Origin of the sequence: Enterococcus raffinosus (assembly GCF_001886185.1) — a bacterium.
GTDB classification, from domain to species: domain Bacteria; phylum Bacillota; class Bacilli; order Lactobacillales; family Enterococcaceae; genus Enterococcus_A; species Enterococcus_A raffinosus.
In genome coordinates this window covers 1-57,671 of record NZ_JXLA01000014.1, presented here as the reverse complement: position 1 = coordinate 57,671, position 57,671 = coordinate 1, and the positions used below count along the sequence as shown (strand labels likewise).

Sequence of the window (57,671 nt, the reverse complement as noted above, 5' to 3'; positions counted from 1 at the left end):
GTCCTTGATTGGCTTATTTGCTGGATCGACCAGCTTGGATTCTTCGATCACTAACTCGTGATCTCGACCAATATCGATTGTTTTTTTCCCCCCATGCTCCGATGCTAACACCATCCGATCTACAGCAGTGTTAGGGAATGCTGCAATACCGTCTAGCCACTCTGCGGCTGAGGAATCCAGTGCAAGGATCGCTTTACGCAAAATCTCGCTGTTGAACATTGCATTCTCACAGGCTAAAATATTTACTCGTTTTTCGCCGAGAGCTACACGTCTCTTTAACCCTTCCAGAAGGACTGGTGCGATCTTTGGCAGGTTTTCTGCCCAGACTGCGGTTGTGAGCAAATCAGTGGTACTAATTTTTTCAATGATCTCTGACTGATCTTCAATCGAAGACAGTCCATGGATATGTGTTAACTGCTTTTTCTTGTACCCTTCATTGATCAGGTATAAATCAAAGGTTTCCGTTTCATTTATTTGACTGACTAGTTCTTGATCAATATCAACAATCGTTACTTCGTAATTGGATTCATGCAATAAATCAGCAATAAAGCCGATCCCAATACTTCCACCTCCAAAATGCAATGCCTGTTTCATTAAACGACGACCTCCTCAAAAATTTTAAGAATCTCTGCTTTAGATGTTGCCTGACGAAGAATCTCAACATTTTCCATTTCAGAGCAGATGGTTGCGATCTGGCCTAAAATCTCTAAATGCTCATTATTTTTTCCTGCAATACCGAAAACTAAGTAAGCCGTGTTTCCATCGAAATCAACGCCCTCTGGTACCTGCAATAATGAAATCCCCGAAGAATAGATTTTTTCCACCGACTTTACGATCCCATGAGGAATCGCAATGTTGTTGCCGATATAGGTTGATACTTCCTCTTCTCTAGCCAGCATGTCTTGGAGATAGCTTTCTGCCACGTAGCCATTCTCAACTAATATTTCTCCAGCTGCTAAAATGGCTTCGACTTTATTTTCATAGTGCTGATTCAGTTGGATATTCTCATCTTTAAAAATTTTCATTTTCACCTCTCGCAATCTATAGGATTTCATTTATTTTTACCAAATATGTCTTTAAATCATTTGTTGAGCCAATTTTGGTCAAATCATCGACATGATCAAAAAAGATTTCTTTGACTTGGCCATAATACTTTTGGCTGATCTCTGAACTCTTTTCCGCAGTATCGATTACGACTAAGTAATAGTTCCCCAACCGTTTGGAGCTGTCTGAAATCAATTGAATCCGATCTCCTGATAGTGCAGCATTTTTTCTAACGATAAAGAGCACTGTTCGATTCTGCTGCACAGACGTCTGAATACTATTGGTCAGCTTGGCCTCATCCACCTCCAAAAATACCGCTAATTGTTTTATTGCCTCTCTTTTTTCCTGACACGTGTGAGGAAGATTTCCTTTTCGCTAAACCGGCAATGTTTCATCAGCTCTAACGTTTTTTGTGCGTAAAACATTTTCTGGACCAAATGCTTTTCAAATTCTTCTACATTCATCTGTTTTTGTCGCTGAATAGTTTTTAGATCTGTGTATTTATGATTGTTAATTTTGGTCTGAACCAACGCCAATTCTTGTTCGTTCAATAAAGGAGAAACCTTCAAATATTCTTCTGGCGCCAAGGGCAGAGGAATCGTGGATAAAACCAGTTCATAATCGTTGACGTTTTTATTGTGCAAATCAGTTAGTGAGATAATATCCTTCACGTAGACTTCTGGTACTTCATATTCCAAACGGCTGGTGAGCATTTTTGACGAGCCCATACCGCTGGAGCACACAATTAGTACGCGAAAAGCTTTATTCGATAGTTTGTCGATCATCATTACAAAATACAGAACCAAAAAGCATAATTCATCTTCTGGGAAAAATTCTTTACCGAATACTTCTGAAGCTGCTTTACTTACAATTTCAAAGATAAACAAATAATTTTTCTTGATCTCATCTTTCATAGGGTTTCGAACAAACAAACCACTATTAATACGTGTGACAGCCTTTCTTAAATGGACAGATAAGTCACGGATTTGCCGTTCATTTCCATGCAATCTAACCCCTAATTGCGTTTCAACATTATTCACCATTTCCTTCACAGAAAGCATAATATCTCTCTCAAAATGTGGAAGTGCGAATTCATTTGGAGAATCTTGTTGAAAATATAAATGAATGATCCATTTTAAATAATCTAAAAAAGCTTCAGGATGACTTTTTTCCGCTAAAACATCTCTTTGTTTTTCAATCATTCGATGATAAAGTTTTTTTCCTGTTTGATTCAGCTCAATTTCGACCGTGTCTATCGTATTGTTAGGCAATGCAGTCAGATGACAGACATTGATCCATAATGATAATAAGATGACCAGCTCCTGCAAATCATTATCATCAATATCTGCCTTAAGCTGACCCAGCTGCTCATACACAAAATGGAGCGGCTCACTGATCTTTTGAAAACAAATCTTCTTATAAAATGAATCCTTCGAATGTTTTAGTAAAAACCATGCAATAAATTCCGATGAAGCGACGTGCTTTGTCAAGATATCTAGGATTAGAATATGACGATTGATCATCTCTGCTTCTAATCGAATCCCTTCTCCTTTTTTAGAAATAACTTGTATCCCTTTTTCAGGCAGGTTGTCCGTTAGAAAAGCAACATCTTTTTTGATCGTTGAAAGAGAGACCAGCAGTTCTGCGGCGATTGCTTGCATCTTGATAAAGTCCTCTTCCAACAACAAAATCAATGTGACTAGATCAACCCGTTCCGTTACAGAAAGAATTTGATGAATATTCTGTTTTTGAAAGGCTTGTTTCAACGCCGATAGATTTTCCGGCTTCCCTTGAATCTCAAACCCTTCCGATGGAATTGACACTAATTCCAGCTGAAATGTCTTCAACGTTGCCTTAATATTTTTCAATTCTCTGTAAACAGTCCGTTCATTGATATTCAATCGATTACTGATATCTTGTACTGTCTGCTTATTTCTACTATTTAACAGAATTGTTAAGATAGAGCTTTCTCTGGTAGATAAATACATCTAGATTCCTCCCCATCCTTAGTAGAATTCATCATACTACACTAAATTGAAAGCGAATACGGCTTATTCACCATTATTTTCCTTGATAAATTTTATGAATCGATCGTATTCACTGTTGTCCAAGAAATTCTTGATCGTCAAGATCGGTACTTGTTTATCCTTTGTTAGACCTTTCACTCTTTCCAGCAGAATTTCATTGGTAATAATTAGATCCGCATCTTCTGGAATGTTATCTACCGAAACGTTTTTAACTGTAACTTCCAACATGTTTTTCCGTGCTTTCGTATTCAGCATCGAGGCCCCCATCGCACTAGAACCCATTCCAGCATCACAAGCGATAATGACATTTCTGATTGGTTTGCCAGTGTGGGTTACATTCTCTGCTACGATTGGTTCTGGCATTTCTGTTTCAAACGCTTCAGCAGTAGAGACCCCTGCTCCTTCTATGGCCAATTCTTCTTCCGCAGCCAGATCTTTTTTCAAGCTTAGCCTTAGGAAAAAGGCGCCGACTAAAAAGGAAACTAAAACAGCTGAAGCATACATCGCGATATTTACGACGAAATTTCCACGAGGTGTCATCATTAGTAAGGCTAAAAAGCTTCCCGGTGAGACTGCTCCCACTGTTCCACCGCCAAATAATTGACCGATAGCTAGAGCCGTCATATTCCCGGCGATTGGCGCCAAAATAGTGATCGGTTTAATCATGGCATACGGAAAGGCGACCTCACCGATCCCTCCTAAGAATTGGATCAACATGGAGGCTGGGGCTGATTTTTTAGCCATGCCGGTGCCGAACATGGAAAAGGCGATCAATAACCCCACCCAAGCGCCGCCATTTGCTTCCACTAGGAATAAGAGCGATTTGCCTGTTTCCAATACTTGTTGTGTACCTAATGGAATCATGATTCCGTGGTTTACTGCATTATTTAAGAATAAGACCTGTGCCGGTTGGACAAAAATACTCGTTAATGGAATCAAGTTCCGTGCCATTAACCAGTCGACTCCCCCAGAAATGAAGGATAGAATCACTGCGAAAACGGGCTCGACTGCTACGAATCCGATTAGAGCGATCGCAAAACCGAGAAAGCCTAATGAAAAGTTGTCTACCAGCATTTCCAACCCTGGTTTAACTTTTCCTTTAAGCAGCTCGTCGATTTTCTTCATTAAAATCGCACCGATCGGTCCCATAATCATGCCACCGATCAACATCGTGATATCTGCACCGACTACTACCCCCATCGTCGCCAAGGCACCAATGGCACCGCCGCGTTTTCCATAAACGTTATAGCCGCCGGTATAACCAATTAAAACAGGCAATAAATAATTCAAGATTGGCGGAACTAACTCATTTAAATGTTCGTTGGGTGTCCATCCAGTTGGGATGAAGAATGCTGCCATCAGACCCCAGGCAATAAATACACCGATATTCGGCATCACCATCGAGCTTAAAAATCCACCCATACGCTGAATTTTCGCTCGCCAGCTGTTCGCATTTGCAGGTTGCTGAAACTCCATTTTCTTTTCCTCCTTGAGAATATTCGTTTTTAGAAAGCGCCTTCTGACATTAATTATAGGGGGCGTTATTCTGAAAAGCTATCGCTTGAAAGGACACCTTTGTCAGGCACTCTCTGTCAAAAATACTCTTGTGAAGGGAAACTAAATTCATTAGGCTTTAAGTACAAATAACTATTGGAGGCGTCTATATGTCTGTAAAAGAACACACACAGGAAATTATTGGAGAGCTATCAACTTTCGTGGCGTATGAAAAGGATGATGAGCTTGATCAATTAGTAACAGCCATTTTACAAGCGAAAACTATTTTTCTTTCTGGAGCCGGCCGCTCTGGTGTAGCTATCACAGGTTTTTCGAATCGATTGCTTCACTTAGGTTTATCCGTTCATTTAGTTGGAGAAATTAGTTGTCCTAGAACGAAGAAGGGGGATCTTTTGATTATCGGCTCTGGTTCCGGAACGACACCTAGTTTAGTAACGCTTGCGAAAAAAGCGAAAAGCAACGGTGTCTCCCTTGCTTTATTAACGATGGATAAAGAATCTGAAATGGCCAAAATAGCTGACGTGGTAGTCGTACTTCCCGGAGTATCACCAAAATTGAAAGAAAACAATCTTACATCAATCCAACCGATGGGATCAGCATTTGAACAGATCAGTTTCTTGACCTATGATGGAATTATTTTAGAGCTGATGGAAAGAATGAACGAAACTGGTGAGACGATGTTAGAACGACATACCGACTTAGAATAAAATGCAAAAAAAGTGGTGCGTAATCATTTATTTTATGATTACCACCACTTTTTTCTTCGTATTCTATTTCCCGCTAAAGATTTTTATCGCTCGAACATAATCTTCTTTCAGTGCTTTTGTTGTTACGTTGAGACAGTCTTCCAAGAAATACTCTTGCGACTCCTCCTTCAAGTAGTCCTTCAGAGCGGCAGCTCCCGCCTGATTGGCATAGGTATAGTAATTAATCTTCGCAATCCCGTTTGCAATCGCTGTTTGATAATCTTCAGCAGCGACGCCTGAACCGCCATGCATGACTAACGGAATACTGACTTCCTCATAGATTTCTTTTACACGATCCAAATCCAGTCGCGGCTCTTTCAAGTAAATTCCGTGAACCGTCCCGAATGCTATCGCTAAGCAATCAATACCTGTCGCATCGACAAAGGTTTTTGCCTGATTGGGATCTGTATAGATATCCTTGTCCCCGATTTGATCATCATCTGGTGCGCGTCCTTCCCCACCACCTAAAGAAGAAGTAAAGACATGCCCCAACTCAGCTTCCACACTGACACCCAAACTATGAGCGACTTTCACGATTTCTTTTGTCCGTGTGATGTTTTCCTCAAAAGGCAGATCAGAAGCGTCGATCATCACTGAGGTAAAGCCAAGTTTCATCGCCTGAAGGATCACATCGAAGCTTTTCCCATGATCTAAATGAACGACTACTGGAACACTGCTTTGTTTAGCATATTGGAGCATAATTGGGCCGATTTCTTCTAATGAAATCAAAGAGCCATGGCCCTCTGCATGCTGCAAGATAACTGGCATTTCCGCCTCTTCTGCAGCCTGAATAGCTGCTCGTACCATTTCCAAGTTTGGCACATTAAATGCGGCAATCGCTTGCTTTTCTTCGCGCGCGTTTTCCAAGACCTCTTTTAAATTTGCTAACATGCAACCTCCTCCTTCAATTGATTGACTTCAACAACGATGTTGCTCGCTAAGGAACGCATCGTTTTGTATGCCGTGCTGTCTCTATTGATAAAATTAGGAATCAGCCAAATGTCGCGCGTTTCTTGCTGGACTGTCAATACGACCTTGATCCGGCCCAATTTCTGGATCTTTTTCTTTACTGTCCTTTCCGTTTTTTCTTCTATGACCTGACAATTTTTGATGGACGAAAACGGATAAATTTCTGGTTTTAATTTTTCTTTCGTATATTTTTTATGATTGGGCAAACAAATCTTTTGATTCTTATCATCAAAGAAAATCAATTGATTGATTTTTCTAGAAATTTCAAATGTCGGAGTAGTCGTTTCCTTTGTTGAGCCTTCGAGAAGTGCTAAAAGCTCGTCTTTATTCTTGGTTTTGATCGTTTGAGTAAAATTAACGCTGACTTTTTCATAACAGCCTTTGCAAACATAGCCATCCGCACATTTGAACTTAATCAGTTTTAATGGCCCGCCGCAGATCAAGCACTCTTTCATTCTTCGTCACCTCTCAAATTTATTAATAGCTCAGTCAGTTTTAAATACTTTTTATATCGTTGATTGTACTTAACAATAAGTTCCGGGTCAGGCTGGATTAGTTGAGCAGCATTGATTGGAAAAGTAATCTTTCCTTCTACGCCAATAATCGCTAAAATCGCTGCCCCGTGAACCGCCTCCTGTGAGGTCAACACACGCCTGATTGGATAACCTAGAACATTAGCAAAAATTTTTATCCATATTTCACTTTTTGCACCACCGCCGACAATCGTGAAATACGCTGGCTGTTGCTCGTTTTTCATAGCATCGAACAATTGTCGAATACCAAAAGCCAAGCCTTCCAATACAGCTAAATACATTTCAGCTCTGCCTGTATCCAGTCCCAAACCTATAAACGCCCCTTTTAAATCCGGTTCAGCAAAGAGGGTTTTCTCGCCGTTCATATGCGGAGAAAAGAAAACCTCATTCTCCCCCAATAAGGTTAAGGAAATTTTTTCCTGCTCTTCGGCGTAGTTATCTGTTTGTAAAATATCCTCCAACCACCAGCTGTTAATTTTTGCCCCCGCCTGGACAGTCCCTTGGGTAATGATGGAATCATCCGCTTCAGTAATTTTGGCTACAACGTTTTTTCCTTTAGATTTGAGCTGGTGCTGGCTGTTGGGAATTACCAGCACCCCTGAGGTTCCTAAAGAAATCAACGGCTGCATACTCTCAAAGCTACCAGAAACTAAAGCCGACGCGACATTATCTCCCGTTCCTGAAACAACTGGAATAGGCTTTGTGATATTCAACTGATGACATATTTCTTCAGTCAATCCTCCAACAACTGCTGAAGCGGGCCGAATCGCTGGAAATAGCTGTTTATCTAGTCTAAACAAGGTTTGGACTTCTTCCGACCAATCATCACTGTTCAAATCATATAAAGAAGAGGTCGATGCGTCACAATAATCGATGGAAGCAACCCCAGTCAATTTTAATTTCACATAATCTTTAGCAATCAAAAACTGGTTAATCTTTCCAAAAGTTTCCGGTTCATGCTCTCTCACCCACAACAAGCTTGTTAATGGGCTGCCGGTGGAAACAATTTTTGCGATATGTGCACTCTTCTCATTGCTTTTTAGACGCTGTTTTATTATCGGAAGACTTTCTTTGGTTCGATTATCGTTCCACATAATGGCTGGTCGGACAGAAAAACCGTGTTTGTCTACAAACACGGTCGTGTGCATTTGCCCAGTAATCCCAATTCCCTTGACCGTTTCCGCAGGGATTTGTTGAAATAATTCTTGTAACCCATTGATGGTGATTTCTACCCATGTATCAGGCTCAATCTCCGTCCAGCCCTTTTTTGGAATCAGATAATCATAGACATATTGTTTTTCAAAAATTGTTTCTAACTGGTTAGTGACTGCGGCCACCTTGATGGATGTGGTCCCGATATCTAGTCCAATATAGACAGATGCACTCATTTTTCTTCCTACTTTCTTCTAATCAAAGGTAATAATGGTCTTCAATGTGTCCGGGCGCAGCGCATATTCAAAGGCATCTACGGCATCAGTATAATCAAACGTCCTCGCTAATAACGGAGTAACATCGACAATCCCTTTTGCAATCAACTGAACGGAACGATAAAAGGTTGGAACTTTTGGACTAACTGTCCCGGTAATTAATTTTTCATAGGAATGGACGATTCCCATATCCGTCGGTACAGGTTCATTGGGATGCAGCGAACTAAACATAAAGGTTTGACCACCTGTTGCGGTTAAGTCCATCGCTTGTTTCGCAATTTGCGGAAGCGCGGTAGTATTAAAAACAACTTCGGCTCCGCGACCATCTGTTTGTTCTTTGACAAAAGCTACTGCGTCAACTTTTGTTGGATCAAAGGTCACATCCGCACCCAATTCTTCCGCAAGTTTTCTGCGTTCTTCATTGGGTTCGCTGAGAATCACTCGAGTACCAGATAATTTTGCTAAAATAACATGGAACAGGCCCATGACACCGCCGCCGATTATGACAACATCTTGACCAAACATCAACTGAGCACGTTCCACACTGTTTACTACACATGCAAGTGGTTCAGTAAACGCACTATGTGTGAAAGGAACCTCCTTGGGGTATTTATAAAGATCCCGACTTTTTACTGCGATATATTGTGACATCCCAAGAAAGCCGGAAATACCGTCAGGATTTTGAAAAGTCGTTGATTTAGCGACTTCAATACATAGATTCTCACGACCCGTTTTACAATAATGACATTCTCCGCAAGCCGGAATAATATATTTCACTACATGATCCCCGACATCAAAATGTTCAGGATTCACTTCGCTGCCGATTTCTACCACTTCGCCGCTAAATTCATGACCGCCAATTCTAGGATGCGTATAGTTCATATCTCCTAAATAATCACGTAGGTCATTGGTACAAAGGCCATTTGCTCTGACTTGCATCAACACTTCATCTTTTTCAATCTCAGGCATCGGCAGTTCTTGAATCTCTAACTGCTTGACTCCTGTTTCAACAATTGCTTTCATTCTTTCGCCCCTAACCTAAAATTCCAAAGAATCCAGTAACAATTCCGACTACGACAATCAGACCAATGATCTTTAAGGAAGACCAGCCGCGTTTCATTAACCAATAAATCAGCATTGTGAAAGCAAAGGGTAAGATATTCGGCATTACTGCATCCAGAAACTGTTCCTGAACCTTAAAGGTCGTAGTTGAGCTGACGATTTTTAACGCTACATGGATTTTTACATAGCTGGAGATCAAGCCGCCCATTACCATACACCCCATGATTTCAGCGCCGCGCAGAACTTTGTTTAACAGTCCTTTCTCAAGGAAATCCATGACGGCATCTGCCCCGGCTCGATAGCCAAACATGAAACTGGCGTAACTCATTCCCCAAGCAATTGCGATAATCGCTACAGCATAAATAATCGAACCCCAAATGGTCCCCTTCAACGTCAAATCGATACAGATTGCCAATAAAATAGGAATCAATACCCCTTGGAATATCGTATCACCGATTCCTGATAAGGGACCCATCAAGGAAGTTTTCAAACTTGTAATAAATTCACTGGGAATCGCCACTCCTTTGGCCTTTTGTTCTTCCAAAGCGATGATCATGCCGATAATACATGAACCGAACTCAATATGAACATTAAAGAATTCTATCTCGCGTTTCATCATTTCCTTCTTCTTTTCTGGATCATCGTTATGCAGTCGTTTAGAGATAGGAACGAAAACATGGGCAACAGCTTGTCCCATCATCCGTTCATAGTTGTAGCAGGTTTGTGGTAAATTTTCCCAAATCAGCCAAGAACGGAACAGATCTTTTTTACGAATCAAACTTCCCTCTGCCTCTTTACTCATAGATTTCATCCTCCTCTGAATCAGATTTATTGCCTGTCGCTTGTACATAGATCAATGCGGTTAATCCTGCGATTACACCCAATGGTAATAAGTCCAGACCAGAATAAGTAGCCAAAACAAACCCTAAGAATAAGAAGACCCGCGCTTCTCCTTTAAAAATATATTGCAAAGTAATAGCCACCCCTAAAGCCGGCATCATTCCACCAATAACGGTGAAAATTGTCAACGTGGTGCCACTTAACGCTTCAATGAACCCAGAAATATAACTTGCGCCGAAATAAGCGGCTAGGCCACATGGAATAATCGTAATGACCGCCGTTAGAAGCTGCGGAAACAGAACATTGGCTCGCCAAATCTTATGGTACTCACCTTTTTCGATATAATTATCAGCCACATGCACAAAGATTGAACCAAAAGTCATCCGTCCATACCAGACGATCGTCCCTAACAATCCGATCGGTACTGCTACTGACAACGCTGTTTTCGCATCTAATCCACCTGTTATGGCAAAAGCTGTTCCTAAAATCCCGGCTAATGCCATATCAGCAGGCATTGACCCTCCGGCAGAAATAAATCCTAGATAAACTAAGTTGATTGAAGCTCCTGTCATTGCCCCCATTAAAGGGTCACCCAAAATAATCCCCGTAATAAGTCCGCACACCAACGGCCGCTGTAACGACCACAACCCGACGAAGGGCAGATTTCCTATTGCTAGAAAATACACAACCCCACATAGAAAAGCTTGAAAAATCGACATACATTTTTCCTCCTTTTTTATAATAAATTCGTAATCTCAATTAAGCGTTGTTCCGGTACTAACTGGTAGAAAACATGGACCCCTTTATCCACCATTTGGCGAATCGCTGCTACTTCTGCTTCATCACAGGCAACATTTTTGATGAATGGCTTTCGTTCATCACGAATACCCATTCCACCAAGATTAACCTGCGGCAATTCAATCCCGCCCTCAACTAATTTGGCGTAAGTAATCGGCGTTTTGGTTAATAATAAAATCCGCTCTTTTTCGTTATAAGGTTTTTTCAATTCAGCGATACCTTCTTCTGTGGTAAAGGCATCCACGCGAACTTTTGTTGGTGCCAGCGCTTTCAATATTCTTTTTTGGAATGGATCGCTGGCTACAATATCGTCAATGATGACAATATGATTGATACTGTAAGTTGGTGTCCAGGCTGTTACTACCTCTCCGTGAATTAAACGATCATCTACTCTAGCAAATACAATGTTTTTCATGTTTCTCGCCCCTTTTTTAATCTTCTAAATTTACTCCTAAATAATGGTTTACATCGATAAAGGTCGAGGGAGCCTCTTCCAATAATTTTGTACAAATATCTTCAGCAGAATTGTCTTCGTTCATACGTGACATGAATGCTTCTAATACCATGGGTAAGTTCATTCCCGTAATATGACGAATGGGAAAATCTCCCATCAAAGCAACCACCGCATTAAAAGGGCTGCCGCTAAATAAATCCGTAAAACAAATGATGTCATTCCCACCGCCAAACTCTTCAATCGCTGATTTCACCTGATCCTTCAAGCCGCCAATATCATCCTTTGGGTATAAGCCAAAAGCTTTCGCCTCTGTTTGTTCACCAACGATCATCTGCGCACTTCCTAAAATACTTTTTGCGAGATCACCGTGGGATACAAAAATAAATTTCATATTTGCTCCTCCTATTTCCTACTAATGAATGGATTTTTCAAATTACGAAAAATCTCTTATGTTCAAGCCGTATACCATTCCACTAGTTCTTCTTAGTTTTTTCATTGTCGCTTTTCAATTTGCTCACTTACTTTATTCACTGCAAAAAGTGGAACTGCCATCCTATTTCCTACTAATGATTTGATTTTTCAAAACACGAAAAATTTTTTATGTTCGTCTTATTCACTTTATTTTTAAATATATTCTTCCAATAGCTGAGAAAGGTTTTCTCTAAAATTATCAAACGTCGGGTCTTTGATAACCCGATCAACAAAGCCTTTTTCTTGAATGATTTTGGCCAGATAATTCCACAGCTGGAATACCTTTGCATTATTTTTTTCAATGGCCACCAGCATGACTAGTCGTACCCGATTACCATCTGAATCCCAATTCATCTCGTTTTTCAATAAAATGACAGAAACAAAGGTTTCAGCTAAAATCGGGTTAATCGGATGGGGCAACGCGATGCCATTTCCGAAATAGCTGCTCCCAAGCTCTTCCCTTAACTCAACAGCCTCTCTTAATTGAAAGACTTTATCGCCAACTTTTGAAACGGAGATGGAACAAATCTTATCCAACACTTCCTTCTTTTTGGTAAACTGACCGAAATGGAAAAGCTCTTCATTAAATAAATTTACGATCTCAAATTTATCGTTAAATCCATCAATCGCCAGTTTAATTTTGGAATATTCCTGCTCACTCGGGAAAAAGCTGATCAAGATCGCGCCCATCTGATCTGTCAGTTCTGTTTGCTCTGTGGTAAAGATCACATCGTAGTCCTCAATATCCAGTGAGCTAACTTCATGCGTATTGACTAACGTTAAAATCGTAATTTCATTGGAAAACCAGGTAGCAAAACGCTGTCTCAACAAAATACTCTCACTGCGTTTCAAGCTTGTGATGATCAAAATTCTTTTTTTCCCAGAAATGTCATTGTATTTAGCCAAATATTGATTGAAGTAAATCGCGAGATAGGCAATCTCACCTTCTTCAATTTTTTTGTCAATCGAGTTTTGCAATAAAAGACACATATATGCTGCTATATCAAATCCTAATGGAAAAGACTGCTTAATTTGATCTAGTAATTGGTTTTCATTTTGAATGTTGTACTCAATTCGTGTTAGTAACGGCATCAAATGTAAAGCCAATGAGATTCTCAAATCAATTTCTTGGCGAAAATCAATATCAAATTTTTCATTGATTTCCTTCAAAGCGTGAAGAATGAAGGTATTGACTTCTTCGGAGATGTAATCATCATTTTCGTAATCACTTTTCCCCTTGATGTAAATCGCCAAGTTAATAATTTCTTCTTGCGAGATTTTGAAATAAGAGCGCTCAGCTAAACGATGAAAAATCTCCGCTGATACCTCCATCTCAGAATCAAAGTCTTCGATTCCCTCAAATTCTTCAGAGCCGATATAAAAACCGTTGTACATTCGTTTGATAGACATTTCAATATGAACGATCAGATTTTGGAACAGTGTTTCTGAAATATGGAAGTGATGCTTTAACAGGACACTGACTAGTACGGTTTCAATATCTTGACGAAAGGTCTCTTCACATCCCATACCGCCTTGCTCCTGATGAATCTCTAAGTGCCCCAGCTTCAGCAAGCATTTCCTTTTGTCATATTCATTTCCTCGAATAAAGATGCCGGAATTTCTTTTGCGTTCCACACTCAAGTGATAATTGCTGAGCAACTTATCGGCTTCCTTTAAATCCGTATTCAGTGTAGATGAAGCGATAAATAGCTGATCCAGCAATTTTTGACGATTGATCGGTCTTTTTTGGTTCAACAGCAATACACACAATTTCCTGACTCGATCCGATTGGCTGGATTCATTTACCGCCTCTTCTTGATGGAGATCAGCTCGCAGCGCAGTATAGTCATTAATAATTAAATGACTGCCTTTAGATGCGACTGAAATCAGTTCAGCATAACTGCTGGTTTCCAAATACTTTCTTACTTTCTTAATATCCGATTGAACGGTACGCATACTCACTTGAAATTTATCAACAAAATGGTCAGCGGTTAAAAAAGAGGGACTGTGTCTTTCGAATTCTTGAATCATTTCTTTTTGCCTTTTATTTAGCACGTTATCCCCCTCCTTATTCCTATTCATGTTTTCATTTTTGATGCCGTTTAACATTCCGCTATACAGCTTTATTTCCTACAAGACTTTAGATTCGTCAACTCACCTATATTCCTATTAAAAAAGGAATTGAAACTTTTGATTTAAAAATTATTTTTCATTTACTTCGGCAATGATCACTTTCACACGCTCTTCAACATTTTCGATGGCCGATTTTGACAATGCCATAATATCAAACTCATTATGATTGCTTTCGTAGGCTTGACCAAATGTACGAATAAAGGCTTGACGCAGATCAGAACCGTAATTCACTTTAATAAGATTTTGTTTTTTTGCTCTTCGAACTTGATCAAAAGGAATGCCCGAGCCCCCATGTAGCACTAGAGGAACAGAAGAGATGTCTGCGATTTTTTCCAGTAATGGAAAATCTAATTTCGGTGTCAAGTCCATCCCGTGGACATTGCCAATAGAAACCGCCAGCAGATCACAATTGGTTCTTTCAACAAACTCCTTCACATCATCTGGGTTCGTTTTAGCATCTTCTTCAGATATATGATCGTCTTCCTTACCGCCGATCGCTCCTAACTCTGCTTCTACCGGAATACCATAAAAGTGACAGTATTCAACCGTTCTTCTCACCTCTTCAATATTCTCTTCAAAAGGTAAATGAGACGCATCTACCATAATTGAGGTAAATCCGGCCTCGATATAAGCTTTCACATCCTTAAAGCTTTTCCCATGATCCAAATGCAACGCAACTGGAACAGACGCATTTTTCATCGCTGATTTAACCATATCCGCAATGATCTTCGGACTAGAGAGTTTTAAATTACTAGATGAAATCGCAATGTATCCGCCTAATCCTTTTTCTTCATAACCGCGGATAATTCCGGCTGTTAATTCATAGTTGGTCGTATTGAAAGCAGGTAAGACCAATTCTTTTTCTTTTGCATAGTCCATTAACTTGTAACCATTTACTAATTGCATGCCGTGCCCTTCTTTCTCTCTTGCTATCTGAATCATATAATGAAAGAAGTCTTCTTGGCGCCGAACTTTCTGCAGGATGAATCATGCAACTTTCCATAATTATGTGGGAAAAGGTAAGTGAGTATTACAGAAATCCTGTATTATATAGGATCTTTTTAGAGCCGATGGAGGATGGATTCGAGGAAATTTTCTTGATGATAATTAGTAACAGAAAAGTTGCAGGATGAATCATGCAATTGTTGTTTGTTGCGAGGTACAAATTTTCTCTTTTTTAACTGTTGACCAAAACAGCTGATTTATAGCTTAATTATCTCAAATTTTTATAACCGTGAGTATTTGTTTTTTTTATATAAAGATACGATTGAGGAAATAAAAAATAGGAACTCAATGAGTCCCTATTTTCAGCTGAAAAAAATCTCTTTGGCTTCCGTACAACGATTCTGTGCTTCTTTGCTCTCAAAATAACTTTGATGAAAATTATCATCGACTAAAAAACGTTTTGATTCATATAAATAGGAATATTTATCTAAGAGTCTGTCAAACGCTTGTACCTGATTTGGGTCCGCCTGAACAATTTGATAGTCGATCTCATAATCAAAATGTGAATAGCTCGCCTTCAAAGCACCAAAGGAAACCGCTTCTTCCATCTTGACTACAGAAATCTCTTTATTTAGAGCATCTGCTTTTAACTGTATCCATAAAGGATTTTTTACTACTGGTCCAATGGCAATCACGCGTTTGACTTGTTCCATAGGAAAACAGGTTGCTACATATTTCATTTCAAGACATAGTCCCAAAATGATTCCTAATAGGACATCCTCTCTTCTTGTCTCTAAACTGATTCCATACATTAACCCCCGCGATTTCCCATTTTTAAACGGCGCCCCCGACCCATTCAAATGAGGAATCAGAATGACTGGGTCTTCCAATGAAATTTGACCATCTAAATATCTTTGATACAAATTTTGGCAATCTTTTTCAAAATCTCTTTGATTTATATTAAAGAAATTTTGATACCATTCAAAGGCATTGCCGCCAGTTGGCATAGAAGAAAATAAGGTGAAATAGTTGGGATCAGTAAATATCCCATTTGATAACGATTCCTGAAATGATTTGTTCTCTAAAAAGGGATGATCATCAATTAATAGCAGCCCTTCTGTAGTACCTGTCGAGTTCAATAAATCCTTGTCTTGCAAATTAATTCCTAATGCCCCCACCATATGATCATGACCAGCAATCCTAACAGAAATCTCTTCATTCTTTAGTTCATAAATCGCTCCCGTCTTGGTATAGCCTACGATCTCACCAGATGAAACAACTGCTGGAAATTCGATTACATCCTGCAGCCCAAACATCATTAAAATTTCTTCTGACCAGCAGCGTCTATTTAAATCAAAGCACATCGTTCGGCTTGCCATAGAAAACTCAGTCTTCATTTGATTCGTTAGAAAATAGCTAAACAGATCGGGAACATTTAGCCAAATGTATTTTTCTTCATGTAACCCTAGGTGATTCACCAACCATTTAATTTTAGGAATACTATAGTTGGTATGTGCTGGCAGCCCCGTGATCTCATAAATCCTTTGTTTTTCTTCTTGATTTAGCGCTGCTACATAGTCACTCGCGCGTTTGTCATACCAAGCAATCATGGGGGTAACAATTTCTCCATAGGAATTGACCAAAACCCCCGCCTCACCAACACTGGAAATATTGATCGAATCAATATTTCCAGAATGTTCAGCAACAATTTTTATCAAGATTTCCAACAATTGATCCCAGATGACGGACACGTCGAATAGCTCACCAAACTCATCAGTCTTTTTGGCTGTTTGAAAACTTTCTCGGAAAAGAAGTTCTCCACTTTTAATCTCAAAAAGCGATACTTTTGAATTCGTCGTTCCGATATCAATTGTAATGGAAAGCTTTTTATCCATTCAACGACTCCCCTTCTGGCACAGAAGAATCCTCAGTCAAATGTGTTTGTTTGTAAGTGATTTTGTAGATCCAGAATAGAACGATCCCTACGATAGGAATTAGAACCAATGCAATGACATTTCCATTAAAGATTTGGAGTATCCAGTATCTTAAAGGATTTCCTCCATCTAAGAAACTAGAAACCAATCCGCTAGAGCCCTCTGGGAAGCTGAAGTTCACGTCTTTAGCCATTCCGGTAATAAAAGGTGCAACAGCAGAAGCGATGTATAAATCACCGATCATGATTGGAATAGCAATCAATACCGCTCTGAAAACATTTCCCTTCGTTGATAAAACGACCATCGAAGCCATTACTGCTAAGTTCGCCAAATCACCGAGAGGCAACACTGTGTTTCCTGGTAAAATAAACGCTAAGATAACCGCAATCGGCGTTAATAACAATGCTGTGGAAATAATCGCTGGATTCCCAACCGCTACTGCAATGTCTAATCCGATATACAAATCATCACGATCGGGGTACCGATTGTTCAAGAATTTTTTGATTGCTTCAGAAATCGGCAGCAAGCCTTCCATCAAGATACGAACCATCCGCGGTAAAATGAACATTACCGCACCGATGCTGATCCCCATCGTTAAAATACCTTTTAAGTCATACCTAGCAGCTACCCCTAACAGTAAGCCCAGGATCGTACCTACCATCATCGGTTCGCCAAAAATACCAAAACGCTTTTGAATACTAACAGGGTTGATATCAATCTTACGAATCCCCGGAATCATATCAATAATTTTATTTCCAATTAAACCGATTGGGAAAAAAGTGATCGAGGAGACTGTTGGTAAAGAAATTCCTTCCAGACCAAAGTATTCTTCACCTAGTGGAGCAGCCCAGTCTGCCATTTTTAAAACAATGATTGCAATCAATGCCGATGCAAGAATTCCCAACCAGAAACTACCTGTGCTATAATAAACAAGTGTTCCTGCAAGCGCGAAATGCCAGTAATTCCACATGTCGACATCCACTGTTTTTGTTTGGTTAATTGCCAACATGATAATGTTGATTAACATCGTCATTGGAATAACAAAGGGTGCGATAGGTGATCCCCAAGTAATTGCTGATAAAGGCGGCCAACCTAAGTCAACTACTGGGAGATTAATTCCTGTTTGTTCTACCATGGCTTGCGCTGCAGGACCAACATTATTTGTTAAAATATCAAAAATTGCATAGATTCCGACAAAACCGATACCGACAGTTAGTGACGACCGCAGCGCTTTCGCCGGTTTTATTTTGAAAATCAACGCTAAGACAAACAAGACTAATGGCAGCATGACAGTCGGTCCAAAACCTAAGATGTACTGTACAACGTCATATAATGTTTTTGTCATATTTTCCATACTATTCTCCTTTTAGCTGATCATAAATCGCATTCAAGACTTTCTCTTCTCCAACTCCTGTAATTAAGGCTAGTCCATTGATTACTGGTGTTTCCAATTCGTAAGGAATCTTCGTTGTAGATACAATTAAATCAGCATCGTCTGAATTTTGTTGAACAGATGCTACATTGGTTTGAGAATAGTTCACATCATTCATATTTTTTTCTTTTAAGAATTCCATTACCTTTTCAGTTACCGCTGTTGAAGTCGCAATTCCTGTTGCACACACAAATAATAAATTTTTACCCATTTTTTCTTCCTCCTATAATCCTATTTCTTCTTTTGCTATTTGAAAGATCTCTTCTTTACTGCCATTTTTAATTCTTTCCAATAACTCAGCATTAGGCAAGATACCCATTAACTTCTGTAAAATATTCAATTGTTTATTTGACTGACCTAAAGCTAATAAGAAAACAATTGATACGTCAATCAGCGTATCGTCCATCCCGCCCATTACTTCCATTTTGATGGGATTTCTTAACGTCGCAATCGTCACACGATTATTGTTCACATATTTTGCATCTGTATGAGGAATCGCCACACCAATCGGTTCAGTCGGCAAGCCTGTTGGAAACCCTTCTTCTCGTTTGATGACTTGTGAAGGATATTCCGCTACTACGTCTTGATCTTCAACCAAGGGCTGAGCAATTAAAGTGATTAGTTCTGGAAAATCACGAACCTCTAAGTCGACAAAAATATTTTTTTCGTTAGTTAAGCCTTTTTCATTGATTGATGGATCAGTCATCTTTAAACCTCCACCCCGACAGCATTCATACTCAAAATTTTGGCATGAACCGTCTCAAATACAGCGTCTTCTGCCTTTTGCAGCACCTTGATTAAATTTGCTTCATTCTTGTTTTCCTCATATGCCTGTCCAACACTCTTGATGTAGCTTTGACGCAGATCACTGGCAATATTGATTTTTGCCACGTTAAACTCCACCATGCGTTGAATGTGTTCATCAGGAATTCCTGAACCACCATGAATGACCAATGGAACCGGTGAAACTTCGTTGATTTCTTTTAATAAGTCAAAGTCAATTCTCGGTTCATCTTCCAAGCCATGAACATTTCCAACTGAAATAGCCAACATGTCGCATCCAGTCCGCTCAACAAATTCCTTCACCTGTGAAGGGTCTGTTTTAGAATCTGCCTCACTCACATGGTCATCTTCTTTTCCTAAGATAGCTCCCAGTTCTGCTTCAACTGGAATTCCATAACCTTTTGCAAAATCAACTGCTTTTTTTGTAAAAGCAATATTTTCCTCAAAATCATAGGATGCTCCATCGATCATGACTGAGGTGAAGCCAGCACGCGTGGCTAATTTCACGTCCTCAAATTTCTTTCCGTGATCTAAATGAAGAGCAACTGGTGTATCCATGTTCTCGGCATAACGAGAAACCATATCCACAATATACTCATAGCCCGCCAGGGTGATATTTGTCGGCGCAACTTGAATGAATGTTGGAATCCCACTTTCTTCAACTGCTTTTAAAATCCCTACGGTTGTCTCTAAGTTGGTCGTATTAAAAGCTCCAGCAATCACTTTTCTCTCTTTGATAATTTCTAATAATGTATACCCATTTACTAATGGCATATGCTACATTTCCTCCCTTTGAAGTACCGTTCCAAGGTAGTATTTGTTCGCTTTCAGCCATACATTTCCGAATTCTACTGGTAGACCTCCTTCTAGATAAACTAATTGTTCCAGATGCAGCACGGGAGAATCTGACGCAACCTCTAGTTCTTTGCCTCTCTTCTCACCTACCACTCTTGCAGCATATCTACTTTCAGAATAAGCGATTTTTTTGCCGCTGACCTTTTCCATAACCTTAAACAAACTTTCCTTGTTGAAGTCATGTTCTTGGACGCCTGGACATAAACGACTGTTAATCCTATTTTCGATCAGCATCACTTTTTCGCCTTCAACATATCGAATCCGTTTCATGTATAGATAGTCTTCGCCAACATCAATATTCAGCCTTGAAGCGATCTCTTTTGTTGCCTTACGAAATTCAGAAGTGATGACCTTCGTTTCATAAGCTAATTTTTGTCCTTCTAAGGATTCCGCAAAAGATAAAAGGCCTTTTCCTAATGAATAGGAGATATTATCCTCTGTTACATAAGTCCCTTTTCCTTGGATCTGGTAGAGCAGACCTTCCTCCACAAGCATATTGACAGCTTTCTTAACGGTGCCTCGACTTACTTCCAAGGACTTCATAATTTGATTCTCAGACGGTATTTGTTCCCCCTTTCCCCATTCTTCAGAATAGATATTATTCCGTAAATAATCTGCTACTTGAAGATAAACCGGCTTTGAAACTTCTCTATTAATGATCATTTGATCACCTCCTGCATTCGCTTGTACAACTAGTAAACAGTATGTACAAGTGTAGCTATCAATGTACATGTTTGAACTAGTGTGTACAAGTAGGTACAAGTGAATTGTAATCGGTATCACAATAAATGTAAAGACTATTTTTTCAAATCGCTGCATTTTTTTCTCGAGTAATTCGAAAAGAAGAAGTAAATCATCTTTAAAGCACACAAAAAACCTTAGATAAATCACATTAACCTGCGATAATGAATAATGCTCACTATCCGTAGGTTAATACGAAAATTTCATCTAAGGTATTCCTGTCTCATTCCTTTAAAAAACATGTCAAATAAGCATTGAAAATAAACCTTATCCTCTAATAATCAACGCTTCTTTTTACTTGAATTAAAATTCTTTATAAGATTACGTGTCTTCTTATTTATTTTTTTGGACGAACTTGTCTCAGTGGTTGGGGATTTACTTTGCTTATCAGTACTTTTCTCGTTCATTGCTCCAGCCGCTACGGGTACACGCAACTTCTCTTCAGTTCGCATCATCGTAGATAGTGTTCCCTGCTGAGTATCACCTGTACTATCTAGTTTGGTTTCCTCTATATTCCTCGCATTCATTTTTGCATGATGCATTGAGCTAGAATCGTCAGACCATAATTCACCAGTATCACCCATTATTTCTAACTGCTCCTCCTGCATAGCAACCTCTACTTCTTTGAATATTCCTTTGATCAAGACAATCAGTTCGCCTTTTGTCATAGAATCTAAGTTTACCTCGCCAAAGAAATCACTAGCTACTGTTGCTTTTGACTGTTTTTTTACTATAGTAGTTTCCTTATTTTTGACAGACTCCTCCTGTGATTTCTTCTTCGCTGCTCGTGAAGAATAGATGACTGTCGTCCCTGTACATTCACAGTCTAAGAATTTCGCAAAACGACGCACCCCATCTTTTTCAAAAATAGTGAAGGAGGTAAATATTCTCAAAATACGCTGGTTTTCTGCAAGTGTATTACGACCATCCACGTCTCTCATACGAAACGTATGCTTTTTGCCATTCACATCTTCAAAGTGGGCCACCATAATATAACTTTCATAGTGCTCTTCAAGCACGGCAGTCCCTCTATTTTTTAGATAGCTGTCATAAAGACGCATCGTCTTGGTTTCCTTAAAATACTCCTTCTTACTTTTAAACAGACGAGAAATGACCTTTTCCCATTCTGACTTTTCCACATAATCTTTCAAAAAAGGACAAAACTTTCTCAAGACATCACTTGGTTCTGCATGAAAAAGCAGTTCTTGGACCACTTCTGGACAAGGCAAAGAAAAATCACTTACAACTAACGCGTTTCTCACAATAAGCGCAACAATGTACTCTGTCACAAGATCAACATTTTTTGTCGCTTCCCAAAATTTCTTTACTTTCACTTCAATGTTGGCTCTCTTCATTGTTAGTAATTGACGCTGTGTAAGTGGTTTTATTTCCATTTTTGTCTGCTCCTTTAATCACGTATTCTTATCTCCTATTCTGCCTGAAAAATCCGCGCCTGCGCATCCAAATTTTTAATAAAAAATAATTTAGATTGCTCCTATATAACATTGCAAAAGTCCGTATCTCTAATAAACAAAAAGGAATAAATGATTTTTCGAATAACGCTCAAATAAACAGATTTATCATTGAGTACTTCCCTCTACACTCCATTAAAAAATCAATAAAAAAAAGCCAAAAAGATCAATAAATTATCATTTTAATCTTCTGGTTTTTTTCAAAAAATTTTTAAATCGGAACAACCTCAATTAGTAGCTTTAATAGAAAATCATCAAACTTCTGTGCAGATAATCCGTTTAAAATGATATCAATATAGATATCTCCTTTAGTTTTTAAATGATGCTCTTCCAAATAGGCGTTCATCTGATCGAAATTGATTACTTTGGTCATATCTCCTTGAAAATAATAAATTAAATAATCGCCAGCGGGACGGTAATCAGATGCGTTAGGTACCTTTATAAAGGGACAAACATCTGAAAATTCACCTATCTGCATGTTTGATTGAGAAGGAGTATTTTTAAACATAAAACCAATCGGATATAAAAATTGATAACCGGCCGCAAAGCTTTGCTGATACATCTCACTTAAAGGTATTGATGCTCGAAAATTAGAGGCTTGATAAACCTTCGAATTAAAAAAAAGCGGGACTTGATCATAGAAAACTACTGAGTATGTAAATCGTTCTGCCGTTGCATATTCTTCTAAAGAAGCTAAATGACGATCAACCATTCCAGCCATTTCCTCATAGTAGTCTTGTTTCTGCTGAATCATTTCTTGTTGCCGTTTTAGTAAAACGGTTGCTTGTTCCGGTGTGCTATTTTGCAAATGCTCCTTGATTTCTGCCAAAGGCATCCTTATTTCCCGAAATAAATTAATCATATTCACTGTATAAATCTGCGAATAATCATAATAGCGGTACCCGTTTTCAGCTGTATATTCCGGTGTCAAAAGCCCTATTTGATCATAATAAATCAATGTTTTTCTTTTGATACCAGAAAGCTTGGCAAATTCACTGATTGATAAGTAATTGTTCGAATTCAAAATTAATCCCTCCGCTTCTTCAAGCTTTCACTTGACTGTCTAGTTACTATACAGTTTATCATAAAATTATAACCCAGTTCTCACTGTGAAACTTTTCTAAAACCACTTTATAAGGAGGTATTTATCATGAATGAATTTCAACTGTTAAAGAATTACATAGCAACATCAGATCGTCAATTAGTCCTAAACTTGGTACACTTAGCGAAATATAAGTACCTACTTGCAGATAATTTTTACTTAATAAATAATTTGTCTTATTTTGTATTTAATGCTGTCGAAAAAAACGCCTTAACAAACAGCTATTCTTTTTCAACAGTTGAAATTATGAGCAGTCTCTTCAAAACAGAAATCACATTTGCTAAAGAAGCTATTAGATATATGGAAGACTATTTACATCACCCACTAGCAACTACGGATTATTTAGTCTTAGCAGAACTAGTGATTGCTGCAAACTGCCAACTAAATGTAAATTCACACGAACAAGAGAACTATCTTCAACTGATTCACAGCTTAACTACGCGTATTGCTTTTCATGTCAATCTTTCACGCAGTAGCTTATTTGCTGAAGCTCCAAGGTTGATGCGTCATATAAAATATTTAGCGCTCCGCATTATAAAAGAGAAATTTGATTCACTTGACTCTGATAATGAACTATATTTTTATGTGATGAAAAACTATCCAAGAGACTTTTATACCGCGAATCAGCTACGTGCTTTTATCACTGAGAATTTTGATTTTGATTTATCTAATGACGAGATTAGTTACCTCGTTTTACATTTCCATAGACTTAATAGAGATTATAAAATAGTTGTAAAAGAATAACAGTCTCTTTTTTCCTTATATAAAAAGGCGGCTCGCAAGCCGCCTTCTATTTCCGATACATCTTAAACTCCAAATACAAATCATTGTAAATCCCTAAATATTCTGGTCCTAAATCCTTATAGACTTCCAAATGACTGATGGTTTCATCGTCTGGGTAGAACTGCTTATCCCCAGAGATACTTTTTGGCAGCATCGTCAATGCTTTTTTATTGGGCGTTGAATAACCGATATATTCAGCATTTTGTTTAGCGACTTCAGGCTTCAACATGAAGTTGATGAAGTCATACGCCCCTTCTTGATTCTTCGATGTTTTAGGAATCACGATGTTATCAAACCAAAGATTGGAGCCTTCAGGTGGGATAACATAATGAAGATGTTCATTTTCTGACATCATATCAGCGGCTTCACCAGAAAAGGTCACTGCCACAGCACTTTCCTCATTCGCCATATACATTTTGATTTCATCAGCGACGATCGCCTTAACATTCGGCGTTAGGCTGCTCAATTTTTTGATTGCTTGGTTTAATTGCGTCATGTTTTTACTATTGATTGAATAGCCTAGGGTCGTAAGTGATAGCCCCATCACTTCTCGGGCGCCATCGATTAGCATAATATTATTCTTCAATTCTGGTCGCCATAAGTCGTTCCAATGCTGAATCTTGTCCCCAGAAACAAATTTATCATTATAAACGATGCCCAATGTTCCCCAGAAATATGGAATCGAATAGGTATTATCACGATCAAAATCCAAATCTAGAAAACGCGGATCTATATTCTCTAATCCTTGAATCTTTGAATGATCCAACGGCAGCAAGAGCTTTTCCTTCTTCATTTTTTGGATCATATATTCACTAGGGATCGCAATATCATACGCTGTTCCACCCTGTTTGATCTTGGCTTCCATCGCTTCGTTTGAATCGAAGGTTTCGTAATTGACCTTGTAGCCATATTCCTTCTCGAATTGTTTGATCAATTCTGGATCAATATAGTCGCCCCAGTTATAAATGTTCAATACTTTTGAGCTTGCATTCGATGAATGATTCAACCGCACCACTAAAAAAGTCAGCAGCAAAATAATGGCGACAACACCGATAAAAAGTGATTGTAATTTTCTCATTTCAGTACCGCCACCTCCTCAAATTCACGTTTACGTTTTCGAGCTTTTTTAGAGGTATCTCGACTAATGAAGTAATAGCCAACCACTAATAATAGAGAGAAGATGAAGACCAAGGTAGACAAGGCATTGATTTCTAAACTAATTCCCTGTCTTGCCCGTGAATATATTTCTACCGAAAGAGTCGTAAAGCCATTTCCGGTAACAAAGAACGTCACGGCAAAATCATCCAACGAGTAGGTAAAGGCCATGAAATAGCCGGCGATAATTCCCGGCGTCAAAAACGGCAAGATGATATTGGATAAAACCTGAAAATTGTTCGCACCCAAATCTCGAGCTGCATCGATCATTGAATCATTCATCTCTTTTAACTTAGGCAAGACCATCAATACCACGATCGGAATGCTGAAGGCGATATGTGAAAGCAGAACGCTAACAAAGCCTAATTGAAAGTTCTTCAGAACACCGCCAAGCATTGTAAACAGAATCAAAAAGCTGGCCCCGATAATGACATCCGGCGAAACCATTAAAATGTTATTCAGCCCTAAAAGAACATTACGTGAGTTACGTTTCCGTGTATAATAAATGCCCATTGCTCCGAAAGTGCCGATGATGGTTGCTAAAAGCGCGGATAGAAAGGCTAGCACAAACGTTTGAACAACGATACTGATCAAACGACGATCAGAGAACAAATTTTGATAATGTTCCCACGTGAATCCAGTGAAAGTGCTCATATTGCCGCCTTGATTAAAGGAATAAAAGATTAAATAGAAAATCGGAATATACAGCAGAATAAATACAAAAATCAAGTAAATATTTGCCCAAGAAAATTTACTTCTTCTCACTTCACTCGACCTCCCTTACGTTTTTCGCCAGTCAGCATCATCACAATGAACATTGCAACAATCAAAATAACACCTATTGTAGAGCCCATGCCCCAATTCTGAGTTACTAGGAAATGCTCTTCTATTGCAGTTCCAAGTGTAATCACGCGATTCCCTCCGATCAGACGTGTCAGCATGAAAAGGGATAGTGACGGAATGAAAACAGCCTGCACACCGCTTTTTACCCCATTTAAAGAAAGCGGTAAAATAACACGACGAAAGGTGTCGAAATTATTCGCGCCCAGATCCCGACTTGCGCTAATTAATGAAGGATTGATTTCCTCTAAGGCATTAAAAATCGGCATAATCATAAAGGGCAGCTCAATATACGCTGCGACAAACATGAAACTAAAATCGGTAAACAATAGCTGCTTCTGGCCGATTCCAATGAAACTAAGAAAATCATTCACCGAGCCATTCGCGCTGAAGATACCGATAAACGCGTAGGCCTTTAGTAACAAGTTGATCCATGTTGGCAAAACCACTAGCAATAGCAAGAGTTGACGATGCTTCAATTTAGACAAGAAATAGGCCGTTGGATAACTGATCAACAACGTCATTAACGTAATCAGAAAGGCAAACAACACAGAATTCACCGTCATCATCAAGTACGTTTTAGACGTCAAATACGTATGATAGTTGCTTAACGTAAAATGACCATTCATATCAAAAAACGATTGATACACGATTAACATCACTGGTGCAATAACGAAAAACACCAACCAAAAGAAATAAGGAATGGAATAAAATCGACGTATATTTTTCATTGCTCCATCCCCTCCTTAATCTTCATAGCTCTCTAAACGCGCTTCAAAATCTTCTTCACTCTCATTAAACCGCATAACATGAATATCTTCTGGTTCAAAGGACAAGCCGACCTTGCTGCCCTTTTTGGCTTTCTTAGTGGAATGGACCATCCATTCATTCCCATCCGCATCAATACAGTTCATTTCATAATGAACCCCGCGAAAAAGCTGGGTATCAACTGTAACAACTAACTTGCCGTTTTCTGGTGTGGTTAATGATAAATCTTCTGGACGCAGCACCACTTCCACTGGTTCATTTGGACGCATACCACCATCAACGCATTCAAAGGTTTTACCGACAAATTTAACTAAGTTGTCTTCCACCATCTCACCTGCAACGATGTTACTTTCACCAACAAAATCTGCAACAAAATGATTGATTGGTTCGTCATAGATATCAACCGGGGTCCCGCTTTGAACAATCTTGCCTTTATTCATAACAAAGATCTCATCACTCATAGCCAGAGCCTCTTCTTGATCATGTGTGACAAAGATAAAAGTAATACCCAAGCGTTTTTGCAGGGCACGTAATTCATATTGCATATCTGTTCGCAATTTCAAATCCAAAGCAGACAATGGTTCATCCAATAAAAGAATCTTCGGCTCATTCACAATGGCACGGGCGATCGCCACCCGCTGACGCTGGCCTCCAGACATTTCAGTGATTTCACGATTCTCATAGCCTGGCAATTGAACAAGCTTCAAGGCTTCTAAAACTTTCTTTTCAATTTCCATTTTGGACAATTTCTTGATTTTTAATCCAAAAGCGACGTTTTCAAAAACATTCATGTGAGGAAACAATGCGTAATCCTGAAAAACCGTGTTGACTTGGCGTTTATTTGCCGGAATGTCATTCATTCGTTTTCCCTCAAAAAAAATATCGCCTTCACTTACGTCTGTAAAACCGGCGATAATTCTTAAAATTGTCGTTTTTCCACAGCCTGAAGGACCTAATAATGTATAAAAACGACCTTCTTCAATATCAAAATTTATTTTTTTCAATACGGGATCATCTTCGTCGTATTGTTTAATTACGTCTTTAAATGAAATAATTGTGTTTGCCATGACTTCCTCCTAATGAGTTTTTTATAAATAAGATTCTGTAGCGACGATCAGTACTTTACTGACCCCTGACGCCTGATTTTGTAAACGATGCGGTTTACTCGCTTCATAGTAAATACTCTCGCCTTTTTCCGCTTCATACAACGTTTCACCAAACTGCAAAGCAACCTTGCCCTCTAAAACATAGATAAAGGTTTCTGATAACGAAGGTGTAAATTGTTTGTACTGACCCTTTTTGTCCAGAGTTAATAAGATCGGCTCCATTTCCTTTTCATTGGATTCAGGAATCAGCCATTTAATGTGGTAGCCATGTTCTTCATCACTATAAAAAGTAGTGTCCTCTTCTTTATAGACAATCTTTTGATCACCCGTTTTTTGCTTGAAAAATTCAGCTGGTGTCACCCCTAAAACCTCTAAAATATCAAAAAAAGTCTCCATTGAAGGAGAACTCAGGTCACGCTCTAATTGAGAGATGTAGCCCTTGGATAAATCGGTTCGTTCCCCTAACTCTTCTTGTGTTAAATTTTTCTGAATTCGCAAATTACGCAGCTTCTCACCAATCTCCATGGTCTCACTCCCTCTTTATAATAATTTCTCCAGAAAAATAGGACCGAATCTCAGCCCTAGGAAAATTCTAATGATGTTTGCTAATAGTAAACTTATTGTTTAATAGCACCACTCAAGTATACGAACTTTTTACTAAAAATCAAGTATTTAACCCCATTTTCTTAGGATAGTTTTATGGAAATGATAGAGAAAAGAAAGTTGCATTTTCTTTCATTTCCGCTAAGATAATAGTAACCGAATCTGCGAGTTTTGCTTTTCACGGATTACTAGGCTTGAAATCAATTAATATGCACATCTATACATCAAATGATCTGTCTAGCAGAATGGTAGGCACACGAAGATCCTTGTATTTTTTATGCACTTCAAAAAATACTTTCCTTACTATGAGCTAGCTGCGAGTCCGATTTTTCACCGTTCATCAAAAATTAAAAGTATGAGAAGTTTAGCAATTACGGAGTCGATTCCGATAAGAGATTACAATAGAACTAGGAGGATAAAACATGACTGAATATCGCCGTTTACGTGTAGTCAACGATGAAACGCTACACACGGAGATCCAAAGCTTTTCAAAACCTGAGATTGAAGACAATGAGGTACTAATCGACGTTCATTATTCTGGAATCAACTATAAAGATGCTCTAGCGACAAAGGCCAACACAGGCGTGCTAAGAGATTATCCCATGACTCCTGGGATCGACCTAGCAGGAAGAATCATTGAGTCGAAAGATGAACAGTTTGTTAGCAATGACGAGGTTCTAGTCACCGGCTATGGCTTAGGCGTCAAACAAGATTGCGGACTAAGCGATCTGCAAGTCGTTCCTGCTTCATGGGTAATCAAACGACCGAAGAATTTATCTGCTAAACAAGCCATGACCTTCGGAACAGCTGGATTTACCGCAGCATTAGCAGTAGACGCATTGCAGGCACATGGATTAAATAAAAATAGTCGCGTACTTGTCACGGGGGCAACAGGTGGCGTTGGGGGTTTTGCTTTACATTTCCTCAAACAAATCGGCTGTGCGGAAATTATTGCCTTGAGTCGCAAGGATGACCGGAAGAATTATTTAATGGAAGTAGGTGCCACTTCTGTCTTATCACCTGCTGAGTTATTTCCTGAAAAAAGTCGTCCGTTAAACAAACAGCTTTTTGATTTTGTAGTAGACACTGTTGGCGGCGATACACTAGCACAGGTTCTTCCTTTTGTGAACTACGGGGGAAGCTTAGCGCTTTGTGGAAATGCTGGCGGAATCAAACTGAATACAACTGTCTTGCCTTTTATTTTACGTGGTGTTAACTTATTAGGCATCGACTCTGTAGAAGCATCGATGGAACAACGCCAAAAGCTTTGGGCTAAAATGGCAAACGAATGGGCTCTTTCGGACACGATTAACGTCCAACAAGTCGAACTTGATCAAGTACAAGAGACCGCAGACAATTTATTGGCCGGAACGCATGTAGGCCGTACCATTGTCGCTTTAGGAGGAAAAAACAAGTGAGAATCCTGATAACTTCAGGCGGCACCTCAGAAAAAATTGATGATGTGCGCGCGATTACTAACCACTCTAGTGGAAAATTAGGCAAGGCAATTGCTGAAAGCTTTGCAAAAGAGGATGCCGTGATCGATATGATCACTACTCGTCACGCAATGAAACCAGAAGGCAAAACGATTCATCCCTATTATATCGAATCAACCGCTGACTTAGAACGAACACTGAAAAAATTAATGTCTGAAAATACGTATGATGCCGTAATTCATAGTATGGCTGTCAGTGATTTCACTCCTGAAAGCTCAGTAACGCTTGAAGACCTAGAAGCGGCAGTTGCGACACAGCCGAAGGATTTACCAAGTGCCTTAGTGACTATTGCCAACGAACGAACGGAGAAGAAGATCTCTTCAGACACTGATCATTTGGTAGTAGTCTTAAAGAAAACACCAAAAATAATTTCCTTGATTAAAAAACTACAGCCGCAGACGATTTTAGTTGGGTTTAAACTATTGGTGGATGTGCCGATGATTGAACTGTTAAATGTGGCAAAGGAAAGTCTCAAAAAGAATCAAGCTGATTTCATTTTAGCGAATGATTTAGCTGAGATTCGTGGGGAAAAGCACCACGGTTATCTCATCAACAAACAGCACAAGGTTAAAGAAGCACATACGAAGACAGAAATCGCGGAACTAATCAAACATGAAGTCATGGAATTGGAGGAAGCAAAATGAAGACCATCCTATTAGGTGTCAGCGGCAGTATCTCTGCTTATAAAGCAGCCGATATCACGAATGAGCTAACGAAAATGGGTTATAAATTAGACGTAGTGATGACAAAAAGCAGTACTGAATTTATCACACCTTTAACGATTCAATCACTGTCCCATCGGCGTGTTCATCTGGATGTTATGGAAGAACCAGATGCCGCTTTGATCAATCATATTGCGTTAGCTAAAGAAGCCGATTTATTTTTAGTGGCCCCTGCTTCCGCCAATACAATCGGAAAATTAGCCAATGGAATTGCCGATGATTTATTGTCCACCGTTGCCTTGGCTCTACTGCCAGATACACCGAAAATTATCGCTCCGGCAATGAACACTTATATGTATCAAAACCCGATCGTTCAACGAAACCTTGCAACATTAAAAGAAGTTGGCTATCAAGAAGTTGAACCTAGAGAAGCTTTACTGGCTTGTGGTGATTACGGCCGAGGCGCTTTGGCCAATGTTGCAGATATCGTGCATATCGTAAATTCAAAATTGAAGGAGTAACAAATGAAAGAGAAAAATGTAAAGAGCTTTACTTTGACCGCGATGTTTTTAGCAATCATGATTATTTTAGCGGTCACCCCACTTGGCTTTATTCCTATTGGTCCGATTAATGCGACAACGATGCATATTCCAGTCATTATTGCATCCATCGTTTTAGGTCCACGCATCGGTGCCGGCTTAGGAACTGTTTTTGGAATCATCAGTTTGGCTAGAGCGACTGTGATTATCACACCGATGTCCTTTGTCTTTTCTCCATTTATCGCAAATCCGTTGACGAACCAAGGGGATTGGCGCGCGATAATTGTGGCTATTATTCCTCGTATTTTAATCGGTGTCGTTCCCTACTTTGTCTACAAAGGGCTTCATCGCCTTTTGAAACAAAAGGCACGGCCAGTCAGTCTGTTCATTGCCGGTCTAGCTGGATCGATGACCAATACCATTTTAGTTATGAACCTGATCTTTTTCTTCTTTAAAGACAGCTATGCCAATGTCTTGCAGGTAACCGCTAATGCTGTTTATGGTGTCATTTTAGGGATTATTTTCGGGAGTGGATTGGTTGAAGCCATCGTCGCTGGTATCGCAACAACGGCGGTTTGCGCGGTTCTTTTACGACTTATGAAAAAATAAAAAAATGTTGGATAGAAATCATTTTCGATTTCTATCCAACATTTTTTATTTTTTTGGATCTTCACCAAGAATCCGAACTTCCGTTTCCAACATTACATCAAATTTTTCTTTGATCGTTTGCTGGATATGTGCAATCAACTCAATATAATCAGTCGCTGTTGCATGATTGATATTGACGATAAACCCTGCATGCTTCTCAGAGATTTGTGCACCACCCCAAACCAATCCCTGCAAACCAGCATCTTGGATCAATTTTCCAGTAAAATGTCCAACTGGCCGTTTAAAGACACTGCCACATGAGGGATATTCAAGTGGCTGTTTCAACTCGCGCAATTCCGTCAGCTCCGTCATTCGTTTCTCGATTTGTCCATGATCGCCAGGAGCCAACTTAAAGTTAGCACTTAACACGATCGCTGGCTGATCCTGAATCGCAGAGTGACGGTAAGAAAAGTTCATCTGATCTTTGTACCAGGTTTCAAAGGTGCCATCTGCTAATAATACATCGACAGATTCAAAAACATCTTCTAATTGACCATCATACGCTCCAGCATTCATGAATACTGCCCCACCAATACTTCCAGGAATACCACACGCAAATTCAAAACCTGTCAAGGAATGATCCAAGGCGACATACGTTGTATCAATTAATTTCGCTCCGGCTTGTGCAGTAATGGTGTCTTCTTCCACGCGAATCGTCGTCATATCTGTCAGCATGATTACCACACCACGGATTCCGCCATCTTTGACGATCAGATTGCTGGCATTACCTAAAACGATCCATGGAATAGCATTTTCACGACAATAGTCGACTAACGCCTTCACTTCTTCGTTATCTTTAGGAAATGCTAGAGCGTCCACAGGTCCGCCGGTTTTTGTAAAGGTATAATTCATTAAGGGTTCATCCAAAAGGATTTTCAAATTTGGTAATGCGTTCGTTAATTCTGTTGTTTTCACTTTGATAAGCCTTTCTCGTTCGACACGGGTAAATTTTTCAAACATCCTTGCTATTTTAGCACGCGGGAAAAAAACTTACCACCCCTTATAGCTGATGGCGAATGTGTTGCTTCAGCATTTGCTCACAAAGCTCATGACTAAATAGTACGTCTTCTTGACGTAAATCTACATTTTCGCCATTCAACGCCGCAATGAAAGTAGTTACTAATTGTTCAAACCCGCGTTTTTCAAGCGTCGTTGTCCAATCACCAAACCGTTGTACCTCTTCTGTTTGTCCTCGTTTAATCGTCAAATCTGTCAATTGCTCTAAAACCATCGTTTCTTTAGGAGAACTTACTTGGTAGCGTTCCATTTTTCCCCCGCTTTGCAAATCCATTGAAAGAATACATTCTGTCGTTGGTGTTGAAAGCAATAGTTGCGCATACGTCATTTGGCCCTTTTCTTCCCGAATTTTAGAATGAACCTTCATGACCTCATCATCTAATAAAAACACTGCTGTATCCACTAAATGAATAAACAAATCATAGATGCCATATTGTGTATTCATCGCATGATTCGGCTCATTCTTTTCCAAATGAATAACTTTTTTTTGCGGAAGCTGTTTCAGCTGATCCACCATTGGTGCGAAGCGGCGATTGAAGCCCACCATAAATAAAAGTCCTTTTTCTTTCGCTAGCTGCTGGAGCTCTTGAACCTCCTGTAATTTCTCACTAACAGGCTTATCAATGAAAACCGCAACCCCTGCGTTCAGACATTGCTTGGCAATTTCAAAATGAACACTCGTTGCCACATGAATAAAGCACGCATCAATTTTTTCTGCCAATAATTCATCAATTGTTGCGACTGTATGCTCAAAGTTGTATTTTTGAGCTATTTTTTCCCGAACCTCTTCTCTGCGAGTCGCAAAAATAAAGGTCGCTTCCTTGCGCATTTTCGCATAGGTAGGCAAATAAGCCTTCTGGGCGATGCCTCCGATACCGATAACTCCGATTTTCATGATTAAGACCCCTTTTTATGATTTAGTTTTTGTTTTATTCAATACTTGTATCCTTTGCTTTCTCCTTTTTTTTCGTTACAATAAACTCATCTTTATATGGATGGAGGAATGCATCGTGAAATTAATTTCTTGGAACGTCAATGGCTTGCGTGCCGTGATGAAAAAGAATTTTATGGATGTTTTTAATGAATTAGATGCCGACTTTTTCTGTCTGCAGGAGACCAAATTACAGGCTGGACAAATCGAAATGGATTTGCCTGGCTATTACGAATATTGGAATTATGCAGAGAAAAAAGGCTATTCTGGCACGGCTATCTTCACCAAGCACGAACCGATGAACGTAACTTATGGATTGGGTGTGGAAGAACATGACCAAGAAGGTCGCGTCATCACGCTTGAGTATCCTGAATATTACGTCATCACTTGCTATACACCGAACTCACAAAACGAGTTGAAACGGTTAGACTATCGTATGACCTGGGAAGAAGCTTTTTTAGCCTATCTGAATGGTCTGAAACAAATCAAACCTGTCATTTTTTGCGGTGACTTAAATGTTGCTCACGAGAATATTGACTTAAAAAATTGGAAAACCAATCAAAAAAACGCTGGCTTTACACCACAAGAGCGTGAAAAATTTAGTCTCTTATTAGAGAACGGCTATATTGATACCTTCCGACACTTTTATCCAGACCAAGAAGGCATTTATTCTTGGTGGAGCTATCGCTTCAATGCTCGTAAGAATAATGCTGGGTGGCGGATCGATTATTTCGTTGTTTCTGACGACTTGAAAGAAAATTTACAAGATGCCAAGATTCATACCGATATTTTCGGCAGCGATCACTGTCCTGTAGAATTAGACATCAATCTTTAAAAAGTTTGAAGCTTTACCTGTAGGACTTTCGCCCTGCTAAAAAATATGGTAAAACATTGGCGAAGAGGTGAATCTGTTGAATTTTATCGCAATGGACTTTGAAACAGCCAACTATCAATCTCACAGTGCCTGCTCCTTGGCATTGGTGATGGTAAAAAATAGCCAAATTGTCGGAGAGTATTATTCATTGATCAAACCCGAGACTGAATTCTTCTGGAAAAACATCCAAATCCATGGGATTCACCCAGAAGATGTGGAGGATGCACCGAAATTCCCTGAGGTATGGCAAGAGATCCAACACTATTATAAAGAGAATCGTTTGATCGTCGCTCATAACGCCGGCTTTGATACAAAGGTTTTAGCTGGTTGTCTCGACTACTATCATTTAGAGCAACCCTCTTACCTTTCTCTTTGTACCGTTCGAACCAGTCGCAGACTGTTTCCTGAAATGGCAAACCACCGGCTAAACACAGTGTGTAAGGAGCTTTCCATCCCTTTGAAACATCATCATGATGCCTTAGAGGACAGCCGTGCCTGTGCAAAGATTTTGCTTTATCAGGAAGATCATTTTGGGATCGATCCACTAAAAAAATTAGTATTGCCCATGTAAGCGAAGCACTCCGCTTCGCTTTTACTTGATCAATTTACTCAACAACAATACATCTAAAAAGTCACCCTGTGCATCACGGGCTCCCCGCACCATTGTTGCTTCTGTTTTGAATCCAAACTTTTGATATAAACGAATGGCCCGTTCATTTCTTTTTTGAACGGTCAGTTCTAAACGGTATAGGGACGAGGCATTCTCACTCCAATAGATAACCTCATCAAGCAGCGCCGTTCCCAAACCGATTCCCCAGAATTCCTTCAGCACGCTAATCCCGATCTCACCGATGTGGGAAACAGTGTACTCCGATGCGGCTTTAACTGAAGCCATTCCAACAATTTGCTCATCAGCAAAGGCCAATAAAAGCAAGTTATTCTCACTTTCATATAAATTTGCCAACTGCAGACTCAGCATGTCCTCACTTAATCCTAAGCCAACTTCATCCATGATCAAAAAATCAGTTTCTTTCGCGATTTGGCGGCTAATTTGTAATAAATCTGCCGCATCGTCAGGGATTGCTTCTCTCAATGTGATCTCAACTTCACTCATTCTGCTTCCCACGCCTTCAAAATTCGTGCTTTAAATTCTTCCGCTTGTTTTCCATTCGCGATGAAGTCAACACGACGCATCGTTTCATCTTGATCGTCTTTTGCTAAAATTAATTCCAGATAATCTTCTGGCATATACTCGCCTAACTGTTGCCCCCACTCAATCACCGATAAGCCGTCACCTTCAAAATAATCATCTAAACCTAAATCATCGGCCCCTGTTTCGATCCGATAGACATCCATATGATAAAGCGGTAAACGCCCCTGCTGATATTCTCGAATAATCGTATAGGTTGGACTTTTGATCATTTGGTCGATTCCTAGACCTAAAGCGATTCCTTTAGTTAAGGTCGTCTTACCCGCCCCTAAATCACCGGTCAACACTAAATTGTCACTGGCCTGTGCTGCTGTCCCAATCATTTTTCCTAAACGTTCCGTTGCTGCTGTATCTACTAACGTAATCACGCAAATCCCCTCTTTTCTACTACCAACTTAGTATAACGATTTAAGCATTGAGAGAAAAGAAAAAGATTCTTCATTTTTGCTTCCGTTTAAAGCGTGTTTTTAGATAAACAAAAAAAGATAAGCATTTAGCCTATCTTATTAGATCGTCAGCTTATTTAATTAGGTGAACTTGATTTCTTCTGCTGCTTCAACGGCTTTCGATTTTGTTACATAGCTTTCAGTATCCCCAGGGAATAAAAACATAATTGTACTTGCTTTTCCCTGTGCCTTCAAATACTCTCGATCTACAACAGCCAGCTTTGTCTCGGGTGTGACCTTAGCAGCTTCACCAACAAGAACATCAAATCCTTGACCCTGCAACTCAACCGTATCAATACCAATGTGAAGCAGAACTTCTTTCCCATCACTCATTTCAAGCCCAATCGCATGCTTAGTTGGAAAGATACTGGTTACTATCCCTGTAACAGGTGAGAAAATCTCATTTGATGCAGGTTCAACCGCAAATCCTGGTCCCATCATCCCTTGAGAAAAAACAGGATCACTTACCTCAGACAGCGGAATTAATTGTCCTTTCACAGGACTAAAAATAACTCCTTGCTTCTTTTTTTTAAACATCGAAAACATGTTTATCCTCCTTTCGTCCTCATCGCAATAAATAAGATGATTGCCGTAATTAAACTAATAAATCCAATCGCAAAATAAAAAATGAACATTGTATTGCGTGAGATGGGCTGTTTTTCAACAACTATTTTTCTATTATAGAAAAAACACAAGGCAGCGCCAATAATATTTCCCGTTAACATTTGCTGAACCAAACTAAAGGCTAAGAAACGTTTCTCAACAAAGTGGTTCTTCTCATTTTGAGAACTAATAAAATAGAGGCATGCTGCTTGAAAGAGCATTAAAAATGACAGTAGCAAACCTAATGTTAATCCTGGAATTTGAAGAATAAGTTGTTGGATGGTCACCTGCTGATTGAAGCTTACTAAAAATAAATAGAAGTAAAAGAGCACTGGCATCAGAACCCAATAGCCAAGCAACACATTTCTTTTCACTCTCAAAGATTTAAGCGCTATCATTTTAAAATCTCCCTTTCGTGTCAAAATTTAGATATATTTAAGTTGTGGAATCAGTACTTTTCTCAAGTGTATAAATGCCATAGGATCGAAGCAAGTAATCCATTAAACAGCTTAGTCCAATCAAGGATTGTGATTGAAGTCTTCTCCTGCCAATAACGAAAAAGTCACAATAAAAATTTAGATGATGCGTGCTATGTCTAGCAAAATAGTTATCTCCGACTGCTGTAACCGCCAGTACGGGAATCTTCCGAACTTCAAAAGCTGTTAGATTCTCTTTCACATCATCTGTCTCTCCGCTTAATGAAGCAATCACTACACAATCATTTTGGGTAATCATCGGCATTACCATATCCAACTCAGTTTTGTTTGGCAAAACCAGCGCTCGTTTATCCACATTTAATAACATTTTGTAGAATTCATCGATAATATTTTTTTGAGAAAAACCCGTAGCATAGCAATAAATCGTTTGGCTTCGATCAAACATCTCGTTGATTGGTTCCAAGTTCACTGATTGCATATACTCAATTGTCTTTTTGATATCATCGAGTTGCTTCTCAAAAATATTCTTCTCGCTCGTTTCTTGCTGCTCACTGATTTCCGTATGTCGTAGAAAATACTTTAATTCTGAGTAACCGGAAAAGCCAAGCTTCTTCGTTGTTCTTAATACAGATGATTTGGACGCGTGGACCATATCGGCAAGCTCCATAATTCCTGAAGATCTAACTTTTTCAGGATTCGCCAGCATGAATTGTAAGATATCTTTATCCAGTTCGCTCAGTTCTGCTAAATGTTGATGAATCAACTGCTCTAATGTCATAATTTTCCCCCTCCTACACTATTATACGTGATGGAGGAGGAAAAAATATTGTTTTTCATCGCAACTAGCTTAATTCTGGCCAAAATTCTTTATTTGCTTCAATCAGGTCATCCAATAATTCTTTCGCAATCCGAGCATTTGGAACAATTCTTGACAGTGCTAACGCCTGATACAATTTTTGATAAGATTTTTCTGCCCAAGCTTCAACCACTAATTTTTCTACTGCTACCTGTTGCTCCATCAAGCCTTTTTGGAAGCGTGGAATCTTTCCTTGCGTCAATGGTTCTGGTCCATTACTGCCTACAACACAGGGTACTTCTACCATCGCTGTTTCATCAAAGTTGACGATGGCTCCTTCATTTGGCACAATCAGCAACATTCTTTCATGTGTGTTATAAGCGATCGCGCGAGCAAGATCCACGATATAACTTGCGTGTTCATCCACTTCTAAAGAGGTGCCTTCAGCGGTTCCTGCTTCGGCAATACGGTCACATTCGCTGAATACATGCTTTTCCCGACCAGCCATCACTTCGTTTGCACGTGTAAATTCAGGATTTGCATGTGCAACTTCATCTTGTGGATAGAAATAATATTTCAAATAGGTATTTGGTAATGTATCTGGATCCAACGCGTAAACCTCTTTTGCTTTTGCAAAGGTATGCATCCAGCTAGCATCTGTATGCTGAGATTCTTCAATCTCTTCCGGTAATGAATAGCCATGATCCTTCACATGCGCTTTAATTTGTGGCATCAAATCATTGCCTTCTTTGTCGCGAATATCTGTCCACCAGCCAAAATGATTCAGACCATAATAGCGAACTTCCATTTCTTTACGTGAATTCAAGCCGATCGAATGCGCCATCCGTTCTTCGATTCCAACAGGCATATCACAAATATTAATGATCTTTGATTCTGGTCTTAATTTTCTAGTCGCTTCTGCTACAATAGCCGCAGGGTTCGAATAATTCAGCATCCAAGCGTCTGGAGAGTATTTTTCCATATAGTCGACTAATTCCAATACGCCGCCAATCGAACGCATCCCATAAGCAATACCTCCAGGCCCGCAGGTTTCTTGCCCTACTACACCATATTTTAATGGGATTTTTTCATCTTTTTCCCGCATCGCATACAAGCCAACACGTATGTGAGCCATAACAAAGTCTACGTCTGTGAAGGCTGTTTCCGGATCTGTCGTAGCGACAAAGTTGATTTCTGGTGCACGTTCCTTTAATAAAATCTCACAGGCACTCGCCACATGATTTTGACGTTCCTCCAAATTATCGTAAAACTTTATTTGTCTAATTGGAAATTTATCTAAGTTGTCCAATAACATCAAAACAATTCCTGGAGTAAAAGTACTTCCCCCACCTGCAATAACAATTGAAAATTTCTTCATTCTTCATACGCTCCCTTTATTAATTTTCTGTGTTCATTAATGTTTCAAACTGTTCACGAACCTGCGGCACATCTAAACCGACAATCACCTGAAATGCATTACCATTTCGTACAACGCCATGAGCGCCGCCTAATCGAAACACTTCATCAGGTTGTACAAGCGTCTCATCCTTAACTGTAATTCGTAGACGGGTAGCACAATTATTCACTTTTTCAATATTCTCCGCTCCGCCAAAACCATCTAAATAAACAGCTGCTTGTTCAGTATATTGATTCGCACCTTCTAAAACAGGTGCGTTGCCGCCTTGTTTTGCTTTGTAATCTTTCTTTGAGTACAATTTAATGTCTTGGGTATTTTCCTCGCGCCCCGGCGTTGCCAGATTGAACCGTAGAATTAAAAAGCGGAAAACGACAAAATAGATCAAAATAAACGCTAGTCCGATAAATAACTGAGTAAAGATCATGCTTTTATGATTTTGAAACAGTGGAATCCAAACTTTCGCCAGCAGATCAATGAAGCCGCCGCCCATATCCCCTACTACACCGAAGCCGTACATTGTCGCCGCCATCGATGCTGCTAAAAATGCATGTACAGCAAATAGCGGTGGCGATACAAATAGGAAAGTGAATTCTAAAGGCTCCGTAATCCCAGCTAACACAGCAGTCAAGGTGGCTGGAATTAAAATAGCTAATACTTTCTTTTTGTTTTCTGGCTTCGCAGTAAAATAGAAGGCCGCCGCAATTCCTGGAGAAGCAAAAATTTTAGAATTTCCATGTAAAGCAAAGCCGCCTTCTGGGAATAATTGTTTTAATGGCTTAGTTGTCTGAGCAAATTCCTGCAGATGCCCCATCCAATATTTAGTGATCCCTTCCTCAACAACAGCTGGCCCGTATACAAATGGCGTATAGATAAAGTGATGCAACCCTGTCGGGATCAATATCCGCTCTAAGAAGGTGTAGAGCCAAACCCCAAAGATTCCTGCACTTGCTAAGAAACCTTGCAAAGAACCGATTCCTTGTTGGACCTTTGGCCAAATCAAACAAATCAGAAAGGCAATCGGCAGCATTGAGAAAAATCCTAAAATGACAATAAACGACGATCCTTGAAAGATACCCAAGAAATCCGGCAGCTTTGTATCAAAGTATCGATTGTGTAAAAAAACAACAATTGCTGAAATAAAAATCGCACCGATAATTCCGGTATCTAATGTTTTGATTCCTCCAATTAGTTTAAGCCCGCTCTCTCCACCTGGTTCTGCGGCAAAATTTACTCCAAAAAAGTTTCCAAAGTACTCCAACATCGATGAGATAAAATAATTACAGGTCGTATAAACAACGAATGCCTCCATCGCTGCTCGAGCATTTGCCTTTTTCGCTAGCCCAATGGATAACCCGATAACGAATAGTAGTTCCATCTGATTGAAGACTGTCCAAGCACCATTTTCAACGATGCTCCAGATCGAGTACCAAGTCGTCCCCTCATTGGCGATGCTGCCCACAAGCATTGGGTTTTTGAAAATAATGCATAGAGCAACCATTATTCCTGAAAAAGAAAATAATAGTACAGGGGTAAACATTGCTCCTCCAAAGCGCTGAATCTTTTCCATCATGACAACAATACCTCTCCTTCCAATTATTGATTTTCCTGTTTACACCTCAGACTATACAGGGCGAATAAACCGTTTACAATATTCTGAGACAACTCTGGGAATTAGGTTCCAAGCTTGTCACCAAGTGTCTGGGACTGGGAAATTTCCCAACCTCCCCCCAGTTTCGATTATTGACAGAAAAAAAGACAAGAATTCGTCTGATTGCGAATTCTTGTCTTTTTTACTTTTATTCTTTATCGTTTAGCCCTTCGAGACTAGCTCATCAATGATTGGGCTGCTGTAATAATCGATAGTTTGTATACATCTTCTTCGTTACACCCACGTGAAAGGTCAGAAACTGGTTTGTTCAATCCTTGCAAGACTGGACCAATAGCTTCAAATCCACCGAAGCGTTGGGCAATTTTATAGCCGATATTTCCTGATTGAAGCTCTGGGAAAACAAAGACTGTTGCTTGACCGGCTACTTTAGATTCAGGGGCTTTTAGTTGTGCCACACCTGGAATATAGGCAGCATCAAACTGTAATTCGCCATCGATTAAGAAATCTGGCGCTAATTCCTGAGCGATTTTTGTCGCTTCAGCAACTTTTTCTACTTCTGGAGCTTTTGCAGATCCCTTTGTTGAGAAGCTCATCATTGCAACTTTTGGCTCAATATCGAATAATTCTGCAGTTTTTGCTGATTCAACAGCAATTTCCGCCAATTCTTGAGCATTTGGATTTACGTTGATGGCACAATCCGAGAACAGATATTTTTCTTGGTCGCGGCCACGAACCATTAAGAACGCACCACTTGTTCGGCTTACGCCTGGTTTCGTTTTAATAATTTGCAATGCTGGACGAACTGTATCTCCTGTTGAGTGAATCGCACCAGAAACCATTCCGTCTGTGATGCCCATATAAGTCAACATTGTACCAAAGTAATTTTCATCCTTAAGAATCTTTTCAGCATCTTCTTTGCTGACTTTTCCTTTACGGCGTTCAACAAAGGCTTCTACCATTTCATCCCAGCGATCAAAATGATCAGGATCAATGATCGTGAAGTTGCTTAAAGCGATTCCACGAGCGCCCGCAGCTTTTTCAATTTCAGCCATATTCCCAATCAAGATTGGTTCAATTAGTTCTTCCGCTTTCAAACGAGAGGCAGCCCCTAAAATACGTGCGTCAGTTGCTTCAGGAAATGCAACTTTAATGTTGCGACGAATAATCTTAAATTTCAAACTATCAAATAGTTCCACAATAAAACCCTCCAGATATTTATTTCCTATCTATCATACAATACTTCACATGAAAAGAAAAGGACAGAATAAAGCATCTGTACTACTAATTAAAATCTAGTAAATGTGAATTAAGAGCCTTTTCACAAACTGTCTCTATAACAGAAACCGTTGTCATACTACACTGTTTCAGGTAATTGCCAATCAATCGGTGCCTCGCCCCATTCCGTCAATAGCTGATTCGTCTTTGAAAAAGGTTTTGACCCAAAAAATCCACGATGAGCAGACAATGGTGACGGATGGACAGATTTCACAACGGCATGTTTGCTTGTATCAATCATTTTAATTTTTTCCTGAGCCGGTTTCCCCCACAAGATAAAAACAATGGGCTTTTCACGTTCATTTAACCGCTCAATAATCGCATCTGTCAGTTGCTCCCAGCCCTGTCCTCGATGAGAATATGCCTGCCCTTCTCGCACCGTCAAGACTGTATTAAGCAACAATACGCCTTGTTTCGCCCAAGTTACGAGATTTCCATGTTGAACTGGCGGAATGCCTAAATCGCTTTGCATTTCTTGGTAAATATTCCGTAAGGATGGTGGAATTTTTACACCAGGTTGAACAGAAAAGGACAGTCCATGTGCTTGATCTACGCCATGATAAGGATCTTGTCCTAAAATGACAACTTTCACCTTATCATAAGGGGTTAGTTCAAGTGCTTCAAAAATATGGTACATATCTGGATGAATTCGTTGCGTACTGTATTCTTGTTTCAAGAATTCACGCAGCTTTAAATAATATGGTGCCTGAAATTGATCGGCTAAAACATTTTGCCAGTCATTATGGATGATTTCTTTCACGTTCACTCACTCCTGTTTGAAATAATTTGCATTAGAAAAACGGTTTAATCCTTCCACTCTATTTTTCCTGTTCAACTAATTCTTTTTAAAGAATATCCTCGACATGGTTATCCTCTCTGGGATTATGGTACACTATCGTTGTATGATAGGAAAGCTAGGTGAATAATTTTGATAAAACTCATTGCCTCTGATATGGACGGTACACTGTTGAATGATCAAATGCAAGTCCCGACAGCAAATATCGAAGCCATTCGGAAAGCTCAAGCTCAAGGAATTGAATTTATTACAGCTACTGGACGCGGAATGAGCCACGCCAAAATTTCTTTGGATGAAGCGAACATTCACGTACCAATGATTTTATTAAACGGCGCTCATGTCGTAAACGCAGAACGAGAAACCATTTTTACGATTCCGATCGGCAAGGAAAAGACATTTGAAGTAATGGACGCGCTGGAAGAGGCCGACCTCTATTATGAAATTTTTACTGCCGAGCATGTATACTCTTCAAATCAGCCGATGCGAATCGAATTTTTCTCTGAACATATTCTAGAAAAGATGCCTGGAATCTCTAAAAAAATGGCGATTGCGGCTTCCTCTAGACATTTATCTTTAACACCGATTACTTTCGTCAAAGATATGCGTCAGACATTAATTGAAAAAAATGAAGACGTATTAAAAATCATTGCTTTTGACAAAAACGGACCTGAACAGCTAAAAGAAGTTACTGGTGTTCTAGAAAAAATGGGGGATTTAGCAATTGCCGCTTCTGAATTGACGAATATAGAGATCAATCACGTCAATGCTCAAAAAGGGATTGCCTTAAAACAATTTGCCGAAGAACGGGGCTTTACTGCGGATCAAGTGATGGCTCTTGGGGATAATTTCAATGATGTCAGTATGCTGACATACGCTGGCACTAGCTTCGCGATGGGCAATGCAGCAACCGCCATCAAAAAAATTGCTAAACATGTCACTGATACGAATGAAGAAAATGGAGTAGCAACGGCAATCGATCGAATTCTTTCTGAATAATGGATAATTAGAAGGTGTGATACAACATGACCGAATTTTTTATTCAAGAAAAACAACTAAGTTCCATGACACGAACGATCGTCAAAGACAACAAGGGAGTTCCTTTATACTTAATGGTTGGCCACTGGGGACGAAAAGGAAATGTACTATCTCTATATGCCATGGATGGTCAAATCGTCGCTTATATCAAGCAGGCAAGTGTGATTTTCGGGCGCAAATTTGAAATTTATTGTGATCACACAAAAGTAGGTGTGCTTCACAAAATCTTCCATTGGCCTGGCGACTTCTATTACATTCAACAGCTTCATTGGGCTGTTTATGGAGATATTTATAATCATAAATACAAAATCAACCACTTCAACCAATCAATTATGACAATGGATAAGGCGACTTTGCTAACAGGTGATTATTATGTTCTAGATGTCACCAATCCGGCAGATGCCCCAGTCTGCATCTGTGTAGCAGCCATCATGGATTATTGGCTCTACAATCGAAACAAACAGCAAGAGCCCGAAACGGCCTTTGAAGTGACTTTTTCTCAAAATTAAGAGCTATGACTGCATCGTCATAGCTCTTTTTTCGCATTCTTTCTCAGCGACTTGTCAGAAGTTAACCTCTATCAAAGGCTTTTACTTTTCGTTGCATATGGTCATAGACATGTCCGCTGATCACGATTTCACCAACATCCTTGAACCCGTCTCGTAGGTAAAGTCGTTTCGCATTTGGATTCGCCTTGTCAACATTTAATCCAATCACTTTTTCTCCTTCATGAGTCGCTAAACGATCGACAGCTGTTAATAATTTCGAACCAATCCCTTGACCGCGGAATCGTTCATCTACCGCAATCGAGTCTAAATACCATTCATTGGGAAAAGCTTCTGGATCAATAAACATTTGAACCTCATCTTCAATCCCCTGAGCCCTCAAATATTTTTGTAAGGGCAGATCAATAATCGCTTCCTTATTCGCCGGATAACCAAAAACAGCACCAGCAATTTCGCCATCGATTTCTTCCACAAGCCCTCTTGCATATCCAAAGCGGTAGGTTGGATCTTCAAAGCAAGCAGCGATAGCTTCTAAGGCCTGTTCTTCTCCAAACTCTTCAAGAAAATCCAGCTCCATATCCTTTAAAATAACCAATATCAGTTTAGCTACGGCCGCTCCATCTTCTTTTTTTGCAAATCGAATCATTTTAAAACCTCTCTTTTAATAACGTTTGATACTACCTTCACAGTGTACCATGAGGCGCCGATTTTCGAAAGTGCGGTTCCTTTGTATTCAGTAAAAAGTTTGCTATGATTACTTTGACCAGTTTCATTTCCATATTGCTGTGTTTAAAATCAATAGATAAGAACTATTAAGGGCGTTTTCGTTTATTTAGGAGGAAAATCAATGAAAAAAATAGTAAAAATTTTTTTAGGAGTTATTGCGGCAATTATCCTTGTATTAGGCGGCTACCTGATTTACCTATTCGCAAGCTATGACCGTCTGCCTGACGATCAAACCTTAGAACCAAACAATTCGCATAACCAAACTCTTGAAACAAATAAAACGTATCGCGCAATGAGTCATAATGTAGGATACGGTGCTTATCCACCAAGCTATAGTTTTTTTATGGATGGCGGGAAGTACTCGAGAGCCTATGACAAGGAAACCGTTAAAGAAAATATGCAGGGAATTGTGAATACGACAAAGGAGCTAGAACCGACACTAGCCTTTTATCAAGAAGTGGATCAAGATGGCGATCGTTCGCAGCATGTGGATGAAGTTGCTTGGTTGAAGAAGCACCTGCCTGCATACAATAGTTTGTATGGTCAAAATTATGATTCCTCTTATCTTTTCTATCCTTTTACAGATCCCATCGGTCAAGCAAAGTCTGGACTTGTCACATTGAGTAAAGCAGAAATAACTAGCAGCAAGCGCTATTCTTTACCAATCGAGACAAATTTCAATAAATTCTTTGACTTGGATCGCGCCTTCACCGTTAGCCGTATTCCAGTTAAGGGGGATCATGAGCTAATTGCGATCAACACACATTTATCCGCTTTTACTAAAGACCGCTCGATTCAAGCAGCTCAGTTAAAAAAGATTTTTGATGTGATGGAAAATGAGTATAAAAAGGGAAACTATGTTTTGGTCGCAGGAGACTATAATCACGATGTCTTAGGAAATAGTCCGGAGGTTTTTGACACGACCAAAAAACGAGAAACCTGGACGCATCCATTTCCAAAAGATCAACTTCCAGCAGGCTTTCACCTGCCTAATGGAAAGCTATCTGAAGAAAAAATTCCATCCGCTCGTGCCTTAAACGAGCCCTATAAAAAAGGAACCACGTATACTACTTTGATTGATGGTTTTCTTGTTTCGGAGAACATCAATGTTAAAAATGTTCATGTAAAGGATATGCAATTTAAATATTCTGATCATAATCCCGTCTACCTAGATTTTAGTTTGAAATAATCCTCAAAGGCAGCAGCTTTAAAAAATAAGCATGCTGTCTTTTTTTATTTCTCCTTTGATCTACTCTTCCATGAGAAATTGCATTCCCTTTTTTTCCTTGTTAAAATTAAGAAAATAAGAAAAGAGTTGTTCTCTATGCGACATTTTGTATTCAATATACGCACAATTGCTTTCCTTCAAACAAGAAAACTACTATGAGATGAAACATTGTTTGAAGGAGGAATAAGAAAGGTTTCATCGTCTTCATTAAAGAGCCATTTTAGGTGCTCTTTATTTGTTGCGGAGAAAAACACTTCTTCCTTACAAAAATTGGAGGATTGCTAAATGGGAACTATTAAACAAATAAATAGAAAGAAAAAAAATGAACTCGCAAATTTGTTGCTGATTTGGGAAAGTTCGGTGGCAGCTACCCATCACTTTTTGACAGCAGAAGACATCCAGTCTTTAAAGCCTGAGGTAAAGAACGCTCTATTAATGATCGATCAGCTTTATGGCTATTACGCCCCAACTCTTGTCGGGTTTGTTGGAATCGAAAATGAAAAAGTCGAGATGCTCTTTGTTGCTGCTCATTTCAGAGGAAAACGAATCGGTAAAAAATTGCTTCATTACGCAATTGACGAACAACAGATAAAGTATGTCGATGTAAATGAACAAAATGAACAAGGAATAGGATTTTATCAGCACATGGGCTTTCAACTAGCTGGTCGTTCAGAATTTGACGAGCAAGGGAACGCTTTTCCCATCCTGCATTTAAAAATAAGAAACACTAAGGAAAAATCAAATGAAAATTGAAGAAATTCATTCAAATAAGAAAAAGTTTTTAGATTTGCTTCTTTTAGCGGACGAACAAGAAGACATGATTGATCGCTACCTTGATAGCGGGCGTATGTTTGTCCTGTATGATGACGATTTGAAGTGCGAAGCCGTTGTCACACAATTAAATGAAACGGAATGTGAACTGAAAAATATCGCGACGATGCCAAATGAGCATGGCAAAGGCTATGGCAAAACCATGATTCAGTTTTTATTCAATGAGTTTTTAACTCAGTATCAAACGATGTATGTTGGAACTGGTGATGTCCCTGGCATCCTGAACTTTTATAAAAAGTGTGGATTTCAAGAATCTCATCGTGTAGAAAACTTCTTTACAGACAACTATCACGAACCGATAATTGACCAAGGCGTTCAACTCGTCGACATGGTTTATTTGCGAGCAGATAAAAAATAAATAATAAAGCACGCCTCTGAAATTAATTTTTCAGAGGCGTGATTTATTATAAAAGTTCTTGGTAACGTTGGATATAGATCTTTTTTACCAAGGTAACTAGCAATAGATAAGCCAAAATCGTGACAACTAACCATAGCCAATATTGATTAGGTAAGATACCTAATCCCAAATTCTGTCCGAAATTTGTAAATGGCAACAAGGTTCCTACAACAATCCCTAAAGTTGTAATGACCGTCATGATAAATGACCCTCTGCTTTGAATAAATGGAATCTGTGGAGTTCTCAGCGCATGTAAAACTAAGGTTTGTGACCAAAGCGACTCGACAAACCAGCCTGCATGGAAAATAGCGATAAAAGCTACCTGCTGATCTGGTGACAATGAGTGATAGCTTCCGCCAATAACAGCTGGACAGACCACAAAGTACATCAATAAATACGTGGTAATATCAAAGATTGAACTAGTTGGACCAAGCCAGACCATAAACTTACCTATACTGGAGGCAGTCCATTTTTTTGGTTTTTCTAAATACTCTTTATCCATCCGATCCCAAGGAATTGAAATACAAGAAATGTCATAAATCAGATTCAAGAAGAGAATTTGTAACGGCAGCATTGGTAAGAATGGCAGAAAAGAACTAGCTACTAATACCGAAAACATATTCCCAAAATTTGAACTAGCAGTAGCTTTGATGTACTTCATGATATTGCCAAAGGTTTCTCTTCCAGAAAGAATTCCTCGTTCCAAAATCATCAAATCTTTCTCTAGCAAGATGACGTCCGCAGATTCTTTCGCGATATCCACTGCAGTATCAACAGAAATTCCAACGTCGGCTGCCTTCATTGCCGGAGCATCATTGATCCCATCTCCGAGGAATCCAACCGTATGCCCATTTTTTCTGAGCAAACTCGTAATTTTCTGTTTTTGCTGCGGATTTAGCTTTACAAAGACATTGTAATTTTCTGCGATCTCCGCTAATTCATCTTCTTTTAAATGAATTAAGTCTTCTCCATGAATGATTGTTTCCGTTCCTAATCCAACTTGCTTGCAAACAGATTTTGTCACTAAGGCATTGTCGCCTGTTAAAACCTTCACACCTACACCGTGTTCTTTCAATGCCTTCAATGCTTGTTTCGTAGTTTCTTTTGGTGGATCTAGAAAAGCTAAATAGCCTATAAGCACCATCTCTGCCTCATCAGCAGTTGAAAATTCACCGACAACACTAGGATTCGTTTTTTGAGCAACCCCGATGACACGTAAGCCATCTTCATTTAACTCGTGTACCTTTTGTAATACTTTTTTTCTTAAATCATTTGTTAATTCCGTGACTTCCCCTTTAAAATCTACGAAAGAGGAAATTTCAAGCATTTCTTCTATCGCGCCTTTTGTAATCATTTGAGTTTTTCCTTGTTGATCCTCCACAACAACACTCATTCTACGCCGCTGAAAATCAAAAGGAATTTCATCTACTTTTTTGTAACGAATCGCATCGGTGTCCAATTCCTGCTTGGTAGATTCAATAATCGCAACATCAATCAAATTTTTTAATCCTGTTTGATAATAGCTGTTTAAATAAGCATGTCTTAGAACTCGATGATCCTCTTCTCCATCACAATCCAAATGATATTCGAGAATGATCTTGTCTTGGGTCAAGGTTCCCGTTTTATCTGTACATAAAACATCAATTGCACCAAAATTTTGAATCGCGTTTAAGTTCTTGATAATTGTGCCATTATTCGCCATCCCTGTAGCACCTTTGACCAAATTAGTCGTTACGATCATCGGCAGCATTTCCGGTGTCAAACCTACAGCAACGGATAAACCAAATAGAAATGCTTCCATCCAGTCCCCTTTAGTAAATCCATTAATAACAATCACTGTTGGCGCCATCAAGGCCATGAATTTAATAAATAAGAAAGAGGTCTTACGAATTCCTAGCTCAAAGCTTGTTTGAACGGGGGTATCCGATAAAGAACTTGCGACATCACCAAACAATGTATTTGCACCTGTGGCAATTACAACGCCTTCAGCACTTCCACTAATTACATTACTTCCCATAAATACCAAATTATCATAACTAGTTTCAGAATCCTTATTCCCCGTTATCTCACCAGCACTTTTCTCAACAGGATAACTTTCGCCAGTTAAAGCAGACTGTGAGATGAATAGATCCTTCGTGGTAATCAAACGGATATCCGCTGGAATCATATCCCCTGCGGAAAGTTTTACTAGATCACCGCAGACGATCTTCTCCATCGGAATCTCGTTATAACGATTCTCTCTACGAACCGTTGCCGTTACTTTGACCAATGATTTTAACTTTTCTGCCGCTTTATTTGAACGAACAGATTGTACCAGTGTCATTGTTCCACTGACTAACACCATAACCAAAATAATGCCGCTGCCAAAGAAATCTTTCTCACCTGCTTCTGGCAAGATCCCTTCTGTAACCAAAGAAATGAATCCTAACCCAATTAGTACCAAAGTAAAAGGGGTGATAAATGCTTTCAGAACTTCTATGATAAATGGCGTCGCCTTTTTTAAAGGAAGCTTATTTTCACCAAATGCTTCTCTCGCTTCTAAAACTTCCTCAGCTGATAATCCCAATGTAGATGTATTAAACGTCTCAAAAATATTTTTCACTGTTTTTCTAGCAAATAAACTATAATCTGTCCTTGTTGTTACTTTCTTTTGTTGTCTCATTTTTTTCTCCTTTTCTCCGAAAAAAATATGCCATAATCCTATCCCTATAAACAAGTATAGAGCCATATCTTTTACCGTATTCATCCTTACCCCTCCTGCAATCGACGGGCTTATGGAGAAAAGTGGAGGTTAAAAACAAATAGACAATAGTATCTTGTTTGTTCTTTTCTGCCATAAACCCGCAATTATTGAGCTACTGTCATCCATTTGTTTTCATCTCCTTTTTTTCTGTTTGTTCTAGTGATGATCGAATCTTCTTTTTGTAGATTCTCATAACCAATTTGCCTTCCTCATAATCATCAGAAATCGCCTGGTATCCTAATTTTTCATAAAATCCCCATGCTTGCTTTCTACCAGTTAAAAAAACGAAACAAAAGCCGAAACTCCTCGCGATCTGTTCTGCATAAATCAATAAATTTTTTCCTAACCCTTCCCCTTGAAAATGAGTATCTACTGCAACTTGTTTGAACTGAGCACATTCGTTTGAAATCGGATGTAGTAATAGCGTTCCTACTACTCGATTCCCTCGCTTGACAACCAAGTGAAGATCGTTCTTTTCCTCTCTAGGTGCTTGGAATAGAAGTTGCTTACCAGAGCTTAGCTTTAACTCGTTGTTTCTAAGTGTCAAGGCCTCATTATATAATGGGCTATTCCACTTTGTTAATGTGAACACTGTTTTACCATGATTGTTCCTCCTTATTCTTGTTTTAAAAATAATAATGTTTGCTACGTAAAAAAGGCTTTTCGCTCAAAAACTCAGCGAAAAGCCTTACTATTATTCATCCTAAAGAGACAAAGTCGTATAGTCGATCTAATCGTTGAGTTTTGGCACTATACAACGTAAAGACAAACATCTTAGCTACCTTAAGAAAAGCCTTGTATTCGACAGTTCCTGTTCTACCCATTGGCGTCTCTCGACATTTTTGGGCAGTAGCCTATGTTTGTATAGGAGCCTCACCTAACAAATCATATTTTATTTTCGAACACAATATAACAAGTAATAACGAGTCTGTCAAACTTTTTTATGAAAAAAATCCGTTGATCCCTTTATTCACACTTTGAAAAATCCAATTTTATATTGATTTAAAGCGATTTTTTTATTAAAAAAAGTTTTCAAATTAATTTATAGTTTATAGAAAAGTACAGAAAAATCTGAGAGGACATAATTAAATAACGATCGTTTCTATAAAAAAGAGTAGAGCATCTTGCTCTACTCAATCGTTTTCGATTCTTTTGATTAACCCAAACGAAGTTTTTTTATAATTTCTTCAGCTGTCGCTAAATTCATTCGTTCAGCTTTTCTTAATTGTCTAGAAACTTGTGGGATTTCACTAGTTGTTGCGCCTGCCGTAATCGCTAACGAACGACTTTGCATCGCCATGTGTCCCTTTTGAATTCCTTCTGTGACTAATGCACGAATAGCCGCAAAATTTTGAGCCAATCCAACAGCCACGATGATTTCTCCTAGCTTTTCAGCAGACGTTATTTCTAATAACTTCAAGCTTAATTGCGCTTTTGGAAAAACCTTTGTTGCTCCTCCAACAATTCCAACCTTCATAGGTAAAGTCAACTTACCAATGAGGGTGTTCTCTTGAATGGACCAATCAGTCATCCCTTCGTATCGACCGTTTCGTGCCGCGTATGCGTGACACGCAGCGGCTACAGCACGTGTGTCATTTCCAGTTGCCAATACTACAGCATCAATGCCGTTCATAATGCCTTTGTTATGGGTAGCCGCACGATACGGATCGATCTTACTGTATTCACTCGCAGAAACAATTTTTTCAGCCAACTCAGGTGAGAGCTGTTCCAATGAAATTTCACATTTCGCTTCAATGAGTGACTGTGTCGCGTAATTGCTTAAAATACTAAATAAGATATCTGCTTCTGGCATTAGTTGTCGGACTTCTTGAGCAACAGCCTCCAGCATTGTGTTTAAGATATTCGCTCCCATTGCGTCTTTTGTATCCACTTCTAAGTCGATAGAAACATAACCTTCTTCAAAGGTACGCACTTTTATCGATTGTACTCCACCGCCACGTTGGTAAATAGACGGATAGCTTTTCTCAGCGACCGCAAAAAAGCTTTGTTCGTTGGCATCAACGATTTTTTTCACTTTCTCAAAATCTGTAACGTTCCGCAAAACAATTTGACCAACCATATTTTGATTCATCACACGTGTCGTGATTCCACCAGATTTAGCGATTATCTTCCCTGCATTACTAGCAGCAGCAATAACAGAAGGTTCTTCTGTCGCCATTGGAATAAGCTTTTTTTCCCCATTAATAACAAAATTTTGTGCCAACCCAAGTGGAATGGAGCACTCGCTGATTTGATTCTCAATTAAATGATTCGCGATTTTCTCTGGTAATACTGTCTCAGTGGCTAGTTGTGCCGCTTCCTTCGCCGACAACTTTTTTTCTTTGACCAACTTAGCTAATCGTTCGGCTTGAGTCATTTGATAAAACTTTTTTTTTGCAGTTTCTTGATCCTCAGCTTTCGTTATCATCAAAGCTAGACCTAAGCCGCCACCGATACAGAGACTTGCGATGCCTCGCTGTTTATCCTCTTGTACAAGCTCTGAGATCAAAGTCGTGATAATCCGTGTTCCACTAGCTCCGATTGGATGTCCTAGTGCAATTGCACCACCATAGACGTTGATTTTTTCATTAGGGAGCTTTAATTCCTTTTGAACAGCGACAGAAGCAGCCGCAAACGCTTCATTGATTTGGAACGTATCAATTTCGTCAATCGTTCGGTTTGCTTTGTGTAATAGTTTATTAATCGCTGAAACTGGAGCCATCCCCATGATACTAGGGTCAATTCCCACTTCACTATAGCCATTGATAACCGCTAAATAAGCTAATCCATTCTCAATCGCATAGGATTTCGCCGCTAGAACAACCGCTGATGCCCCATCATTCAAAGTCGAAGCATTAGCCGCTGTAACAACGCCCCCTTCCTTAAAAGCAGGCTTTAAAGAAGCTATTTTCTCAAGCGTTGAATCATGTCGAATCCCTTCATCTTCCCATAAGGTGCTTCCATCCGGAAGAGGAATAGGAACGATTTCTGATTCAAATTTTCCATCTTTACTGGCTCTTGAAGCCTTCATTTGGGAGTCATAGGCATATTGATCCTGCATTTCACGAGTAATTTGATACTCTTCAGCTACCTTTTCCGCGGTTAGTCCCATATGCTTGCCACTAAAAGCATCTGTCAATCCATCATAGATCATGCTTGATTTTGGTTCCTGCCACTCTTGTGCAGAATAGTCAAAACTTGTCACTTTTGGTGCTTGTGACATGTTTTCAGTTCCTCCTGCGACAACAACCTGAGCTTCACCTAGCAAAATCTGCTGCATTCCAAAAATAACTGATTTCATTCCTGAACCGCAAACCTCATTGATTGTCGTGGCGGGTACTTCATAAGGAATTCCTGCTTTTACTGCAGATTGCCTTGCGACATTTTGACCATTTCCTGCCTGCAATACATTCCCCATGAATACTTGTTCAACTTGATCTGGCGCGAGATCTGCGCGTTTCATCGCTTCTTTTACGGCGAACGCACCTAACTCGACGGCTGAAACAGTTGCTAATTTGCCTTTATATCTGCCAATTGGTGTTCGTACAGCGCTTAAAATAACTACTTCTTCCAAGAGTGCACCTCCAATATTTTCATTAAAAACCAGACGTAAGTATAGCATAGATAGTTTTATAATTTCTTAAGATTCAAACTTAACTAATTTTGACCTTTCTATGATATATTTACCTTTGGAAGAAAAGAATGTCTACTCTACTTTTTTACTTTGGTAATTTAGTGGAAAGATATGCTGGTGAAATTGATTGATGAAGCATTATTCATCAATTAGAAATAGGAGGAGCAATATGAATATAGGGATTGATAAAATCAGTTTCCATGTACCAAATTATTATCTTGATATGACGGACTTGGCAAATGCACGTGAGACTGACCCCAACAAATTTCACATTGGTCTTGGACAAGATCAGATGGCAATTATTCCTGAGACACAAGACATCGTTACTTTAGGAGCAAGTGCTGCTGCGAAAATTCTTACAGATGAGGACAAAAAGAACATCGACATGGTAATTGTCGGCACAGAATCTAGCACCGACTTTTCAAAATCTGCGTCAGTTATCATCCATGAACTGTTAGAGATTCAACCATTTGCTCGCTCATTTGAAATAAAACATGCCTGTTACGGTGGTACTGCTGCACTGCAACAAGCCAACGACTATGTTACTCTGCATCCGGATCGCAAAGTTTTAGTTATTGCAGCAGATATTGCTAAATATGGACTGAACACCGGAGGCGAGCCGACACAAGGGTGCGGTGCAGTCGCTATGCTAGTTACTAAAAACCCACATTTATTAGCTTTCAACAATGATAGTGTCTTCTATTCCGAAGATGTTTATGATTTCTGGCGTCCGGCCGGACATGATTACCCATTAGTTGATGGTCACATGTCAAATCAGGTGTATATCGATTCCTTCACTCGTATTTGGGAACAAAATAAAAAAGTCAATCATACAGATAGCAGTGATTATGCTGCGCTGACTTTCCACCTACCTTATACAAAAATGGGACGTAAGGCGCTGCGGGCAATTTTCTCTGAAATGTCAGAAGAAGAGCAGCAACGACTTGAAGCTCGTTATGATGAGGCGGTTGTATATAGTCGACAAGTCGGAAATCTATATACAGGCTCTTTATACCTTGGGCTCATGTCACTACTCGATAATGGGGATTTAGCTGCTGGCGATCGGATTGGTCTATTTAGTTATGGCTCTGGTGCAGTCAGCGAATTCTTTTCAATGACTTTGATGGATGATTACAAAACCTATCTATCAATTGAGGAAAATCAAGCGTTGCTTTCAAGTCGTCAACAATTGTCGATTGACGAATATGAAGCGATGTTCAATAAGAAATTACCGACAGATGGTGAAACGTATACCTTCTCTGATTATACTGCTTATGCGATAAACAAAATTAGTGGTGATATTCGTTATTACAATAAATAGCTATCGAAAAAGCCAGCTTTTCAGCTGGCTTTTTTGCGCAAAAAAAATAATCTAGCAGGTCTAATGGCTAAGTGTTTTTTCTTCATTCCAGATTTCTGGAATATTCACACTCTTGTCTAGGTCTTAAACGTCTTTGTGGTTGAATTTCGTTTAAGCCTCACCATTAAGTGGAGAAATGGTTCTACTGTCTACATTTCTCTTCCCCGCTAGATTAGAATAACTTGGTAAGGAGACTTCAAATCCCTACTTCCTTTCTGCCATTTCGGCATTCACTTTGAAATGAATACTGCTTCCATTCATTTCTGTTGTACAATTTTACAACCTTAGGGACCTACCCCTTACATCTATATTTATAACACATTTTACTGATTTTTGCAACCGTTTACAATCTGTTTATTTATCTTTTTCATGTTATAATTCTGTGGTCAGATAAAACGATTATGATTCACTCATTTTAATAAATAGGAGGCGTCAGTTAATGAATATTTTATATATCTCGATCTCTGGAAATACAAAAGCTTTTATAAAACGCTTGGAGGAATACGGGAAAGAACAACATGAGTTAGACTCAGCAAATCCATTGATTTCAGCCAAAGAAATTTCAGAGAACAGTATTTTTGAAGTGGAAGAATCTCCTTTCTTTACTTTTGTTCCCACCTATTTAGAAGGCGGTAACGGTGTAGATAGCGGGGATACTGAGATCCTGACCGAAGTGATGCGTGAATACTTAGAATACGAAGATAACTACAAAAAATGTCTAGGTGTAGTTGGCAGTGGAAACAAAAACTTTAACTACCAATATTGCTTAACCGCAAAACAATACAGTGAAGCTTTTAGTTTTCCCTTCTTAGCGGATTATGAACTAAGAGGGACCTCTGCAGATTGTGAACGTGTGTACCAGATTTTAAAAAAGAAAGCCGTAAATTAATCATTTACTAATTATTCTATTGACTTTTTCTCATGTTAGGGGCATTCTTTTAAAATAAGAATTTTTTTGAGAGAGGCGTGTTGAAATTGAGAAAAGTCGCAATTATCGGTGTAGGTCATGTTGGAAGTACGACAGCTTATACCTTAATTTCAAAAAATATAATAGATGAGCTGGTTCTTTTTGAGCCAAGAGAAGCTATTCTTAGAGCAGAATTAAATGATCTGATGGATGGACAAATGGAACAAAATAATCAAGTACGGCTAATCGAACCTGATTTAGCTGAGTTATCAGACACTGACATCATTGTTTTTTCAGCCGGCGACATTTCCATCTTCGAAGGCAATCCTGATCGTTTCGCAGAATTGAACCTTACTAAAAAGATCGTGGAGGAATGGGCACCAAAAATCAAAGAATCTGGGTTTAATGGAATACTACTGAACATTACTAATCCATGTGATGTGATCACCCAGTATTTGCAGGAACTAACGGTTTTTCCTCAAGAACGAGTGCTAGGCACAGGTACTACGTTAGATACTGGACGCATGAAACATGCTGTTAGTCAGAAATTGAACGTTCATCCTTCTGCAATTGACGGCTATGTTATTGGTGAGCACGGTGAAAGCCAGTTTGTTGCTTGGTCAAGTGTTCGTATAGGCGGAGTACCAATTACAGATACCTTATCTGAAGAGAAACTTATAGCATTAGATGCTGCTGCTCGAGATGGTGGCTGGGTTACGTTCAGAGGTAAAGGCTATACTTCTTATGGGATTGCCATTCAGGCCTCACGAATTGTTGAAGCCATTCTGAATAACAACTATCTAGTCGCTCCAGTTAGCCATTATCATCCTGCTGAAGATTGTTATGTAGGCTCTCCAGCAAAGCTTTCACGACAAGGAATCATGGAAAGCTTTCCTTTAGATCTTTCTAATGCAGAACAAGTAAAATGGCAACAGACGATTCAGACGATTCATTCCATGCACGGGACAATATAAAAAAAAAGGCTCTATAATTTCTAGGACTGATAGAAA

At 39.3% G+C, this 57,671-nt stretch carries 59 protein-coding genes and 1 riboswitch (1 of these 60 running past the window's edge); of the genes, 16 read left to right on the top strand and 43 right to left on the bottom strand.

Going from position 1 to position 57,671, the window contains the following annotated elements; genetic code table 11:
• From RV13_RS09340 to RV13_RS09325, 5 genes are all read right to left on the bottom strand, one after another.
• A protein-coding gene (locus RV13_RS09340; protein WP_010744428.1) for a mannitol dehydrogenase family protein crosses the window boundary here: on the bottom strand, positions 1 to 594 show its 5' portion. The gene continues 573 nt to the left of window position 1, outside the view; only the first 594 of its 1,167 coding nucleotides appear in the window; the start codon lies at positions 592 to 594; the stop codon falls past the left edge of the window.
• Positions 594 to 1,025 (bottom strand): PTS mannitol transporter subunit IIA, encoded by a 432-nt coding sequence (locus RV13_RS09335; protein WP_010744427.1) that lies wholly within the window; start codon positions 1,023 to 1,025, stop codon positions 594 to 596. The genes RV13_RS09340 and RV13_RS09335 overlap by 1 nt, the downstream gene beginning before the upstream one ends.
• Positions 1,026 to 1,041: 16 nt before the next feature.
• Positions 1,042 to 1,353 (bottom strand): hypothetical protein, encoded by a 312-nt coding sequence (locus RV13_RS21325; protein ID WP_231371782.1) that lies wholly within the window; start codon positions 1,351 to 1,353, stop codon positions 1,042 to 1,044.
• A 17-nt stretch (positions 1,354 to 1,370) separates the two neighbouring features.
• On the bottom strand, positions 1,371 to 3,032 hold the full coding sequence (locus tag RV13_RS09330) for a BglG family transcription antiterminator (RefSeq protein WP_010744425.1): 1,662 nt from the start codon (positions 3,030 to 3,032) through the stop codon (positions 1,371 to 1,373).
• Positions 3,033 to 3,095: 63 nt separating this feature from the next.
• Positions 3,096 to 4,547: a PTS transporter subunit EIIC gene (locus RV13_RS09325; RefSeq protein WP_010744424.1), complete on the bottom strand. Its 1,452-nt coding sequence runs from the start codon at positions 4,545 to 4,547 to the stop codon at positions 3,096 to 3,098.
• Between the two features lie 188 nt (positions 4,548 to 4,735).
• Between RV13_RS09325 and hxlB the strand changes: the two genes are divergently transcribed.
• Entirely contained in the window at positions 4,736 to 5,293 is a 558-nt protein-coding gene (gene hxlB / locus RV13_RS09320; protein WP_010744423.1) for a 6-phospho-3-hexuloisomerase, read from the top strand.
• 63 nt (positions 5,294 to 5,356) lie between these two features.
• On the opposite strand, the gene RV13_RS09315 is transcribed toward hxlB, so the two are convergent.
• The 18 genes from RV13_RS09315 to RV13_RS09230 form a co-directional block, all read right to left on the bottom strand.
• Positions 5,357 to 6,223: a class II fructose-bisphosphate aldolase gene (locus RV13_RS09315; RefSeq protein WP_010744422.1), complete on the bottom strand. Its 867-nt coding sequence runs from the start codon at positions 6,221 to 6,223 to the stop codon at positions 5,357 to 5,359.
• Positions 6,217 to 6,756: a DUF4428 domain-containing protein gene (locus tag RV13_RS09310; protein WP_010744421.1), complete on the bottom strand. Its 540-nt coding sequence runs from the start codon at positions 6,754 to 6,756 to the stop codon at positions 6,217 to 6,219. Before RV13_RS09310 ends, RV13_RS09315 begins: the two co-directional genes overlap by 7 nt.
• A complete protein-coding gene (locus RV13_RS09305; RefSeq protein WP_010744420.1) occupies positions 6,753 to 8,222 on the bottom strand; it encodes a xylulokinase in 1,470 nt (489 codons plus the stop codon). The genes RV13_RS09310 and RV13_RS09305 overlap by 4 nt, the downstream gene beginning before the upstream one ends.
• 18 nt (positions 8,223 to 8,240) lie before the next feature.
• Complete coding sequence (locus RV13_RS09300; RefSeq protein WP_060789399.1) at positions 8,241 to 9,284, bottom strand: zinc-dependent alcohol dehydrogenase; 1,044 nt, start codon at positions 9,282 to 9,284, stop codon at positions 8,241 to 8,243.
• 10 nt (positions 9,285 to 9,294) lie between these two features.
• The gene (locus RV13_RS09295) at positions 9,295 to 10,125 is read right to left on the bottom strand and encodes a PTS system mannose/fructose/sorbose family transporter subunit IID (protein WP_060789400.1); all 831 of its coding nucleotides are present in this window, start codon (positions 10,123 to 10,125) and stop codon (positions 9,295 to 9,297) included.
• The gene (locus RV13_RS09290) at positions 10,118 to 10,882 is read right to left on the bottom strand and encodes a PTS mannose/fructose/sorbose/N-acetylgalactosamine transporter subunit IIC (RefSeq protein WP_010744417.1); all 765 of its coding nucleotides are present in this window, start codon (positions 10,880 to 10,882) and stop codon (positions 10,118 to 10,120) included. Before RV13_RS09290 ends, RV13_RS09295 begins: the two co-directional genes overlap by 8 nt.
• Positions 10,883 to 10,899: 17 nt before the next feature.
• Complete coding sequence (locus tag RV13_RS09285; protein WP_010744416.1) at positions 10,900 to 11,376, bottom strand: PTS sugar transporter subunit IIB; 477 nt, start codon at positions 11,374 to 11,376, stop codon at positions 10,900 to 10,902.
• 16 nt (positions 11,377 to 11,392) lie between these two features.
• A complete protein-coding gene (locus tag RV13_RS09280; RefSeq protein WP_010744415.1) occupies positions 11,393 to 11,806 on the bottom strand; it encodes a PTS sugar transporter subunit IIA in 414 nt (137 codons plus the stop codon).
• 233 nt (positions 11,807 to 12,039) lie between these two features.
• Positions 12,040 to 13,941 (bottom strand): BglG family transcription antiterminator, encoded by a 1,902-nt coding sequence (locus RV13_RS09275; RefSeq protein WP_010744414.1) that lies wholly within the window; start codon positions 13,939 to 13,941, stop codon positions 12,040 to 12,042.
• 147 nt (positions 13,942 to 14,088) lie between these two features.
• Positions 14,089 to 14,925, bottom strand: a complete 837-nt coding sequence (locus RV13_RS09270) for a class II aldolase (RefSeq protein WP_060789401.1) — start codon at positions 14,923 to 14,925, stop codon at positions 14,089 to 14,091.
• Positions 14,926 to 15,326: 401 nt separating this feature from the next.
• Positions 15,327 to 16,859 (bottom strand): FGGY-family carbohydrate kinase, encoded by a 1,533-nt coding sequence (locus RV13_RS09265; protein WP_010744412.1) that lies wholly within the window; start codon positions 16,857 to 16,859, stop codon positions 15,327 to 15,329.
• Positions 16,852 to 18,252: a PTS galactitol transporter subunit IIC gene (locus tag RV13_RS09260; protein WP_010744411.1), complete on the bottom strand. Its 1,401-nt coding sequence runs from the start codon at positions 18,250 to 18,252 to the stop codon at positions 16,852 to 16,854. The genes RV13_RS09265 and RV13_RS09260 overlap by 8 nt, the downstream gene beginning before the upstream one ends.
• A 1-nt stretch (position 18,253) precedes the next feature.
• The gene (locus tag RV13_RS09255) at positions 18,254 to 18,541 is read right to left on the bottom strand and encodes a PTS sugar transporter subunit IIB (RefSeq protein ID WP_010744410.1); all 288 of its coding nucleotides are present in this window, start codon (positions 18,539 to 18,541) and stop codon (positions 18,254 to 18,256) included.
• A gap of 12 nt (positions 18,542 to 18,553) precedes the next feature.
• Positions 18,554 to 19,036 (bottom strand): PTS sugar transporter subunit IIA, encoded by a 483-nt coding sequence (locus tag RV13_RS09250; protein WP_010744409.1) that lies wholly within the window; start codon positions 19,034 to 19,036, stop codon positions 18,554 to 18,556.
• Between the two features lie 2 nt (positions 19,037 to 19,038).
• Positions 19,039 to 19,887 (bottom strand): class II aldolase, encoded by an 849-nt coding sequence (locus RV13_RS09245; protein ID WP_010744408.1) that lies wholly within the window; start codon positions 19,885 to 19,887, stop codon positions 19,039 to 19,041.
• Between the two features lie 3 nt (positions 19,888 to 19,890).
• Complete coding sequence (locus RV13_RS09240; RefSeq protein WP_028021275.1) at positions 19,891 to 20,631, bottom strand: GntR family transcriptional regulator; 741 nt, start codon at positions 20,629 to 20,631, stop codon at positions 19,891 to 19,893.
• 359 nt (positions 20,632 to 20,990) lie between these two features.
• A complete protein-coding gene (locus RV13_RS09235; RefSeq protein ID WP_010744406.1) occupies positions 20,991 to 22,103 on the bottom strand; it encodes a hypothetical protein in 1,113 nt (370 codons plus the stop codon).
• Between the two features lie 289 nt (positions 22,104 to 22,392).
• Positions 22,393 to 23,205, bottom strand: coding sequence for a MerR family transcriptional regulator (locus tag RV13_RS09230; RefSeq protein ID WP_010744405.1), 813 nt, complete (start codon positions 23,203 to 23,205; stop codon positions 22,393 to 22,395).
• Positions 23,206 to 23,331: 126 nt separating this feature from the next.
• Here RV13_RS09230 and RV13_RS09225 point away from each other — a divergent pair, with 126 nt between their 5' ends.
• A complete protein-coding gene (locus tag RV13_RS09225; RefSeq protein ID WP_010744404.1) occupies positions 23,332 to 24,027 on the top strand; it encodes a PRD domain-containing protein in 696 nt (231 codons plus the stop codon).
• A gap of 46 nt (positions 24,028 to 24,073) precedes the next feature.
• Here the strand turns inward: RV13_RS09225 and RV13_RS09220 are convergent, their stop codons facing one another.
• From RV13_RS09220 to RV13_RS09200, 5 genes are read right to left on the bottom strand one after another with little or no spacing between them, the layout of a single operon-like run.
• The gene (locus RV13_RS09220; RefSeq protein ID WP_010746409.1) at positions 24,074 to 25,144 is read right to left on the bottom strand and encodes an ABC transporter substrate-binding protein; all 1,071 of its coding nucleotides are present in this window, start codon (positions 25,142 to 25,144) and stop codon (positions 24,074 to 24,076) included.
• Positions 25,141 to 25,986 (bottom strand): ABC transporter permease, encoded by an 846-nt coding sequence (locus RV13_RS09215; RefSeq protein ID WP_010746410.1) that lies wholly within the window; start codon positions 25,984 to 25,986, stop codon positions 25,141 to 25,143. Before RV13_RS09215 ends, RV13_RS09220 begins: the two co-directional genes overlap by 4 nt.
• Positions 25,983 to 26,792 (bottom strand): ABC transporter permease, encoded by an 810-nt coding sequence (locus RV13_RS09210; RefSeq protein WP_010746411.1) that lies wholly within the window; start codon positions 26,790 to 26,792, stop codon positions 25,983 to 25,985. The genes RV13_RS09215 and RV13_RS09210 overlap by 4 nt, the downstream gene beginning before the upstream one ends.
• A gap of 15 nt (positions 26,793 to 26,807) precedes the next feature.
• On the bottom strand, positions 26,808 to 27,896 hold the full coding sequence (locus RV13_RS09205; protein WP_010746412.1) for an ABC transporter ATP-binding protein: 1,089 nt from the start codon (positions 27,894 to 27,896) through the stop codon (positions 26,808 to 26,810).
• A gap of 21 nt (positions 27,897 to 27,917) precedes the next feature.
• Complete coding sequence (locus tag RV13_RS09200; RefSeq protein WP_010746413.1) at positions 27,918 to 28,460, bottom strand: helix-turn-helix domain-containing protein; 543 nt, start codon at positions 28,458 to 28,460, stop codon at positions 27,918 to 27,920.
• A gap of 500 nt (positions 28,461 to 28,960) precedes the next feature.
• Between RV13_RS09200 and RV13_RS09195 the strand changes: the two genes are divergently transcribed.
• The 4 genes from RV13_RS09195 to RV13_RS09180 are packed head-to-tail and all read left to right on the top strand — an operon-like array spanning position 28,961 to position 31,844.
• The gene (locus RV13_RS09195; RefSeq protein WP_060789646.1) at positions 28,961 to 29,956 is read left to right on the top strand and encodes a YhdH/YhfP family quinone oxidoreductase; all 996 of its coding nucleotides are present in this window, start codon (positions 28,961 to 28,963) and stop codon (positions 29,954 to 29,956) included.
• The gene (locus RV13_RS09190) at positions 29,953 to 30,678 is read left to right on the top strand and encodes a phosphopantothenate--cysteine ligase (RefSeq protein WP_010746415.1); all 726 of its coding nucleotides are present in this window, start codon (positions 29,953 to 29,955) and stop codon (positions 30,676 to 30,678) included. Before RV13_RS09195 ends, RV13_RS09190 begins: the two co-directional genes overlap by 4 nt.
• Entirely contained in the window at positions 30,675 to 31,217 is a 543-nt protein-coding gene (gene coaC / locus RV13_RS09185) for a phosphopantothenoylcysteine decarboxylase (RefSeq protein WP_010746416.1), read from the top strand. Before RV13_RS09190 ends, coaC begins: the two co-directional genes overlap by 4 nt.
• Positions 31,218 to 31,220: 3 nt before the next feature.
• Positions 31,221 to 31,844 (top strand): ECF transporter S component, encoded by a 624-nt coding sequence (locus RV13_RS09180; RefSeq protein ID WP_010746417.1) that lies wholly within the window; start codon positions 31,221 to 31,223, stop codon positions 31,842 to 31,844.
• Positions 31,845 to 31,889: 45 nt separating this feature from the next.
• Here the strand turns inward: RV13_RS09180 and murB are convergent, their stop codons facing one another.
• Positions 31,890 to 32,798, bottom strand: a complete 909-nt coding sequence (gene murB / locus RV13_RS09175; RefSeq protein WP_010746418.1) for a UDP-N-acetylmuramate dehydrogenase — start codon at positions 32,796 to 32,798, stop codon at positions 31,890 to 31,892.
• A gap of 85 nt (positions 32,799 to 32,883) precedes the next feature.
• On the bottom strand, positions 32,884 to 33,795 hold the full coding sequence (locus tag RV13_RS09170; RefSeq protein WP_010746419.1) for a Gfo/Idh/MocA family protein: 912 nt from the start codon (positions 33,793 to 33,795) through the stop codon (positions 32,884 to 32,886).
• Between the two features lie 115 nt (positions 33,796 to 33,910).
• Between RV13_RS09170 and RV13_RS09165 the strand changes: the two genes are divergently transcribed.
• Complete coding sequence (locus tag RV13_RS09165; protein WP_010746420.1) at positions 33,911 to 34,666, top strand: exodeoxyribonuclease III; 756 nt, start codon at positions 33,911 to 33,913, stop codon at positions 34,664 to 34,666.
• Between the two features lie 76 nt (positions 34,667 to 34,742).
• Positions 34,743 to 35,276 carry a 3'-5' exonuclease gene (locus tag RV13_RS09160; protein ID WP_010746421.1) on the top strand — a complete coding sequence of 178 codons (534 nt, stop codon included), beginning with the start codon at positions 34,743 to 34,745 and terminating at the stop codon, positions 35,274 to 35,276.
• Between the two features lie 21 nt (positions 35,277 to 35,297).
• On the opposite strand, the gene RV13_RS09155 is transcribed toward RV13_RS09160, so the two are convergent.
• From RV13_RS09155 to RV13_RS09115, 9 genes are all read right to left on the bottom strand, one after another.
• On the bottom strand, positions 35,298 to 35,819 hold the full coding sequence (locus RV13_RS09155) for a GNAT family N-acetyltransferase (protein WP_010746422.1): 522 nt from the start codon (positions 35,817 to 35,819) through the stop codon (positions 35,298 to 35,300).
• On the bottom strand, positions 35,816 to 36,283 hold the full coding sequence (tsaE, locus tag RV13_RS09150) for a tRNA (adenosine(37)-N6)-threonylcarbamoyltransferase complex ATPase subunit type 1 TsaE (protein ID WP_010746423.1): 468 nt from the start codon (positions 36,281 to 36,283) through the stop codon (positions 35,816 to 35,818). Before tsaE ends, RV13_RS09155 begins: the two co-directional genes overlap by 4 nt.
• A 159-nt stretch (positions 36,284 to 36,442) precedes the next feature.
• The gene (locus RV13_RS09145; RefSeq protein ID WP_010746424.1) at positions 36,443 to 36,907 is read right to left on the bottom strand and encodes a PTS sugar transporter subunit IIA; all 465 of its coding nucleotides are present in this window, start codon (positions 36,905 to 36,907) and stop codon (positions 36,443 to 36,445) included.
• A 2-nt stretch (positions 36,908 to 36,909) separates the two neighbouring features.
• Complete coding sequence (locus RV13_RS09140) at positions 36,910 to 37,362, bottom strand: hypothetical protein (protein WP_010746425.1); 453 nt, start codon at positions 37,360 to 37,362, stop codon at positions 36,910 to 36,912.
• 37 nt (positions 37,363 to 37,399) lie between these two features.
• Positions 37,400 to 38,179 carry a MurR/RpiR family transcriptional regulator gene (locus tag RV13_RS09135; RefSeq protein ID WP_010746426.1) on the bottom strand — a complete coding sequence of 260 codons (780 nt, stop codon included), beginning with the start codon at positions 38,177 to 38,179 and terminating at the stop codon, positions 37,400 to 37,402.
• A gap of 64 nt (positions 38,180 to 38,243) precedes the next feature.
• The gene (locus RV13_RS09130; protein WP_010746427.1) at positions 38,244 to 39,575 is read right to left on the bottom strand and encodes a 6-phospho-alpha-glucosidase; all 1,332 of its coding nucleotides are present in this window, start codon (positions 39,573 to 39,575) and stop codon (positions 38,244 to 38,246) included.
• Positions 39,576 to 39,594: 19 nt separating this feature from the next.
• The gene (locus tag RV13_RS09125; protein ID WP_010746428.1) at positions 39,595 to 41,184 is read right to left on the bottom strand and encodes an alpha-glucoside-specific PTS transporter subunit IIBC; all 1,590 of its coding nucleotides are present in this window, start codon (positions 41,182 to 41,184) and stop codon (positions 39,595 to 39,597) included.
• Positions 41,185 to 41,438: 254 nt separating this feature from the next.
• Complete coding sequence (pta, locus tag RV13_RS09120) at positions 41,439 to 42,419, bottom strand: phosphate acetyltransferase (RefSeq protein WP_010746429.1); 981 nt, start codon at positions 42,417 to 42,419, stop codon at positions 41,439 to 41,441.
• Between the two features lie 158 nt (positions 42,420 to 42,577).
• Positions 42,578 to 43,258 carry a uracil-DNA glycosylase gene (locus tag RV13_RS09115; RefSeq protein WP_010746430.1) on the bottom strand — a complete coding sequence of 227 codons (681 nt, stop codon included), beginning with the start codon at positions 43,256 to 43,258 and terminating at the stop codon, positions 42,578 to 42,580.
• Between the two features lie 168 nt (positions 43,259 to 43,426).
• On the opposite strand from RV13_RS09115, the gene RV13_RS09110 reads away from it, so the two are divergent.
• Together RV13_RS09110 and RV13_RS09105 are read left to right on the top strand one after the other, a co-directional pair.
• Entirely contained in the window at positions 43,427 to 44,290 is an 864-nt protein-coding gene (locus tag RV13_RS09110) for a Cof-type HAD-IIB family hydrolase (protein WP_010746431.1), read from the top strand.
• A gap of 26 nt (positions 44,291 to 44,316) precedes the next feature.
• On the top strand, positions 44,317 to 44,838 hold the full coding sequence (locus RV13_RS09105; RefSeq protein ID WP_010746432.1) for an LURP-one-related/scramblase family protein: 522 nt from the start codon (positions 44,317 to 44,319) through the stop codon (positions 44,836 to 44,838).
• A 61-nt stretch (positions 44,839 to 44,899) separates the two neighbouring features.
• Here RV13_RS09105 and RV13_RS09100 read toward each other — a convergent pair whose 3' ends face one another.
• Entirely contained in the window at positions 44,900 to 45,481 is a 582-nt protein-coding gene (locus tag RV13_RS09100; protein WP_010746433.1) for a GNAT family N-acetyltransferase, read from the bottom strand.
• A 201-nt stretch (positions 45,482 to 45,682) separates the two neighbouring features.
• Here RV13_RS09100 and RV13_RS09095 point away from each other — a divergent pair, with 201 nt between their 5' ends.
• From RV13_RS09095 to RV13_RS09085, 3 genes are all read left to right on the top strand, one after another.
• Positions 45,683 to 46,750 (top strand): endonuclease/exonuclease/phosphatase family protein, encoded by a 1,068-nt coding sequence (locus tag RV13_RS09095; protein WP_010746434.1) that lies wholly within the window; start codon positions 45,683 to 45,685, stop codon positions 46,748 to 46,750.
• Positions 46,751 to 47,074: 324 nt separating this feature from the next.
• Positions 47,075 to 47,542, top strand: a complete 468-nt coding sequence (locus RV13_RS09090; protein ID WP_010746435.1) for a GNAT family N-acetyltransferase — start codon at positions 47,075 to 47,077, stop codon at positions 47,540 to 47,542.
• Complete coding sequence (locus RV13_RS09085; protein WP_010746436.1) at positions 47,532 to 47,978, top strand: GNAT family N-acetyltransferase; 447 nt, start codon at positions 47,532 to 47,534, stop codon at positions 47,976 to 47,978. The genes RV13_RS09090 and RV13_RS09085 overlap by 11 nt, the downstream gene beginning before the upstream one ends.
• A gap of 46 nt (positions 47,979 to 48,024) precedes the next feature.
• Here RV13_RS09085 and mgtA read toward each other — a convergent pair whose 3' ends face one another.
• The 3 genes from mgtA to RV13_RS09065 all read right to left on the bottom strand — a co-directional run bounded on the left by mgtA (position 48,025) and on the right by RV13_RS09065 (position 54,334).
• On the bottom strand, positions 48,025 to 50,679 hold the full coding sequence (gene mgtA, locus RV13_RS09080; RefSeq protein ID WP_028020725.1) for a magnesium-translocating P-type ATPase: 2,655 nt from the start codon (positions 50,677 to 50,679) through the stop codon (positions 48,025 to 48,027).
• A 199-nt stretch (positions 50,680 to 50,878) separates the two neighbouring features.
• Positions 50,879 to 51,307 carry a GNAT family N-acetyltransferase gene (locus tag RV13_RS09075; protein ID WP_035016672.1) on the bottom strand — a complete coding sequence of 143 codons (429 nt, stop codon included), beginning with the start codon at positions 51,305 to 51,307 and terminating at the stop codon, positions 50,879 to 50,881.
• A gap of 175 nt (positions 51,308 to 51,482) precedes the next feature.
• Positions 51,483 to 51,652: riboswitch (M-box (ykoK) riboswitch) on the bottom strand.
• 264 nt (positions 51,653 to 51,916) lie between these two features.
• Entirely contained in the window at positions 51,917 to 54,334 is a 2,418-nt protein-coding gene (locus RV13_RS09065) for a hydroxymethylglutaryl-CoA reductase, degradative (protein WP_010746439.1), read from the bottom strand.
• A gap of 229 nt (positions 54,335 to 54,563) precedes the next feature.
• Between RV13_RS09065 and RV13_RS09060 the strand changes: the two genes are divergently transcribed.
• From RV13_RS09060 to RV13_RS09050, 3 genes are all read left to right on the top strand, one after another.
• Positions 54,564 to 55,715, top strand: coding sequence for a hydroxymethylglutaryl-CoA synthase (locus tag RV13_RS09060; protein WP_010746440.1), 1,152 nt, complete (start codon positions 54,564 to 54,566; stop codon positions 55,713 to 55,715).
• Between the two features lie 478 nt (positions 55,716 to 56,193).
• Positions 56,194 to 56,643, top strand: coding sequence for a class Ib ribonucleoside-diphosphate reductase assembly flavoprotein NrdI (gene nrdI, locus RV13_RS09055; RefSeq protein ID WP_010746441.1), 450 nt, complete (start codon positions 56,194 to 56,196; stop codon positions 56,641 to 56,643).
• An 86-nt stretch (positions 56,644 to 56,729) separates the two neighbouring features.
• Entirely contained in the window at positions 56,730 to 57,635 is a 906-nt protein-coding gene (locus RV13_RS09050; protein WP_028020726.1) for a lactate/malate family dehydrogenase, read from the top strand.
• Positions 57,636 to 57,671 lie beyond the last annotated feature (36 nt).

Bases quoted from the DNA above. Each gene is read 5' to 3' on its own strand.
- RV13_RS09335 (WP_010744427.1), bottom strand. From the start codon at position 1,025: ATGAAAATTTTTAAAGATGAGAATATCCAACTGAATCAGCACTATGAA.
- RV13_RS09330 (WP_010744425.1), bottom strand. From the start codon at position 3,032: ATGTATTTATCTACCAGAGAAAGCTCTATCTTAACAATTCTGTTAAAT.
- RV13_RS09325 (WP_010744424.1), bottom strand. From the start codon at position 4,547: ATGGAGTTTCAGCAACCTGCAAATGCGAACAGCTGGCGAGCGAAAATT.
- hxlB (WP_010744423.1), top strand. From the start codon at position 4,736: ATGTCTGTAAAAGAACACACACAGGAAATTATTGGAGAGCTATCAACT.
- RV13_RS09315 (WP_010744422.1), bottom strand. From the start codon at position 6,223: ATGTTAGCAAATTTAAAAGAGGTCTTGGAAAACGCGCGCGAAGAAAAG.
- RV13_RS09310 (WP_010744421.1), bottom strand. From the start codon at position 6,756: ATGAAAGAGTGCTTGATCTGCGGCGGGCCATTAAAACTGATTAAGTTC.
- RV13_RS09305 (WP_010744420.1), bottom strand. From the start codon at position 8,222: ATGAGTGCATCTGTCTATATTGGACTAGATATCGGGACCACATCCATC.
- RV13_RS09300 (WP_060789399.1), bottom strand. From the start codon at position 9,284: ATGAAAGCAATTGTTGAAACAGGAGTCAAGCAGTTAGAGATTCAAGAA.
- RV13_RS09295 (WP_060789400.1), bottom strand. From the start codon at position 10,125: ATGAGTAAAGAGGCAGAGGGAAGTTTGATTCGTAAAAAAGATCTGTTC.
- RV13_RS09290 (WP_010744417.1), bottom strand. From the start codon at position 10,882: ATGTCGATTTTTCAAGCTTTTCTATGTGGGGTTGTGTATTTTCTAGCA.
- RV13_RS09285 (WP_010744416.1), bottom strand. From the start codon at position 11,376: ATGAAAAACATTGTATTTGCTAGAGTAGATGATCGTTTAATTCACGGA.
- RV13_RS09280 (WP_010744415.1), bottom strand. From the start codon at position 11,806: ATGAAATTTATTTTTGTATCCCACGGTGATCTCGCAAAAAGTATTTTA.
- RV13_RS09270 (WP_060789401.1), bottom strand. From the start codon at position 14,925: ATGCAATTAGTAAATGGTTACAAGTTAATGGACTATGCAAAAGAAAAA.
- RV13_RS09265 (WP_010744412.1), bottom strand. From the start codon at position 16,859: ATGGATAAAAAGCTTTCCATTACAATTGATATCGGAACGACGAATTCA.
- RV13_RS09260 (WP_010744411.1), bottom strand. From the start codon at position 18,252: ATGGAAAATATGACAAAAACATTATATGACGTTGTACAGTACATCTTA.
- RV13_RS09255 (WP_010744410.1), bottom strand. From the start codon at position 18,541: ATGGGTAAAAATTTATTATTTGTGTGTGCAACAGGAATTGCGACTTCA.
- RV13_RS09250 (WP_010744409.1), bottom strand. From the start codon at position 19,036: ATGACTGATCCATCAATCAATGAAAAAGGCTTAACTAACGAAAAAAAT.
- RV13_RS09245 (WP_010744408.1), bottom strand. From the start codon at position 19,887: ATGCCATTAGTAAATGGGTATACATTATTAGAAATTATCAAAGAGAGA.
- RV13_RS09240 (WP_028021275.1), bottom strand. From the start codon at position 20,631: ATGATCATTAATAGAGAAGTTTCAAAGCCGGTTTATCTTCAAGTAGCA.
- RV13_RS09235 (WP_010744406.1), bottom strand. From the start codon at position 22,103: ATGGAAATAAAACCACTTACACAGCGTCAATTACTAACAATGAAGAGA.
- RV13_RS09225 (WP_010744404.1), top strand. From the start codon at position 23,332: ATGAATGAATTTCAACTGTTAAAGAATTACATAGCAACATCAGATCGT.
- RV13_RS09220 (WP_010746409.1), bottom strand. From the start codon at position 25,144: ATGAGAAAATTACAATCACTTTTTATCGGTGTTGTCGCCATTATTTTG.
- RV13_RS09210 (WP_010746411.1), bottom strand. From the start codon at position 26,792: ATGAAAAATATACGTCGATTTTATTCCATTCCTTATTTCTTTTGGTTG.
- RV13_RS09205 (WP_010746412.1), bottom strand. From the start codon at position 27,896: ATGGCAAACACAATTATTTCATTTAAAGACGTAATTAAACAATACGAC.
- RV13_RS09200 (WP_010746413.1), bottom strand. From the start codon at position 28,460: ATGGAGATTGGTGAGAAGCTGCGTAATTTGCGAATTCAGAAAAATTTA.
- RV13_RS09195 (WP_060789646.1), top strand. From the start codon at position 28,961: ATGACTGAATATCGCCGTTTACGTGTAGTCAACGATGAAACGCTACAC.
- coaC (WP_010746416.1), top strand. From the start codon at position 30,675: ATGAAGACCATCCTATTAGGTGTCAGCGGCAGTATCTCTGCTTATAAA.
- RV13_RS09180 (WP_010746417.1), top strand. From the start codon at position 31,221: ATGAAAGAGAAAAATGTAAAGAGCTTTACTTTGACCGCGATGTTTTTA.
- RV13_RS09170 (WP_010746419.1), bottom strand. From the start codon at position 33,795: ATGAAAATCGGAGTTATCGGTATCGGAGGCATCGCCCAGAAGGCTTAT.
- RV13_RS09155 (WP_010746422.1), bottom strand. From the start codon at position 35,819: ATGAGTGAAGTTGAGATCACATTGAGAGAAGCAATCCCTGACGATGCG.
- RV13_RS09145 (WP_010746424.1), bottom strand. From the start codon at position 36,907: ATGTTTTCGATGTTTAAAAAAAAGAAGCAAGGAGTTATTTTTAGTCCT.
- RV13_RS09140 (WP_010746425.1), bottom strand. From the start codon at position 37,362: ATGATAGCGCTTAAATCTTTGAGAGTGAAAAGAAATGTGTTGCTTGGC.
- RV13_RS09135 (WP_010746426.1), bottom strand. From the start codon at position 38,179: ATGACATTAGAGCAGTTGATTCATCAACATTTAGCAGAACTGAGCGAA.
- RV13_RS09130 (WP_010746427.1), bottom strand. From the start codon at position 39,575: ATGAAGAAATTTTCAATTGTTATTGCAGGTGGGGGAAGTACTTTTACT.
- RV13_RS09125 (WP_010746428.1), bottom strand. From the start codon at position 41,184: ATGATGGAAAAGATTCAGCGCTTTGGAGGAGCAATGTTTACCCCTGTA.
- RV13_RS09105 (WP_010746432.1), top strand. From the start codon at position 44,317: ATGACCGAATTTTTTATTCAAGAAAAACAACTAAGTTCCATGACACGA.
- RV13_RS09100 (WP_010746433.1), bottom strand. From the start codon at position 45,481: ATGATTCGATTTGCAAAAAAAGAAGATGGAGCGGCCGTAGCTAAACTG.
- RV13_RS09095 (WP_010746434.1), top strand. From the start codon at position 45,683: ATGAAAAAAATAGTAAAAATTTTTTTAGGAGTTATTGCGGCAATTATC.
- RV13_RS09090 (WP_010746435.1), top strand. From the start codon at position 47,075: ATGGGAACTATTAAACAAATAAATAGAAAGAAAAAAAATGAACTCGCA.
- RV13_RS09085 (WP_010746436.1), top strand. From the start codon at position 47,532: ATGAAAATTGAAGAAATTCATTCAAATAAGAAAAAGTTTTTAGATTTG.
- mgtA (WP_028020725.1), bottom strand. From the start codon at position 50,679: ATGAGACAACAAAAGAAAGTAACAACAAGGACAGATTATAGTTTATTT.
- RV13_RS09060 (WP_010746440.1), top strand. From the start codon at position 54,564: ATGAATATAGGGATTGATAAAATCAGTTTCCATGTACCAAATTATTAT.
- nrdI (WP_010746441.1), top strand. From the start codon at position 56,194: ATGAATATTTTATATATCTCGATCTCTGGAAATACAAAAGCTTTTATA.